This window comes from Mesorhizobium sp. M0664, assembly GCF_040320565.1.
Classification (GTDB): domain Bacteria; phylum Pseudomonadota; class Alphaproteobacteria; order Rhizobiales; family Rhizobiaceae; genus Mesorhizobium.
In genome coordinates this window covers 1-57,671 of record NZ_JAMYPW010000007.1, presented here as the reverse complement: position 1 = coordinate 57,671, position 57,671 = coordinate 1, and the positions used below count along the sequence as shown (strand labels likewise).

General features: G+C 62.6%; 47 protein-coding genes and 2 pseudogenes (1 of these 49 running past the window's edge). 32 read left to right on the top strand and 17 right to left on the bottom strand.

What is annotated here, in order from left to right; genetic code table 11:
• Positions 1 to 438 carry the 3' portion of a MipA/OmpV family protein gene (locus tag NKI39_RS10990; protein ID WP_352831789.1) on the top strand. The gene continues 366 nt to the left of window position 1, outside the view, so the window shows 438 of its 804 coding nt (coding positions 367-804); the start codon falls outside the window, past its left edge; it ends in the stop codon at positions 436 to 438.
• A 3-nt stretch (positions 439 to 441) separates the two neighbouring features.
• On the opposite strand, the gene NKI39_RS10985 is transcribed toward NKI39_RS10990, so the two are convergent.
• Both NKI39_RS10985 and NKI39_RS10980 read right to left on the bottom strand, forming a co-directional pair.
• On the bottom strand, positions 442 to 876 hold the full coding sequence (locus NKI39_RS10985) for an RES family NAD+ phosphorylase (RefSeq protein WP_352490216.1): 435 nt from the start codon (positions 874 to 876) through the stop codon (positions 442 to 444).
• Between the two features lie 3 nt (positions 877 to 879).
• Positions 880 to 1,281 carry an Xre family toxin-antitoxin system antitoxin gene (locus NKI39_RS10980; protein WP_352831787.1) on the bottom strand — a complete coding sequence of 134 codons (402 nt, stop codon included), beginning with the start codon at positions 1,279 to 1,281 and terminating at the stop codon, positions 880 to 882.
• Between the two features lie 336 nt (positions 1,282 to 1,617).
• Between NKI39_RS10980 and ileS the strand changes: the two genes are divergently transcribed.
• Positions 1,618 to 4,608 (top strand): isoleucine--tRNA ligase, encoded by a 2,991-nt coding sequence (gene ileS, locus NKI39_RS10975; protein WP_352831785.1) that lies wholly within the window; start codon positions 1,618 to 1,620, stop codon positions 4,606 to 4,608.
• A gap of 195 nt (positions 4,609 to 4,803) precedes the next feature.
• On the top strand, positions 4,804 to 5,484 hold the full coding sequence (locus NKI39_RS10970) for a hypothetical protein (protein ID WP_352458053.1): 681 nt from the start codon (positions 4,804 to 4,806) through the stop codon (positions 5,482 to 5,484).
• 72 nt (positions 5,485 to 5,556) lie between these two features.
• On the opposite strand, the gene NKI39_RS10965 is transcribed toward NKI39_RS10970, so the two are convergent.
• Positions 5,557 to 6,009 (bottom strand): nucleoside deaminase, encoded by a 453-nt coding sequence (locus NKI39_RS10965; RefSeq protein ID WP_352831783.1) that lies wholly within the window; start codon positions 6,007 to 6,009, stop codon positions 5,557 to 5,559.
• Between the two features lie 76 nt (positions 6,010 to 6,085).
• Between NKI39_RS10965 and NKI39_RS10960 the strand changes: the two genes are divergently transcribed.
• The 5 genes from NKI39_RS10960 to NKI39_RS10940 all read left to right on the top strand — a co-directional run bounded on the left by NKI39_RS10960 (position 6,086) and on the right by NKI39_RS10940 (position 12,393).
• On the top strand, positions 6,086 to 7,987 hold the full coding sequence (locus tag NKI39_RS10960; protein ID WP_352831781.1) for a pseudouridine synthase: 1,902 nt from the start codon (positions 6,086 to 6,088) through the stop codon (positions 7,985 to 7,987).
• Positions 7,968 to 8,522, top strand: a complete 555-nt coding sequence (rsmD, locus tag NKI39_RS10955) for a 16S rRNA (guanine(966)-N(2))-methyltransferase RsmD (RefSeq protein ID WP_352475003.1) — start codon at positions 7,968 to 7,970, stop codon at positions 8,520 to 8,522. Before NKI39_RS10960 ends, rsmD begins: the two co-directional genes overlap by 20 nt.
• A gap of 97 nt (positions 8,523 to 8,619) precedes the next feature.
• Complete coding sequence (locus NKI39_RS10950) at positions 8,620 to 9,984, top strand: M16 family metallopeptidase (protein ID WP_352831779.1); 1,365 nt, start codon at positions 8,620 to 8,622, stop codon at positions 9,982 to 9,984.
• A 190-nt stretch (positions 9,985 to 10,174) separates the two neighbouring features.
• Positions 10,175 to 11,533, top strand: a complete 1,359-nt coding sequence (locus tag NKI39_RS10945; RefSeq protein ID WP_352831854.1) for a M16 family metallopeptidase — start codon at positions 10,175 to 10,177, stop codon at positions 11,531 to 11,533.
• On the top strand, positions 11,530 to 12,393 hold the full coding sequence (locus NKI39_RS10940; protein ID WP_352770851.1) for a patatin-like phospholipase family protein: 864 nt from the start codon (positions 11,530 to 11,532) through the stop codon (positions 12,391 to 12,393). Before NKI39_RS10945 ends, NKI39_RS10940 begins: the two co-directional genes overlap by 4 nt.
• A 168-nt stretch (positions 12,394 to 12,561) precedes the next feature.
• On the opposite strand, the gene NKI39_RS10935 is transcribed toward NKI39_RS10940, so the two are convergent.
• The 4 genes from NKI39_RS10935 to NKI39_RS10920 form a co-directional block, all read right to left on the bottom strand.
• Positions 12,562 to 13,098, bottom strand: coding sequence for a dihydrofolate reductase family protein (locus NKI39_RS10935; protein ID WP_352831777.1), 537 nt, complete (start codon positions 13,096 to 13,098; stop codon positions 12,562 to 12,564).
• A gap of 221 nt (positions 13,099 to 13,319) precedes the next feature.
• Positions 13,320 to 15,050, bottom strand: a complete 1,731-nt coding sequence (locus NKI39_RS10930) for an adenylate/guanylate cyclase domain-containing protein (RefSeq protein ID WP_352831852.1) — start codon at positions 15,048 to 15,050, stop codon at positions 13,320 to 13,322.
• A 195-nt stretch (positions 15,051 to 15,245) separates the two neighbouring features.
• Positions 15,246 to 15,458, bottom strand: a complete 213-nt coding sequence (locus NKI39_RS10925; RefSeq protein ID WP_352831775.1) for a dihydrofolate reductase family protein — start codon at positions 15,456 to 15,458, stop codon at positions 15,246 to 15,248.
• Positions 15,459 to 15,835: 377 nt separating this feature from the next.
• Positions 15,836 to 20,437 carry an NACHT domain-containing protein gene (locus NKI39_RS10920; RefSeq protein WP_352831773.1) on the bottom strand — a complete coding sequence of 1,534 codons (4,602 nt, stop codon included), beginning with the start codon at positions 20,435 to 20,437 and terminating at the stop codon, positions 15,836 to 15,838.
• Positions 20,438 to 20,803: 366 nt separating this feature from the next.
• On the opposite strand from NKI39_RS10920, the pseudogene NKI39_RS10915 reads away from it, so the two are divergent.
• The 7 genes and pseudogenes from NKI39_RS10915 to NKI39_RS10885 all read left to right on the top strand — a co-directional run.
• Positions 20,804 to 21,025 (top strand): annotated as a pseudogene (locus tag NKI39_RS10915) (LacI family DNA-binding transcriptional regulator); the annotation flags it as partial.
• 4 nt (positions 21,026 to 21,029) lie between these two features.
• The gene (locus NKI39_RS10910) at positions 21,030 to 22,628 is read left to right on the top strand and encodes a DUF6600 domain-containing protein (RefSeq protein WP_502898561.1); all 1,599 of its coding nucleotides are present in this window, start codon (positions 21,030 to 21,032) and stop codon (positions 22,626 to 22,628) included.
• A gap of 328 nt (positions 22,629 to 22,956) precedes the next feature.
• On the top strand, positions 22,957 to 24,006 hold the full coding sequence (locus NKI39_RS10905; protein WP_352541574.1) for a LacI family DNA-binding transcriptional regulator: 1,050 nt from the start codon (positions 22,957 to 22,959) through the stop codon (positions 24,004 to 24,006).
• A gap of 83 nt (positions 24,007 to 24,089) precedes the next feature.
• A complete protein-coding gene (locus tag NKI39_RS10900) occupies positions 24,090 to 25,343 on the top strand; it encodes an ABC transporter substrate-binding protein (protein WP_352831768.1) in 1,254 nt (417 codons plus the stop codon).
• Between the two features lie 291 nt (positions 25,344 to 25,634).
• Positions 25,635 to 26,561, top strand: a complete 927-nt coding sequence (locus tag NKI39_RS10895; RefSeq protein WP_023674365.1) for a carbohydrate ABC transporter permease — start codon at positions 25,635 to 25,637, stop codon at positions 26,559 to 26,561.
• Positions 26,561 to 27,418, top strand: coding sequence for a carbohydrate ABC transporter permease (locus NKI39_RS10890; protein WP_023674366.1), 858 nt, complete (start codon positions 26,561 to 26,563; stop codon positions 27,416 to 27,418). Before NKI39_RS10895 ends, NKI39_RS10890 begins: the two co-directional genes overlap by 1 nt.
• Before the next feature lie 27 nt (positions 27,419 to 27,445).
• Positions 27,446 to 29,431: a glycoside hydrolase family 127 protein gene (locus NKI39_RS10885; RefSeq protein WP_352831767.1), complete on the top strand. Its 1,986-nt coding sequence runs from the start codon at positions 27,446 to 27,448 to the stop codon at positions 29,429 to 29,431.
• A gap of 18 nt (positions 29,432 to 29,449) precedes the next feature.
• On the opposite strand, the gene NKI39_RS10880 is transcribed toward NKI39_RS10885, so the two are convergent.
• The gene (locus tag NKI39_RS10880) at positions 29,450 to 30,229 is read right to left on the bottom strand and encodes a response regulator (protein ID WP_352831765.1); all 780 of its coding nucleotides are present in this window, start codon (positions 30,227 to 30,229) and stop codon (positions 29,450 to 29,452) included.
• Between the two features lie 233 nt (positions 30,230 to 30,462).
• On the opposite strand from NKI39_RS10880, the gene NKI39_RS10875 reads away from it, so the two are divergent.
• The 5 genes from NKI39_RS10875 to NKI39_RS10855 all read left to right on the top strand — a co-directional run bounded on the left by NKI39_RS10875 (position 30,463) and on the right by NKI39_RS10855 (position 36,707).
• The gene (locus NKI39_RS10875; RefSeq protein WP_352831763.1) at positions 30,463 to 31,377 is read left to right on the top strand and encodes a cytochrome-c peroxidase; all 915 of its coding nucleotides are present in this window, start codon (positions 30,463 to 30,465) and stop codon (positions 31,375 to 31,377) included.
• Positions 31,374 to 33,890, top strand: coding sequence for a two-component system VirA-like sensor kinase (locus NKI39_RS10870; protein WP_352831761.1), 2,517 nt, complete (start codon positions 31,374 to 31,376; stop codon positions 33,888 to 33,890). The genes NKI39_RS10875 and NKI39_RS10870 overlap by 4 nt, the downstream gene beginning before the upstream one ends.
• Positions 33,891 to 34,059: 169 nt before the next feature.
• Positions 34,060 to 35,109 carry a methyltransferase gene (locus NKI39_RS10865; RefSeq protein WP_352831760.1) on the top strand — a complete coding sequence of 350 codons (1,050 nt, stop codon included), beginning with the start codon at positions 34,060 to 34,062 and terminating at the stop codon, positions 35,107 to 35,109.
• A 14-nt stretch (positions 35,110 to 35,123) separates the two neighbouring features.
• Entirely contained in the window at positions 35,124 to 35,630 is a 507-nt protein-coding gene (locus NKI39_RS10860) for a hypothetical protein (RefSeq protein ID WP_352474406.1), read from the top strand.
• Between the two features lie 189 nt (positions 35,631 to 35,819).
• A complete protein-coding gene (locus NKI39_RS10855) occupies positions 35,820 to 36,707 on the top strand; it encodes a class I SAM-dependent methyltransferase (RefSeq protein ID WP_352474404.1) in 888 nt (295 codons plus the stop codon).
• Between the two features lie 112 nt (positions 36,708 to 36,819).
• Here NKI39_RS10855 and NKI39_RS10850 read toward each other — a convergent pair whose 3' ends face one another.
• The 5 genes from NKI39_RS10850 to NKI39_RS10830 form a co-directional block, all read right to left on the bottom strand.
• On the bottom strand, positions 36,820 to 37,560 hold the full coding sequence (locus tag NKI39_RS10850; RefSeq protein ID WP_352831758.1) for a gamma-glutamylcyclotransferase: 741 nt from the start codon (positions 37,558 to 37,560) through the stop codon (positions 36,820 to 36,822).
• A gap of 113 nt (positions 37,561 to 37,673) precedes the next feature.
• A complete protein-coding gene (locus NKI39_RS10845; protein ID WP_352474401.1) occupies positions 37,674 to 38,708 on the bottom strand; it encodes a hypothetical protein in 1,035 nt (344 codons plus the stop codon).
• A complete protein-coding gene (locus tag NKI39_RS10840; RefSeq protein WP_352831756.1) occupies positions 38,708 to 39,688 on the bottom strand; it encodes a hypothetical protein in 981 nt (326 codons plus the stop codon). Before NKI39_RS10840 ends, NKI39_RS10845 begins: the two co-directional genes overlap by 1 nt.
• Before the next feature lie 142 nt (positions 39,689 to 39,830).
• Positions 39,831 to 39,983, bottom strand: a complete 153-nt coding sequence (locus tag NKI39_RS10835; RefSeq protein WP_352474399.1) for a hypothetical protein — start codon at positions 39,981 to 39,983, stop codon at positions 39,831 to 39,833.
• A gap of 661 nt (positions 39,984 to 40,644) precedes the next feature.
• Positions 40,645 to 42,027: an FAD-binding oxidoreductase gene (locus NKI39_RS10830; protein WP_352831754.1), complete on the bottom strand. Its 1,383-nt coding sequence runs from the start codon at positions 42,025 to 42,027 to the stop codon at positions 40,645 to 40,647.
• 224 nt (positions 42,028 to 42,251) lie between these two features.
• Here NKI39_RS10830 and NKI39_RS10825 point away from each other — a divergent pair, with 224 nt between their 5' ends.
• Entirely contained in the window at positions 42,252 to 43,259 is a 1,008-nt protein-coding gene (locus tag NKI39_RS10825; protein ID WP_352831752.1) for an AraC family transcriptional regulator, read from the top strand.
• A 131-nt stretch (positions 43,260 to 43,390) separates the two neighbouring features.
• On the opposite strand, the gene efp is transcribed toward NKI39_RS10825, so the two are convergent.
• Positions 43,391 to 43,957 (bottom strand): elongation factor P, encoded by a 567-nt coding sequence (gene efp / locus NKI39_RS10820; RefSeq protein WP_023674374.1) that lies wholly within the window; start codon positions 43,955 to 43,957, stop codon positions 43,391 to 43,393.
• 114 nt (positions 43,958 to 44,071) lie between these two features.
• Between efp and epmA the strand changes: the two genes are divergently transcribed.
• The 8 genes from epmA to lpxK all read left to right on the top strand — a co-directional run bounded on the left by epmA (position 44,072) and on the right by lpxK (position 51,995).
• Positions 44,072 to 45,118 carry an EF-P lysine aminoacylase EpmA gene (gene epmA, locus NKI39_RS10815; RefSeq protein WP_352831750.1) on the top strand — a complete coding sequence of 349 codons (1,047 nt, stop codon included), beginning with the start codon at positions 44,072 to 44,074 and terminating at the stop codon, positions 45,116 to 45,118.
• Positions 45,119 to 45,467: 349 nt separating this feature from the next.
• The gene (locus tag NKI39_RS10810) at positions 45,468 to 46,157 is read left to right on the top strand and encodes a DUF8692 domain-containing protein (protein WP_352685493.1); all 690 of its coding nucleotides are present in this window, start codon (positions 45,468 to 45,470) and stop codon (positions 46,155 to 46,157) included.
• A gap of 253 nt (positions 46,158 to 46,410) precedes the next feature.
• Entirely contained in the window at positions 46,411 to 47,754 is a 1,344-nt protein-coding gene (locus NKI39_RS10805) for a TldD/PmbA family protein (protein WP_352831749.1), read from the top strand.
• Entirely contained in the window at positions 47,741 to 48,547 is an 807-nt protein-coding gene (locus NKI39_RS10800; RefSeq protein WP_352831747.1) for a 3'(2'),5'-bisphosphate nucleotidase CysQ, read from the top strand. The genes NKI39_RS10805 and NKI39_RS10800 overlap by 14 nt, the downstream gene beginning before the upstream one ends.
• Before the next feature lie 74 nt (positions 48,548 to 48,621).
• On the top strand, positions 48,622 to 48,867 hold the full coding sequence (locus NKI39_RS10795) for a DUF4170 domain-containing protein (protein ID WP_023674378.1): 246 nt from the start codon (positions 48,622 to 48,624) through the stop codon (positions 48,865 to 48,867).
• Between the two features lie 5 nt (positions 48,868 to 48,872).
• Positions 48,873 to 49,652, top strand: coding sequence for a lysophospholipid acyltransferase family protein (locus tag NKI39_RS10790; protein WP_023717166.1), 780 nt, complete (start codon positions 48,873 to 48,875; stop codon positions 49,650 to 49,652).
• Positions 49,649 to 50,965, top strand: a complete 1,317-nt coding sequence (gene waaA, locus NKI39_RS10785) for a lipid IV(A) 3-deoxy-D-manno-octulosonic acid transferase (RefSeq protein WP_352474386.1) — start codon at positions 49,649 to 49,651, stop codon at positions 50,963 to 50,965. The genes NKI39_RS10790 and waaA overlap by 4 nt, the downstream gene beginning before the upstream one ends.
• Position 50,966: 1 nt before the next feature.
• Positions 50,967 to 51,995: a tetraacyldisaccharide 4'-kinase gene (gene lpxK / locus NKI39_RS10780; RefSeq protein ID WP_352831745.1), complete on the top strand. Its 1,029-nt coding sequence runs from the start codon at positions 50,967 to 50,969 to the stop codon at positions 51,993 to 51,995.
• 249 nt (positions 51,996 to 52,244) lie between these two features.
• Here lpxK and NKI39_RS10775 read toward each other — a convergent pair whose 3' ends face one another.
• Both NKI39_RS10775 and NKI39_RS10770 read right to left on the bottom strand, forming a co-directional pair.
• Positions 52,245 to 52,478, bottom strand: coding sequence for a DUF2093 domain-containing protein (locus tag NKI39_RS10775; protein ID WP_031211156.1), 234 nt, complete (start codon positions 52,476 to 52,478; stop codon positions 52,245 to 52,247).
• Positions 52,479 to 52,762: 284 nt separating this feature from the next.
• Entirely contained in the window at positions 52,763 to 53,689 is a 927-nt protein-coding gene (locus NKI39_RS10770; RefSeq protein WP_352685489.1) for a LysR family transcriptional regulator, read from the bottom strand.
• Positions 53,690 to 53,779: 90 nt separating this feature from the next.
• Between NKI39_RS10770 and NKI39_RS10765 the strand changes: the two genes are divergently transcribed.
• Positions 53,780 to 54,673 (top strand): DMT family transporter, encoded by an 894-nt coding sequence (locus NKI39_RS10765; protein WP_352831743.1) that lies wholly within the window; start codon positions 53,780 to 53,782, stop codon positions 54,671 to 54,673.
• Between the two features lie 76 nt (positions 54,674 to 54,749).
• Positions 54,750 to 55,094 carry a DUF2185 domain-containing protein gene (locus NKI39_RS10760; RefSeq protein WP_352541554.1) on the top strand — a complete coding sequence of 115 codons (345 nt, stop codon included), beginning with the start codon at positions 54,750 to 54,752 and terminating at the stop codon, positions 55,092 to 55,094.
• A gap of 61 nt (positions 55,095 to 55,155) precedes the next feature.
• Here NKI39_RS10760 and mutL read toward each other — a convergent pair whose 3' ends face one another.
• Positions 55,156 to 57,006: a DNA mismatch repair endonuclease MutL gene (gene mutL, locus NKI39_RS10755; protein WP_352831741.1), complete on the bottom strand. Its 1,851-nt coding sequence runs from the start codon at positions 57,004 to 57,006 to the stop codon at positions 55,156 to 55,158.
• Positions 57,007 to 57,565: 559 nt separating this feature from the next.
• Between mutL and NKI39_RS10750 the strand changes: the two are divergent.
• A pseudogene (locus tag NKI39_RS10750) lies at positions 57,566 to 57,671 on the top strand (IS110 family transposase); the annotation flags it as partial.

Here is a 57,671-nt window from a genome sequence, read left to right as displayed (position 1 = left end):
GGCTTCTTCGAATTCTATCCTTTGAATTGGCTGCGTGCCCGCGCCGAATTGCGGCACGGCATTCGCGCCCATAACGGTTTTGTCGCCGACATCGCCGCCGACGCCTTTTACGATGTGACGCCCGACGTCAGGATTTCGGCCGGACCACGCGTTTCGTTCGCCTCATCGGACTATTTCGACGCCTATTACGGCGTTGATGCCGAGGAGTCCCTGGCCTCGGGGCTCAGCGAATATCATCCCGGTGGCGGGGTGAAGTCGGCGGGCCTGGGCGGCGCGGTGACCTGGAAGGTGACCGAGCCGATGACGGCCAGTCTGTTCGGCGAATATTCCCGCCTGATGGGCCCGGCCGCCGATTCCAGCCTGGTCAAGGAGCGCGGCTCTAGGGATCAGTTCATGATCGGCGTGTCGACGACCTATCGCTTCGATTTCTCGATGTGATGTCTACCCCAGCAATCGCGTATCGATGGGATGCGTTGTGACCTCAACGATGTGGATGCCGTCGCGCGTCAGCAAATCTGGGTTGAAGAGATAGTTCCTTGTAAACGGGACGATCACACAAGGGACTTCCATAACCGCGTGCTTGGCTGTGGCGATAAAGTCCGTGCCGAGCCGCTGCGTCGTGGCCGTATCGTCCTTCCAGTCATCAGATAATTCCGGAGATGCAACGGTAACGCTGTCCGGCACTTCGATTTCCAGAAGCTGATAGGTCTGGGGCAGGTCTTCCGCGTCCACATGCACCAGAATTTCGAGAAGCGCTGTAGCTGGATGATCGGCGCAGTAGACGATCGGCGTCCCCATCACGTGCCAACGGCCGGCGCTGACCATGCCACCAGCGCCGGAGAGATCGGCGTAGCTGGAAATGCGCCACAACCGCATATGTTAGGCGAAAATGCCGTAATCGATGCGATGGAGCTCTTCTTCCACCAGGACGGCACCCGTCTCGGACTGCAAGAGGTTGATCGGTATCTCGTTGAGCACTCTGCTGCGCTTGCGTAACCAACGCTGCGCCTTTTCATGACTGCCGAAAACCCGGTCCGCCATCGCTGAAACCCGCTCAAGTCGCTGGACGCGGTCGGATTCGGCGATCGTCAGAGTCTCGTTTCGCTCTTTACGACGCGCCAAGGTCCGTCGCGGGCCAACGATCTTGTAGATTTCATCACTACTGAAGCCCCGTTGACGGAGCCCTTCGACCCTGGTGACATGAACAAGAAACCGTTCTGTCGCGGTATCGGGGATCGCGGTGTCGGCTTCTGGGCGAACCTTGATATGCAGACTAGACATGGGCTGGCTCCGCTGCCACTTGCCCCTAGACATAGGCGCAAGTGGCACATCGTGCAAGGAAAACCACGACAACAAACTAGCGACCATGATGCCCCCGACAGGAAACCGCCGAGAGTTCGGGCTTTTCAATATCGCCTGTGTCGGTTAAAAGCCCAGCCATGACGAGCTTTTCGCGCCTTCTCGCGACTGCGATACGAATTACAGGCCCGGTGTTCCGGGCGGCCTGACGGCCGCCGGAGCCGCCGGGAATCTTGCGCGCGGCCTCTCGCGCTTTTCCAGATCATGATAGTTCAACGCCCGGGCTCTTTTGCCGCCGGCAACGCATATGGCAGACGAATGACTGATACCGAGACCGCCGAGACGATCGATTATTCCAAAACGCTCTACCTGCCGCAGACGGATTTCCCGATGCGCGCCGGGTTGCCGGAAAAGGAACCGCTGCTGGTCAAGCGCTGGCAGGACATGGACCTTTACCGCAAGTTGCGCGAAGACGCAGTCGGTCGCGAAAAATACGTGCTGCACGACGGCCCGCCCTACGCCAATGGCAACATCCATATCGGCCACGCGCTGAACAAGATCCTCAAGGACGTCATCACCCGCTCGTTCCAGATGCGCGGCTATGACTCGAACTATGTACCCGGCTGGGATTGCCACGGCCTGCCGATCGAATGGAAGATCGAGGAGCAGTACCGCGCCAAGGGCAAGAACAAGGACGAGGTGCCGGTCAACGAGTTCCGGCAGGAATGCCGTGAGTTTGCGGCGCACTGGATCAAGGTGCAGGGTTCCGAATTCCAGCGGCTCGGCGTCGTCGGCGACTTCGACAATCCCTATACGACGATGGCTTTCCACGCCGAGGCGCGGATCGCCGGCGAACTGCTGAAATTCGCCATGTCCGGCCAGCTCTATCGCGGCTCCAAGCCGGTGATGTGGAGTGTGGTCGAGCGCACCGCGCTGGCCGAGGCGGAGGTCGAATACCAGGACTATGAGTCGGACACGATCTGGGCGAAGTTTCCGGTCGTCACCCTCGCTCGCCAGGTCATCAACATCGAGGATGGGCAGCCAGCCCTGGACCCCAAGCTGACGCAGACGTCGCTAGATCTGCTTGATGCCAACGTCGTCATCTGGACGACGACGCCGTGGACGATCCCCGGCAACCGCGCCGTCAACTACTCGCCGCGCATCAACTATGGTCTCTACGAGGTTACGGCGGCCGAGAACGCCTTTGGTCCTCAGCCCGGCGAAAAGCTGATCTTTGCCGAGAAGCTTGCGGACGACGCTGCCGCGAAGGCCAAGGTCACTCTGAATCGGCTTCGCAGCGTTGGCGCCGAAGAGCTTGAAAACCTTACGCTTGCCCATCCCCTCAAAGCTCTGGGTGGCGGTTACGATTTTCCCGTGCCGATGCTCGCCGGCGATCACGTCACCGACGATGCCGGCACCGGTTTCGTCCACACCGCGCCGGGACATGGCCGCGAAGACTTCGACGCCTGGATGGATGCTGCCTCTGATCTTCGCCAGTGTGGCATCGACACCGCGATCCCCTTCACCGTCGACGATGCCGGCTTCTTCACAAAGGACGCGCCGGGCTTTGGCCCGGACCGCGAGGGTGGAGCGGCGCGCGTCATCGACGACAATGGCAAGAAGGGCAACGCCAACCAGGCTGTCATCGACGAGCTGATCAAGCGCAACGCGCTGTTCGCGCGCGGCCGCCTGAAGCACTCCTATCCGCATTCCTGGCGCTCGAAGAAGCCGATCATCTTCCGCAACACGCCGCAATGGTTCGTCTATATGGACAAGGAACTTGGCGACGGCACGACGCTGCGCAGCCGCGCCCTGAAAGCCATCGACGATACCCGCTTCGTGCCCGCCGCCGGCCAGAACCGCATCCGCGCCATGATCGAGGAGCGCCCCGACTGGGTGCTGTCGCGCCAGCGCGCCTGGGGTGTGCCGATCGCCGTCTTTGCCGATGCCGACGGCAATGTGCTGCGCGACGAGGCAGTCAACCGGCGCATCATGGACGCCTTCGAGAAAGAAGGCGCCGACGCCTGGTTCGCCGCCGGCGCCAAGGAGCGGTTCCTCGGCAATCACGATGCCTCGAAATGGCAGCAGGTCATGGACATCCTCGATGTCTGGTTCGATTCAGGCTCGACGCATGCCTTCACGCTTGAGGACCGGCCCGACCTGAAATGGCCGGCCGACGTCTATCTCGAAGGCTCCGATCAGCATCGCGGCTGGTTCCACTCCTCGCTGCTCGAAAGCTGCGGCACCAGGGGCAGGGCGCCCTACGACACCGTCGTCACCCATGGCTTCACCATGGATGAGGAGGGGCGGAAAATGTCGAAGTCGCTCGGCAACACCGTCGTGCCGCAGGACGTCATCAGGCAGTCCGGCGCCGACATCTTGCGGCTGTGGGTGGTGACGACCGATTATTGGGAAGACCAGCGGCTCGGCAAGAACGTGCTGCAGACCAATATCGACGCCTACCGCAAGCTGCGCAACACCATCCGCTGGATGCTGGGCACGCTCGCCCACGACGATGGCGAGGAGGTGCCGCTGGATAAGATGCCTGAACTGGAGCGGCTGATGCTGCACCGGCTCGCTGAACTCGATGAGGTCGTACGCTCGGGCTACGACGCGTTCGAATTCAAGCGCATCACCCGCGCGCTGCTCGACTTCATGGTGGTAGAGCTGTCGGCCTTCTATTTCGACATCCGCAAGGATGCGCTTTACTGCGAAGCGCCTTCCAGCGTGAAGCGCAAGGCTTCCGTGCAGGTGGTACGCCATCTCTTCGACTGCCTGGTGAAATGGCTGGCGCCGATGCTGCCCTTCACCATGGAAGAGGCTTGGCTCGACCGTCATCCGGATGCGGTCTCCCTGCATCTCGACCAGTTCCCGGAAATCCCGGCGGACTGGAGGAACGAGGCGCTGGCGGAGAAGTGGCGTAAGGTGCGGCAGGTCCGCCGTGTCGTCACCGGCGCGCTGGAAATCGCCCGTGCGCAGAAGGTCATCGGCTCTTCGCTGGAAGCGGTGCCGGTCGTCACCCTCGACGATGCCGTGCTCGAAGCGGCGATCGCCGATGTCGACATGGCCGAGATGGCGATCACCAGCGATCTGGTTATCATGCACGGCAAAGCGCCGGCGGGCAGCTTTACCCTCGACGACGTCAAGGGCGTCGCCGTGGTCATCGAGAAGGCGGAGGACCGTGGCCTGGTGAAGTGCGCGCGCTCCTGGCGCTACACCGCCGATGTCGGCTCAGATCCGGAATTCCCGGATGTTTCGGCCCGTGACGCCGCTGTTCTGCATGAGCTGAAGGCTTTGAGCCGTCTTTAAGGCGGTGCACAAATGCCACGGCGGGCGGCCGATCGGCCCCCGCGCGTTGCCCTTAACGAGTGGTTGAGGTAAACACGCGAAACTCCGGACGACAAATTGTCGCCGGAATTCCGTCGGAAGAGCATAGGCGATGGGGACCGGACCTTTCTTTGGCCGGCGGCAATCGAGAGGCTGTCTACAGTGGGACTTTTTGGCATGACCGAGAGAACTTACGCGCGCGTTGCGCTGCTGGCGCCGCTTGTCGTATCGGGCCTCGCTTTGTCCGGCTGCATGGGCTCGCCCACTTACGGGACCGACAAGACCGCGGGCGCGCAGCTTGCCGGCGACCTCACCGGGGCTTTTTCCTTCGCACCCAAGCGCAAGGATAGTATCGACTACAAGCCGCGCCCCACGCTGGTGAAGCCAGGGCCGGGGCAGAAGGAAGTCTTGCCGCCGCCGCAGGAAAGCATCGAGACGGCGAGTGCCGAATGGCCCGAATCGCCGGAGCAGCGCCGTGCCCGCCTGCGCGCCGATGCCACCCTGCATCAGGACGACCCGGCCTACCAGGCGCAGGTCATCGATGACGTGCAGACGGATCCGGCGTCGGTCAAGGCCGCGCTGAAGCAGTCGGGCTCGAGCCACCCGCCAGCCTGGACTCCGGCCGATTCGGACAAGAGCCGCGCCGCGGAAATCATGCGCCGCCGGGCTGAAGGCAAACAGGGCGACCCGACCACCCGCAGATATCTGAGCGAGCCGCCGGTGCAATACCGCGCTGCCGCCGCCACCGCGCCGCAGGGTGACCTCGGCGAGGACGAGTACAAGAAGGAACGCCGCCTCAAGAGGGAGGCGGCCGCCAAGAGCAAGAGCGGCGGCATGTTCGACTGGCTGCCCTGGTAGACTGACGGCCCCAGAGACTTTCTGGCGTGGATTGCCTGGCTGGATTTGGATCTTCGGCCCCGACCAGAAAAATCACGGTCCGCGTCTCTCGCGAAAAAAGTCTTTCAGCAGTGCTGCTGCGTCATTCTCGGCCATGCCCGGATAGATGTCGGGTACATGGTGGCAGGTCGGTGACGTGAAGAAGCGAACGCCGTTGACCACTGCGCCGCCCTTCTCGTCGGCAGCACCGAAATAGAGCCGGCGCAGCCTGGCGAAGGAGATGGCGCCGGCGCACATGGCGCACGGCTCCAGCGTCACATAGAGATCGTGGCCGCTGAGCCGCTCGCTGGAAAGCTTGCGGCAGGCCTCGCGGATCGCCAGCATCTCGGCATGGGCGGTGGGATCGACGAACTCGCGGGTGCGGTTGCCGGCACTCGCAACGACCGTATCGCCGCCGACGACGACCGCGCCAACCGGCACCTCGCCACGCAGGGCGGCGGCTTCGGCTTCTTTAAGCGCCAGCGCCATGAAATCCCGCCGCTTCACGCGGTTTCCATTCCGATTATCTCCTCGCCACTAGAGCGCGATCCTGTTACTACCCGCGCAAACGAGCAAAGGCCACATGGACGACAAAAACAAGAAATTCCCGCGCAAGGCCGGCCCGAAGCCGGCGGGGCCGCGTGGTCGCGATGGCGCTCCCGGCAAGGGCGGCAAGCTGCCCTTCGGCGCCAAAAAACCTTACGCTCCGCGCGGCGACCGGCCGGCGGCGGCCGAAGGCGAACGGCCGAAGCGCGACTTCAAAGGCGGCGACAGGCCGTTCAGCAAAGGGCCGCGTCCAGAAGGCAAGCCTTATGAACAGCGCGAGGGTCCACGCAAGCCTTATGCGCCGCGCGGCGACCGGCCGGCAGCTGCCGAAGGCGAGCGGCCGAAGCGCGACTTCAAAGGCGGCGACAGGCCGTTCAGCAAAGGGCCGCGTCCGGAGGGCACGCCTTATGAAAAGCGCGAAGGTCCGCGCAAGCCTTACGCACCGCGCGGCGACCGGCCAGCAGCTGCCGAAAGCGAGCGCGGCGAGAGGCGTTTCGACCGTCCCAAGCGTGATTTTGGCGATCGACCGCAAGGGGCACAAAGGGCACAGGCGGCATCGGAAGGCGGCTTCAAGCCGCGCCCGCGTCGCGTCGAGGCAACGGAAGAAGCCGGCGAACGCATTGCCAAGCGGCTGGCGCGTGCCGGCCTGGCCTCGCGCCGCGACGCCGAGGAACTGATTGCGGCCGGCCGCGTCAAGGTCAATGGCAAGGTGTTGTCCTCGCCGGCCTTCAACGTCATGCCCGGCGACATCATCCATCTCGACGGCATGGAGATCCCGCCGATCGAGCGCACCAGGCTGTTCCTGTTCCACAAGCCGGCCGGCGTGGTCACGACAAACCGCGATCCCGAAGGCCGCAAGACCGTCTTCGATGTGCTGCCGCCCGGGCTGCCGCGGCTGATGACCATCGGCCGGCTCGACATCAACACCGAAGGCCTGCTGCTGCTCACCAATGATGGCGGCCTGTCGCGCGTGCTCGAACTGCCGGCGACCGGCTGGTTGCGACGCTACCGCGTGCGCGTTCACGGCAAGGTCGAGGAAAGCGCGCTTGCAGGGCTGCGCGAAGGCATTGCCGTCGACGGTGTCTTTTATGGCGCCATCGAGGCGACGCTCGACCGCGAGCAGGGTTCGAACGCCTGGCTGACACTCGGCCTGCGCGAAGGCAAGAACCGCGAGGTCAGGAACATCCTGGGCGCGCTCGGTCTCGACGTGACGCGGCTGATCCGCATTTCCTACGGGCCGTTCCAGCTCGACGATTTGCCGGAAGGCCATGTGCTGGAGATCAAGGGCCGCGTGCTGCGCGACCAGCTCGGCGAGCGCCTGGTCGAAGAGTCCGGCGCCAATTTCGATGCCGATATCGCCAAGCCGTTTTCCAACAAGCCGGTCAGGCGTGAGCGCGAAGAGGAGCCCGAGCGGCCGAAATTCACCCGCGACGGCGAACGCCGGCCGATCGGCGAGGGCGGCCTGATCAAGAACCGCAAGCGGCGCGAGGGCAGCCGCGACGAAGCGCTCGGCAAGCTGTCGACAAGCCCTGACAGGAGCTTTGGGCCAAAAAAGAGCTTTGGCGAGCGTGGCCCCAGACCTGAACGCAGCGACTTCGGGGACAAACCCCGCGGCGACAAGCCTCGTGGCGGCTTCGGTGGGAAAAAATCCGAACGCGAGCAGCGGCCGATCGAGCCGCCGGGCCAGCGCAAGGCCAATGTCTGGATGGCGCCGGGCGCACGGCCGATCGGCAAGGGCAGGGCGGAGGCAGACGCCGCCAAGGCGGCGGAAAACAAGGCGCGCAAGGCATCGTTCAAGCCGTCTTACGGCAAGCCCGGCGGCAAGCCGCAAGGCGGCGGTGCAAAGCCGTTCGGCAAACCGCGCGGCGAGCGCCCGGATGGCGGTGGCGACCGGCCGCGCGGCGGCCCGAAGGGAAGCAATGCGGATCGTCGGCGGTGAGTTTCGCGGGCGTCCGCTGGCGACGCCCCGCACCTTTGCCATCCGCCCGACCACCGACCGCACGCGTGAGGCGGTCTTCAACGTGCTGGCGCATCGCTTTCCTGAAAAACTGGACGGCGCGCGCGTGCTCGACCTGTTCGCCGGCACCGGCGCGCTCGGCCTCGAAGCGCTTTCGCGCGGCGCCTCCTACGCTGTCTTCATCGAAGAATCCGCCGAAGGGCGCGGCCTGATCCGCACCAATGTCGAGGCCTTCGGCCTCACCGGCCGCACCAAGATATTCCGCCGCGACGCGACGGGCTTGGGCGAGGCAGGCACCATCGCCGCATTCGGCCTTGTCTTCGCCGATCCGCCCTATGGCAAAGGCCTTGGCGAACGTGCGTTGCGCTCGGCCAAGGCCGGTGGTTGGCTCGCCCCTGGCGCGCTCTGCGTCGTCGAGGAAGCGGCGGCGGCGCCGTTCGAGGCAGGGCCGGGCTTTTCGGTTGTCGACGAGCGCAACTATGGCGAGACGGTCATCCGGTTCATCGAGGCCGCCTGAGTTCGGCTTCCACGGTGGCGCCTTCAAAATGACGAACAATTCGCTTTGCCTCGACCAGCAACCCCGCCTATCGTCCCACCACAAACCGGAGCCATCTATGACATTTCAGGCTGAATGGCTGCGCGGAACGCTCTTGGGACTGGCTCTGGTGATGGCCGCGCCGGCTCTGGCGGATAACAATCCTGACGATGGCGTGGTGACCGATTTCCTGCTCGACAACGGCATGGAGGTCGTCGTCGTCCCCGATCACCGCGCCCCCATCGTCACCCATATGGTCTGGTACAAGATCGGCAGCGCCGACGAGCCGCCGGGCAAGTCCGGCATTGCCCATTTCTTCGAGCATCTGATGTTCAAGGCGACCAGCACCCATGCGGCGGGCGAGCTCGACCGTGCCGTCGCCGCCATCGGCGGCTCGGACAACGCCTTCACCTCATACGACTACACCGCCTTTCACGAGACGGTGGTGCCGCAGGCGCTCGGTGAGATGATGGGCTTCGAGGCCGACCGCATGCGCAATCTCATCCTCAACGACGACGTCATCAAGACCGAGCGCGACGTCATCCTCGAGGAGCGCCGCTCCCGCATCGATAGCAGTCCGCAGGCGGTGCTCGACGAGGAGATCGACGCCACGCTGTGGCAGAACCAGCCCTACCGCATTCCGGTCATCGGCTGGATGCAGGAGATGGAGAAGCTGAACCGCACCGACGCGATGGCTTTCTACAACAAATATTATACACCCAATAACGCCGTGCTGGTGGTGGCCGGCGATGTCGAGCCGGAAACGGTTAAGGCGCTGGCCGAAAAGACCTTTGGCAAGATCGCGCGCGGCCCGGATCTGCCACCGCGCATCCGCCCGGTCGAGCCGGAGCAGAACACCAGGCGCACGGTGACGCTGACCGACGGGCGTGTCAGCGTGCCGAGCTTCACCACGCAATGGGTGGTCGCGTCCTATCACACGGCAAAGCCCGGCGAAGCCGAAGCGCTCGACGTGCTGTCCGAAATCCTCGGCGGCGGCAACCGCAGCCGGCTATACCAGGAGCTTGTCGTCAGGCAAGGCATCGCCGCCGAGGCCGGCGCCTTCTTCCAGGGCACCATGCTCGACGACACCAATTTCACCGTCTACGGCGCGCCGCGCGGCGATGCCAAGCTTGCCGACATCGAGGCCGCGGTCGACGCCGAGATCGCCCGCATCGCGAAAGACGGCGTCACCAGCGACGAGCTGGAAAAATCCAAGGACCGTTTCGTACGTTCGATGATCTTTGCCCGCGACAAGCAGGAGGACATGGCCAACATCTACGGCTCGACGCTCGCCACAGGCGGTAACGTCCAGGACGTCCAGCAATGGCCGGACCGCATCCGCAAGGTCACCGCCGACCAGGTCAAGGAAGTCGCTGCCCGCTATCTCAATCTCGACCACGCAACGACCGGCTATCTTCTGCCGCAAACCCAGGCTGGGAATTGATTTGATGATGAGTTTGAGCGTCGGCGCCGCCCCTCACCTGCCTGCCGGCATCCTCTCCCCGTATACGGACGGGGAGAGGGGCGCCGTCATCGACGGTTTCGCTAATCTTCAGCGTTTGCAGAGCGAGCGCCGGGACAGCGGCCAGCCCCTTCTCCCCGTCACTATACGGGGAGAAGTGCCCGGCAGGGCGATGAGGGGCGGCGCCGACCTTGGCAATTGGCGCGCCGGCCCTCTTCTGGCCACCCTCATTCTCTCCCTCGTCTTTCTCCTCCTGCCGGCGCTTTCCGCTCGCGCCGCCATGAACATCCAGGAGGTGACCTCGTCGAAGGGCATCACCGCCTGGCTGGTGGAGGATTATTCGGTGCCGATCGTCGCTATCCGCTTCGTTTTCGATGGCGGCGCGACGCAGGACCCGCCCGGCAAGGAAGGGCTTGCCAATCTGATGAGCGGCCTGTTCGACGAAGGTGCCGGCAACCTCGACAGCGAGGCCTTCCAGATCAAGCTCGACGACGTCGGTGCAGAGATGAGCTTCGAGGCGCAACGCGACGGCATCTACGGCTCGATGCGCATGCTGGCCGAGCAGCGCGACGGCGCCTTCGACCTGTTGCGCGTGGCGGTCAACCAGCCGCGCTTCGACCAGGTGCCGATCGACCGCATCCGCGCGCAGATCCTGTCCGGCATCATCGCCAACGAGCGTGATCCCGACACGCTCGCCCAACGTAAATGGCTGGAAGCGATCTACGGCAGGCATCCCTATGCGCGGCCCGACCAGGGCACCAGGCAAAGCATCGCGACGATCACGCCGGCCGATCTCGCCGCCTTCCACAAGGCGAATTTCGCCCGCGACGGCCTGCATGTCGCGGTGGTCGGCGCCATCGACGCCGAGACGCTGAAGCAGAAGCTCGACCTGGTGTTCGGCAGCCTGCCGGAAAAGCAGGCGCTGACGCCCGTTCCCGACATCGAGCTGAAGCTCGGCCAGCAGCTCGAGGTCGTTTACGACCAGCCGCAGGCCTCGCTGCAACTCGCCTATCCCGGCGTGAAGCGGAATGCGCCGCATTTTTTCGCCGCGGTGCTGATGAACGAGATCCTCGGCGGCGGCACCTTCACCTCGCGGCTGTTCGACGAGGTGCGCGAGAAGCGCGGTCTGGCCTACAGCGTCAGCTCCGACCTCGTCGACCACCAGCATTCCGAGGCGCTGTCCATCACCACCTCGACCCGCGCCGACAGGGCGGCCGAGACGCTGGCCGTGGTGCGCGACGTGGTCAAGCGCATGGCCGAGGAGGGGCCGACCGAAGCCGAGCTGGCGGCGACCAAGAAATACATGATCGGCGCTTATGCCATAAACAATCTGAATTCCTCCGGCGCGATCGCCTCAACGCTGGTCGAGATCCAGCTCGGCAAGCTCGGCATCGACTACATGCAGCGCCGCGCCGCCCTGATAAACGCGGTGACGCTGGACCAGGTGAAAGCGGTGGCGAAAAAGCTGCTCTCCGCCGAGCCGGCCGTCATGGTGGTCGGGCCGAAGCTCGGCGCGGCCAACAAGGGATGAGCCCTAGCTTCGGCATCGCCTTTGGCGGCGGCGGCGCGCGTGGGCTGGCGCATATCCATGTCATCGAGGCTCTGGACGAGCTGGGCATAAGGCCGGCAGCAATAGCCGGCTCGTCGATCGGCGCCATCATGGGCGCCGGCATGGCCTCGGGCATGACCGGCAAGGACATCCACGACTATACGCGCTCGATCCTCGGCCGCCGCGCCGAAGTGGCGACGCGCATGTGGCGGGCGCGGCCCGGCACTTTTGCCGAGGCGATGCAGGCCGGCCTACGGGTCAGCCAGTTCAATGTCGAGCGCATCCTCAAGGCGTTCCTGCCCGACGCCATTCCCGAGACCTTCGCCGAATTGAAGATACCGCTGAAGGTGACGGCAACGGACTTTTATGGCCACAAGCTCGCCGTGTTCGACGAAGGCGAGCTGCATTCGGCGCTGGCCGCCTCGGCGGCGATCCCGGCGGTGTTCCGCCCGGTGATGCGCGACGGCAGGCTGCTGATCGACGGCGGCATCTACAATCCCGTGCCGTTCGACCTGATCGAGCTCGACGCCGACATCATCATCGCCGTCGACGTGGTCGGCGCGCCGACCGAGGCCGGCCGCAAATTCCCGACCTCCGTCGACCTGATGTTCGGCGCCACGCAGCTGATGATGCAGTCGATCATCGCCAGCAAGCTGAACCAGAGCCGGCCCGACATTCTGATCCGGCCGGCCGTTTCGAAATACCGGGTGCTCGATTTCATGAAGGTCGAGGCGCTGATGGCAGAGACGGTGGCGATCAAGGACGAGCTGAAGCGCGAGATCGAGAAGGCGCTGAAGGCGCGGGAAGACGCTGCGGTCGAGGGCAGGCAGCGGACGGTGTAGGGGCGCTGCCAATCTCCCCCCTTGAGGGGGAGCGCCGAAGGCGACAGAGGGGGTCGTCTCGCGTAATGCGCCAACCACCCCACTGCCGCAAGAGAGGAGCCGAGCCCGGTCGAACCGCCCCCCTCTGCCCTGCCGGGCATCTCCCCCTCGAGGGGGGAGATTGGCTCATCACGCCATCCCAGCCGCATACTCCAGCGCCACCACGCCGTTGCTGAATTGCCTGGCCGAGATCAGCTCGAGCGGCAATTGCGCGCCGGGCGGGAACAGCAGCTTGCCCTGGCCGACGGCACCGGGGTAGCTGAGCAGGCGGATGCGGTCGGCCAGGCCGTGGCGCAGCAATTCCTGCGCGACGCTGAGGCTGCCATGCACATAGATGTTGCCGCCGCTGCCTTGCTTCAGCCCTCTGACCGCTTCCGGCAACGCGCCCTGCAGCAGCTCCGCCGGCTGCCAGTCGAGCGCCTGCAAGCTGGTCGAGGCGATATATTTCGGCAGCGCGTTGAAGCGGTCGGCGAAGTCTCCGGTCTCCTTGGGCCACGAGCCGGCAAAGATCTCATAGGTCGTGCGCCCCAACAGCATGGCGCCGCTATCGGCAAGCTCGTCGTCCTTGAACTTCTGCATCTCATCGTTCCAGGCCACGCTCGGCAGCTTCTCGACCTCGGCAATGCCATCGACGCTGATGAATTCGGTGATGATGAGTTTTCTCATGGCGGGTTCCTTTCTGGCAGGGCGGGCCTTACGCGACATGCGCCGTCAACTAGCGCAGCGCTTTTTCAGGGGGAGGGTTTTCCCTGTTCGCTTCCAAAGACCGATAGCGTGGGAAAAGCTTCTCCGACCGGCCCGTCGTTCGGTCATGCCACAAGGTCCGCATCGGGGGCCGGTCTTTTTTACCTGTCCGCGATTGGATCTGGGTCGTAGCTACCGGCTGCCTACAGGTGGGCAATACCGGCTTTCAGCAGTCCTTCGCGGACGTGCTGCACATCAGACTCCTGGGCAAAGTGCAGGGTGGCAATAAATGAATCGAGGTCGAATTGGGGATCGAGCGTTCTGATCTTGCCTAGATGCGCCGCGGCCGCGATTTCGTCGCCGAGCCAGCCGTAGCAGGCAGCGGCGAAAGCGTGCTGAGCCGAGTCCATGGTTGACAGATGCATGAAAGCTTCGATCGCCTCGCCATACTGGCGCGCGGCGAAATGCGCCTTTCCCAGATGGCTCCAGAACCTCTCCGGGTGGTGCGGGTTCAACTGCATTGCCTTGCGGATCCATTCAATTCCCTCTTCCGGCCTCCCGAGCCACGTCAATAACTCGCCTTGCTGCACCACCACGAGGTCGTAATTGGGATTGAGGGCCAGCGCCCGCTCTTGATGGTAGCGCGCAGTGGTCAGCTCATTGTTGTTCACGTTCACTGCCGCGAGGATGCGGTGGACATCGGCATCGTTGTTGTCCAGCGCCAGCGCCCTGTCCAGCGCCGTCATAATGTTGTTCCAGATGGCATCCCTGTCTTCGCACCAGTTATGGACCCAGGCTTGGCCAAGAATGCAGGCCCGCCAGGCATGGGCATGGGCATAATCGGGGTCGAGCGTGACGGCCCTTTCTATCAAGGTTTGCGCGCGTTCATTATCCGCAATCGTGCTTCGGTGGTGCAGCACCTTGGCAGCAAGCACACATTCATACGCGGCCATGTTTGCAGGTTTCGCCCGCGCGAGCTGGTCCCGCTGAGCCGCCTCGACACGACCGGGCAGCGTGGCTGCGATCGCCGCGGTCACCTCATCCTGAATCGCGAATATGTCGTCCAGCTTCCGGTCATATTTGTCTGCCCAAATATGAGCGTCGTTCGCCGTGTCGATGAGCTGAACCGTCACGCGCACCCTGTCGCCGATCTTGCGGACGCTTCCCTCCACCAGGTATTGGACGGTGAGTTTCTCGGCCACCTCGCGCACGTTCACGGCGCGGTTCTTGTAGACGAAGCTGGAATTGCGCGAGATGACGAACAGCTCATGGTGGCGGGACAGTTCGGTGATGATGTCCTCGGTCAGTCCGTCCGCGAAAAATTCCTGCTCGGGGTCGCCGCTCATGTTGGTGAATGGCAGCACCACTATCGAAGGTTTCGAGATGGATCGCTTTGCCTCGACTTCTGGCAGGGCAGGACTGTCAAACCCAACGCGATAGAGGCGAACCGGGCGGCTGATGTTCTTTAACGTCTTCTCGCCCAGGTCCTCCATGGCAATTTCGAGACGGTCGGCAATTTGGGTCGCCACCGCTGCGGTCACGCAGATACCGCCGACGTCGGCGAGTTGCTCGATGCGCGAGGCAATATTGACGCCGTCGCCGAAAATATCCTCATCGTCGAAAATGATGTCGCCGAGATTTATGCCGATCCTGAATTCGATGCGCCGTTCTTGCGGCACATCCGAATTGCGCCGTTTCATACGCTGTTGGATTTCCACGGCGCATTTCACGGCATCGGTCACGCTCTGGAACTCAACGAGCATGCCGTCTCCGGTGGTCTTGATGATCCGGCCCTTGTTCTTCGCGATGGCGGGATCGACCAGTTCTATGCGATGGGTCCGAAGGCGTGCGAGCGTGCCGGATTCGTCGGCCTCCATTAGCCGACTGTAGCCCGCCATATCGGCAGCCAGAATTGCGGCTAGTCTCTGTTCCATCGCTGAACCAAAAACCAACCTTATCCTTCCTGGGCTGCCAAATCCAGCAATTTGGGCTTGTGGCTGGATCAAGACGTCTTCCACCGCCGCAGCAAGAAAGGGCGGATCAGAACCTTCCGCCAGGTGGCTGCGAACTCGATCGCATCGATGGCGGGAGGGATCCGCGCGGCGTCAAGCTCGTCGGGGCGATATATTTCAGCAGCGCGTTGAAGCAGTCGGCGAAGTCTCCGGTCTCCTTGGGCCGGCAAAGATCTGATAGGTCATGCGCCCCAAAAGCATGGCGGCGCTGTCGGCAAGCTCGTCGTCCTTGAACTTTTGCATTTCATCGTTCCAGGTCACGCTCGCCAGCTTCTCGACCTCGGCGATCCCATCGACGCTGATGAATTCGGTGACGATCAGTTTTCTCATGGCGGGTTCCTTCTGTCAGAGGACGGATGGCGAAGGCTTTGTGCGACATGCGCTGTGAAAAATGGCGGTGCTCTGTCGTTTTTAGTCGATGTCAGCAACAAGCGGCGATCTGCGTCGACCTGATGCAATGTGGTCGATCGTCGCCAATAGCTGAAACAGTGCCGCTCCGACAGCGGCGGTGTCGAAATATCGCGCGCTCGATTTTCAGGAGACGGCGGAGATCAAGCACGAACTGAAGCGGGAGGAAGGTGTGGAGACGAGGGCTGGTGCTACTGTGGAGGGGAGGCTGAGGTAAAGGCTGCGGTGAGGCGGTCGCGTTTATGTGAAACCGTCCTACGATGGCAGCTTTTGACCCAGCAGACTTGGCTGCCAATTGACTAGGTTCGAAATGGTATCAATTTTCCTTGCCACTTTCCGCTCTCCTGGAAGAAGAAACCAATAAAATCGTTACGTGCAAACTGATCGTGGCGTTCGCTGAAATGGTTGGTTCCCTGACCGCCGTCCTTTTCGACCCAGACCCTCCAAACAATTGTCAAATTGTTGTTGTTTGCGAATTCCTCGATGAGGTCGCGTCGAACAATTGTGATGCCAGCTAAGAATTCGGGACTGTCAGAAAATGCGGGATCGCCATCAGATGTCACAAAGAAATTCGACCATCCATCCTTGGGGCGGAGCTTCAACTCTGCCAACAATGCGGGATGAGGCGTCGAGAATCCTGTCTCTTCTGTAACGCCACTTCGATCAAACTCACTATATTTAGGTGAAAAACTCTCGGCAATTCGCCCAAATTTGAAATTGGCTGCGTCGCATGACAGGGAAAAAGTTGGGGTCGAGGCTTGGTGCCTAAAGCTCCGCTGGCCGAAGAGGGAGGGCGAAGACCAGCCGTTCTCGAACACATCGTGGCTGTTTTGATTTATTATTTCGGTCGTCAGGCTTCCCAATTTGCCCAAGTCCTCGCGATTGACGAGAATGAGTTCTATTCCATATTGGGCGCTTCTAAATGGATCGCTCGACTCAAAACCTCTCATGTAGTCGGAACTTCTGCAAAAGCTACGATGTAAACACCATTGGTGCCCGTCCATATCTGGTTGGATGAGAAACGGTGTTGGGACCGGAATATCGTCCAAAGTTTTCGTCCAGGCCATGTTACTTTTGGGGCTGCTAGGGACAAAGGCCATTTCCGGTACGCGTATTGCTGCCGGCATATACGTCCCAGCTGGCTTGCTGAATGAACCGCTTAAATACGTCGCATCGATATCGGCACGTTCGAAATCTTCAAGCTGGATCAGAACGCTCGGTATCTTTCCCCAATCCACGTACCAATGATGGTCAGCCAGATAGCCGATTAGCTCGGCGAACGCGATGTGCTGGTATTTTTTTCCAATTCTCTCCACCTGGTGGTCATGCCTGCCATGGGAATATCTCAGCTGGTTTTTTTCGATTTCCTCGTGCAAGGATTGTTGCCATCCAAGTTCCAGCGTCCGATTGAAAACCCAGCATTGACCCTTCGAAAGCGGAAACATCGGGATTCCGTTTTCTCGGAATCTGTTTAGCGGTTGAAGGCGCTGGTATTCTTCTTTCAATTCATCGGGCAACAACCCCAAAAGCGAATTCTCGGTTTCCGCATAACGCTCTTCGACCACCTTCCCACCAATTTCTTGATTGGCGTTGTCGCTTTTCAATGAACTGTCATGTCGACCGACAGATTCCATAAGATCAAAGAGCCTGCTCTTTTCCTGCAGCTCAGATAGTCGGGTGAGTTCGCCATGGGCGTCTTGAGCATTTAGACCGAGTGCAGCAACCTTGTCCCAAAAGAGGCCTATCTCCTCTTTGCGAGTTAGTGGAGGTTGACCTCCCCGAACAGCCAGCGAAAAACTGTTGTCGATTCCGCCCATGGTATAGCGACCGAAGTCTCCTGCCATCATGGGCGCCTTTCCATCAAAAGGCGTGCTGATGTAGCCGACGACCGAACTGAAGATGGATCCGGTGCTTTTATGATGCGTTGCGATCTGCTCCAGAGTCGGCCAGTCCGATATCAAGTCAGACGAATAAGGTGGAGCAGACCTGGCTATGAGTTCTTTGCTAATCCCGACGTTGTTAAATGCGGCATGATTAACGATGATCTGAGCGTAGCGTCTTGTCCACGCATGCCGCTCCACCGGGTGTTTATCGAAGACCATGCGATCGGCCGCGAGTGCGGCAGCTTTCAAAATATCTTTGTCAACGCAGTATAGCGCGCCGGCCGAAGCGGAGGCCAAGATGCGCTCTCGGACGTACGAATCATCCCACTCGGCAAACTCGTCTATCAATATCGGAATTTCTTCGGGAAACTTAACGAGTAGGCTGGCCAGAGCCTTGGTCGCGCAATCCCGCAACTCTCTGTCCATGGTGGAGGTCATCAAGGCTAGTGCTGTTGCTACCTGATGGATCTTTTCTGCTTCAATTTCGGACCTTGGCGCAACCCAGGCCCAGTCGATCAGTTGTTGTACAGCGGGCCAGTCATCGTCATGTGCCTCGGTTCTTCCGACAAGATAGACTGACCATTTCGCATCACGTTCACCGAGTGGTAACGATGCCAGTTCTTTCTTCAAATAAGACGCGTTGAGGGGGCAATCTGATAGTGGGGCCATCGCAAGAAGTAAGTCGAACCATTCAGAGTCGCCAATCAACGAATCTTTTTTCCCCCTCTTTTGTCTTTGCCGTTCAAGCAAGTTTACCGTTTCATCTGAGATGTCTGGACCGTGTCTCCACGACATTGATGACACAAATTCGTCCACTGATATTTTCGCGTGTTCAAAGAAATTATCTTCTATCAGCGGAAGTTCTCGCTTAAGCCTAGTCGGAGTCAGAGCAAGGAGTGCAATTCGTGGTCCCGCGAATTGATGGTACCGCTCTTCTGAAAAAAGATATCCGTATTTTCCATCGCCCCTCAGCTCTTTAGCGAGGGTTTCAAGGTCTTTGCAATCGCGAATTATCGCATCGGCGACGAAGTAATCACTGAATTTCTGAAATGCAAATGATACGCGCTTTCCCGTCTCAGAATCGCCAGACGGAAAGTCAAGCAACAAGCCCTCATCTATTAAGCGCGGCAAAAGCCGATCGCTGTCTTTTGTCGGCAGAGCCAGATTAACTGCGTCTTCGCAAATCTTGTAGGCTATCTCATAAGGAACGTATTCGCTTCCGCTTATCGCCATCTCCGACGCAAGCTTCTTCATTATCTTTGGAATCGTCCTATCGTTCAGTGAAATACGATCAAAACCTCGTGTGATCAAGTTTTGCTCAACCGCGCCGAGCCAGAATGATATCAGCGTAGCGATAGAGTCCAAGCCGCGTGGAAACGAGACTAGGCCCTTAGCTTTCATGAAATCCACAGCAGTCGAAAGAAATAGGGGATTGTAGAGGATTTCGTTCAAGCCAAAAATTGGTGCCGAAGGGCGTTCGATTCCGTTTCGGTCGAGATATTCTTTTGCTGCCTCTCCAAGTTGCCCTCTAAATCCACGATGCGAAATCTGGTTTAAATCCAGCCCCGGGCGGATACAAAGTTCTCGGTAAGAAGAGCGAATGGTGACGCAAAGCGCAATGCGGCTGAATTTCTTGATTTGCGCGATGAGGCTTGGCAGTCCGGATTCCCACCCCCTAGCAAACAAGCTTTCATTTAAACCATCGATCACAAAGAGAACTGGATTGCCGTCCGCGAGTGCAGCGCTATGGAGCGCGGCTAAGAAAGTCTCGAATCGGAGATCACCGATATCCAGGTAGCGCAACAAATCCTGTTCCGGTCTGTCGCCATGGTCCAGAACCCTTGCGGGAACGAATAGCGCAGGATTGCCGCTTTTTACGTGGGTTTCGACTTCGCTGGCGAGTAGGTGGGATTTGCCTATTCCTGCTTCTCCGTCCACCAGTAGTATGGGTTGTCGCAGCAGTTCAATTTCCCGTGACGACAACTCTGATGATGCCTCTCCGATCTTCGTGGCGAGATCTCTTATTTTGTCTCGGACCCCGTCAGAGAACACATATGAGGATTTCGTCTCGCCTGTTTCCGGATGGGTTTCTTCATGTTGCTCGTATTGGGCGTCAATCAGGGCTCGATAAGACGGATTTTCACGTCTAGTTGCAGAAATTTTGCGCAAAGTCTCCGACAACAGACGTGCGTATAGATCTCCGTGATCGCAACCCGTCAAAGAGCCGCTACTTTCCTCAAGAAATTTCGTTAGGCTCGCGCAATGCTCTTTCAGGGGACCGATTTCACCATCCATATTTGCGAGCGATTGAAGGGTGGCTATCGCGCCAGTCACGTTTTGCGAAAGACGCAAAAAGCGATGTTCGAAGCTACTGTCTCGGCGCAATACGCGGATCGTATTGCCTATTCTGACCTCCACGTGATCATTAGGGCGATAGCGCTTTCCGATATAGGCAAATGACCTAGCCAACTGATTTTGAAACCACTCAAGGTCCAGAGCTTTTTCGTCAAACCAATAAAGCCGCATACCAGCGTAGATTGCATCATTGCGCTGCAACCTAGCGACGAAATAGCTTTCATCCCAAAGCTCAATTGAAACCGACCGGCCGAGCTTGGCAGCTTCATTGCCGCACCACTCTTTGAAGCCGTTCCAATTTTTCGTCTGAGTGTCGTTGTTCCCTTCAGCATGCCCTGAGAAATTCCTGGGAACGGCGACATAGTAACGTTCCAGCTTGGGAAAATTCGCTAGCGCTGAGCTGAACGATTTCTTGAGCTGAGCAACCTCAGACGCCGCAAATGAATCAGGGAAATATTTGCTTTGCCAGCCCCAAACACGACCATCGGGAAATTTGACCAGTATCTCAACCCCGCCGTCAGCTCCAGGCCCGCGACTTTCGATCGCTTCATAATTCTCCGGAGGGTCTGCGAGCACCAATTGGCGGGTAAGTTCCTCAAACCCATCGTTCTGGGAGCTCCGATGTTTTCGGATGTTGCGAAAATTTATGTCTGGGGTGGTCAAGGTATGCTGATTCCAGGTTCGGTCGATTCAACCATTACGTTAATTCTTCCTCTAGTTATCAAGATTCTTCTCTACCTAGCTACGATTTTCCATTTCGCAGTTTATGCGGAGCGCGCGCAAAGAATCGTCTGGCGTTCTAACGTTTGTGCCCATGGCGCAGAACGGTGGTCGATGACAGCGCTGAGCCTGAAATCGGCCACGCCCGTAACCAAGTTATGCCCTTGCCTTCCCATCCACCTTCCCCTAATCTCTCCTCTGAGAAAACCTTTTCCCAAATCGCCCAGCACCCGCTGACATCATCAATCAGCACCCCGCCGGGCCATAAGAGAAAAGCTTTTCCCACCTGGGAGGATCGATACCCAAATCATGCCGTCCGACACCTCGCCAGCCCCCGCCAAGACCCCGTCACCCTGCGTGAGGTGGCCGCCATCGCCGGCGTCAGCATTGCCACCGCCTCAAAAGCACTGAACGGGCAGGGGCGAATGACCGCCGAAACGCGGACCCGGATTCGCGAGACGGCGCAGCGGCTTGGCTTTCGCCCGAACAGCCAGGCGCAGAGCCTGTTGCGGCGGCTCCTTTACCGTTGGGCCCGCTGGCCAACGAGCTATCGCCGCGCATTTGTGACGGTCACCGCCCTCATGAAGCAACTCTGATCCCAAATATCATCGTGCGATGCCAAGCCGTTGCGGGAGGGGGTGCGGGTAACGTCAGCAAAGTGGAACAATCCGGCAGCCGGCGGGTTTGTACGATGAAGGGCGATCTGTTTCGGAGGAAGACTACGATGAAACGCGTCCTTGCCCAACATGCGGTGCGACTGATGCTCGGCGGTGTAACCGCCTGCCTGCTCACGATCGTCGAGATTCCCAACCCAATTGCGCCATTGTCGCTCGTGTCCGAGGCAAGGGCTGCCACCACCGTTTCGATCAACACGTTCTACGAAGACCTGTCTTCCTATGGTGATTGGGTCTCGTATCACGGAGCGACCGTTTTCGTGCCGGTTGACGTGCCTGACGATTGGCGTCCGTATACGCTTGGACACTGGGTCTATACCGAGCAGTATGGCTGGCTCTGGGTGTCCGACGAGCCATTCGGCTGGGCGACGTACCATTACGGCCGGTGGGGCTATGCCGACGATATCGGCTGGTACTGGGTTCCGGGCACTCGCTGGGCGCCAGCATGGGTGAGTTGGCGTCGTGACAGAGAGCACATCATTTGGGCGCCGCTGCCGCCCCGCCGCGATCCGGATTTGATTTCAATCGAGGTGACCTTCGACACGACGCCGGATTATTACTGGGTTGTGGTCCCCACCCGCGAATTCCTTGCCGCGGACATTTCTGTGGTCGTTATTCGTGATGAGCCGGAGTTTGTGCGCATTGTCGAGGCGGCCGAACCGGCCGGCGACGTGACGATCCAGAACAATTTGGTGATCAACAAAGTCATTGATGTCGATGTAATCGAAAAGGAGACGAACCAGAAGGTGACTGCCGTCAAGGTCAGCAAGACCGACGCGCCCGAGCAGTCCGGCAAACTGGAAAACGATACGGTCGCTGTCTTTGAGGGCGAGGTGAAAGCCGACCCTAAGGCCAAACCAGCTAAGCTCAAAGACATCGAGGAGGTGAAGCAGGTTCAGGCTGGCCGGAAATCGAAGCCGACCGAAGGCGCTGCAACGACCGAGCAGGCCAAGCCCGAAGAAACCGCCAAGCCTGAGAAGCCGAAGGTCGGCAAGCAGCCAGCCGCCGAGCAGCAGCAGGCCGAGCCCGAAAAGGCGGCCAAGCCTGAGAAGCCGAAGGCCAAGGAGCAGCCGGCGACCGAGCAGCAGCAGGCCGAGCCCGGCAAGGCGGCCAAGCCTGAGAAGCGGAAGGCCAAGGAGCAGCCCGCCGCCAAGCAGCAGCAGGCCGAGCCGGAACAGGCGGCCAAGCCTGAGAAGCCGAAGGCCAAGAAGCAGCCCGCCGCCGAGCAGCAGCAGGCCGAACCGGAACAGGCGGCCAAGCCTGAGAAGCGGAAGGCCAAGAAGCAGCCCGCTGCCGAGCAGCAGCAAGCTGAGCCGGAGCAGGCTGCCAAGCCTGAGAAGCCGAAGGCCAAGAAGCAGCCCGCCGCCGAGCCGCAGCAGGCCGAGCCCGAGCAGGCGGCCAAGCCCAAGCCACAGAAACAGAAAAACAAGGCGTGCGATCCACAGACTGAGAACTGCTAGCCGTGCGGGAAGACTGCGGCACCGCGATTATTCCATCGCGGTGCCCGCTGAAAGGCAATGCACGCCAAAGCTGCTCGCCCTCTTTCCTTCGGGCCGCCATGGCAGATCCTGGACCCAGGGCAGCGAGTCGTAGTTGACTGCCGAACATGCCTGTAACCAGGCCATTCCCTCTTGCCATCCTTGCATCCTTCCCCTAATCTTCCTTTTGAGAAAACCTTTTCCCAACTCTGCCGGCATCCGCTGACTTCACCATTCAGCGCCTCGCAGGCCGGTAAGAGAGCCGGTAAGAGAAAAGCTTTTCTCAAATGGGAGGATCGATATTCAAATCATGGCGTCCGATGCGCAGCCAACGCCTGTCAAGCAGCCAGTCACCCTCCGCGAGGTGGCGGCCCTTGCCGGCGTCAGCGTCGCGACGGCCTCGAAAGCGCTGAACGGGCAGGGGCGGATGACGGCCGAGACGCGTACGCGGATTCGCGAGACGGCGCAGCGGCTTGGCTTTCGCCCGAACAGCCTGGCGCAGAGCCTGTTGCGGCGGCGCTCCTTTACCGTCGGGCTTTTGACCAACGACACCTATGGCCGCTTTTCGCTGCCGCTGATGGCCGGCGTTTCCGACGCGCTGGTCGATGCCGGCGTCTCGGTGTTTTTGTGCAATGTCGAGGACGACCCGCGCCTTGCCCAGCTGCATGTCGATGCCATGCTCGACAAGCGCGTCGACGGCATCATCGCCACTGGCAAGCGCATCGACCGCCACCTGCCGGTCGATCTCGCCAATCTCGGCATTCCGGCGATCTACGCCTTCACCGAGCCCGATCCCGGCTCCATCGCCTTCGTCTCCGATGATGCCGGCGGGGCGCGGCTGGCGGTCGAGCATTTTTGCCGGCTCGGACGGCGGCGCATCGCGCATGTCAGCGGTCCCGCAAGCTTTGCCGTGGTGCATGCGCGGGCCGAGGCCTATCGCGCGGTGCTGGCCGAGAACGGCCTGCCGGTCATGGAGCCGCTGCTCGGCCCGTGGTCGGAGGCCTGGGGCCATGAGGCGGTCAAGACGCTGTTCGACGGCAAGGGACGCGATGGCGAAAAACCCGATGCCGTCTTCTGCGGCAACGACCAGATCGCGCGCGGCGTCATCGACGCCTTGCGCGAGCGCGGTATCGGCGTGCCGGACGAGGTCGGCGTCATCGGTTTCGACAATTGGCAGATCGTCGCCGAGGCGACCCGCCCGCCGTTGACCTCCGTCGACATGAACCTTTCAGCACTTGGCCGCGAGGCCGGCCTTGCCTTGCTTTCGCTCGTCGGCGGCGAACCCGCCGAGCCGGGCATCAGAAAACTGCCGTGCCGGCTGGTGGTGCGTCAGTCATGCGGCCGTCCGCCGGACGGCTGAACGAAACGGGCCGTGTCGATAGTCACCCGCTTGGGGGCGCGGCTAAATTAAGACGCTAAATTAAAACCATGTGGAGGAGAAGCATGAGAACCACCATTACCGGGCTCGCCGTCGCCGCGAGCATATTGGGCACGCTGGCAACGGCCGGCTCGGCCGCCGCCGACACCGCCAACATCTGGGTTCGCGCCGACGGCTCGAACTTCATGCCGCGCATCGTCGATGCCTTCAACAAGGGGCATCAGAACCAGATCAAGCTCGACATCATTCCCAACGCCGAAATCATCCCGAAATACGGTGCCGCCGCCGCCGGCGGCACGGCGCCCGATGCGCTGTCGCTAGACCTGATCTACACGCCGTCCTTCGCCGCCGCCGGCCAGCTGGAAGACATCACCGACTGGGCGAAATCGCTGCCCTATTTCGCCAGCCTGTCGCCGGCGCATGTCAAGACCGGCACCTATAAGGGCCGCATCTACGGGCTGCCGTTCTCGGCGGATTCCTCGGTGCTCATCTGGAACAAGAAGCTGTTCAAGCAGGCCGGCCTCGACCCGGAAAAGGGCCCGACCAACTGGGCCGAGATCGAAGCCGACGCCGAAAAGGTCAATGCGCTCGGCGGCGACATCAAGGGCTTCTACTTCTCCGGCAATTGCGGCGGCTGCAACATCTTCACCTTCACGCCGCTGATCTGGGCCTCGGGCGGCGACATCCTGACCGAGGACGGCTCCAAGGCGACGCTGGACACGCCGCAGATGCGCGGCGCCATCGACCTCTACCGTTCGATGGTCAAGAAGGACCTGGTGCCATCAGGCGCGCAGACCGACACCGGCTCCAACTTCTTTGCCGCCTTCGCCACCGGCAATATCGGCATCTCGCCGTCCGGCGCCTTCGCCATCGGCGCGTTGAACACGCAATATCCCGACATCGACTACGGCATCACCTTCCTGCCGGGCAAGGATGGCGGCTGGTCGTCGTTTGCCGGCGGCGACAATTTCGTCGTCACCAAGGGCACCACCAAGGTCGCGGTGGTGAAGGAGTTCCTCGACTTCGCCTATTCGCTCGAGGGCCAGACCATCCTGGCGAAATACGGCAGCCTGCCGGTGCGCGGCGACATCGCCAACGAGGCGCTGAAAGACCTCGACCCGCGCTACAAGGTCGCCGCCGAAGCGATGGCCAAGGGCCGCACGCCCTATTCGGTGGTGTTCAACGACCTGATCAACTCGGCCAACGGTCCGTGGAACCAGATGATGAACGAGGTCTTCTTCGGCGAAGACGTCGACGGCGCCATCGCCAACGCGCAGGAAACGATGCAGTCGATCATCGATTCGGCGCCGCAGAAGTAAGGCGCCGGCTCCACCTCCCCCTCGAGGGGAGGTCGGACCAAAGGTCCGGGTGGGGTCGTTGCGGCAGTACTCGACGTTTCTGTCGGCGCACTTCGCAGGCGACCCCACCCCCGCAGCCCCTTAACCTCCCCCTTGAGGGGAGGTCGGACCGCAGGTCCGGGTGGGGTCATCGCGGCAGTGCTCGACGCTCTTTTGATGTCGGCGCACTTCGCAGAGGACCCCACCCCCGGCCTTCGGCCGGACCCTCCCCTCAAGGGGGAGGGGGACGTAGCGCTAACGGAAGACCACGGCATGACCACCATCACAGCAATCTCCGCGCCAGCGCGCGCATACAAACTGGTCGGCGCCGGCCGCCGGCAGTGGATCGGCCTGCTCTATGTCGCGCCCGCCGTTGCGCTTGTCGTCGTCTTCTTCATCGTGCCGCTTTGCATGACCGCCTGGATGTCGCTGCACAACTGGCCGCTGATGGGCGCGCACAGCTTCATCGGGCTCGACAATTACTGGGCGATCCTGCGCGATACCCGCTTCTGGAACGCGCTGAAGTTCACCGGCTACTACACGGTGGTGGTGACGATCGCGATCTTCGCCGTCGCCTTTCCGCTGGCGCTGTTCATCGAAAGGCCGCGGCAGCTGACCGGCTTCTACCGCACGTCCTTCTTCATGCCGGCGGTCATCGGCTTCGCCTCGGCCAGCCTTTTGTGGTCGTGGCTGCTCAATGTCGATTCCGGCCTGTTCAGCCCGGCCGCCTTCGAGCTTGGCCTGACCGAGAAGAAATTCAACCTGCTGGCGACCTTCCAGCCGGCCTTCTGGTCGATCATCGCCATGGTCGTGTGGAAGGTGGCGGGCTTCACCATGATCATCCTGATGACCGGCCTGCAGTCGATCCCGCCGGACCTGCAGGAGGCGGCGATGATCGACGGGGCGGGGCCATTCGCGCGGTTCCGGGCGATTACCTTGCCCTTGATGCGCCGCACGCTGGCGCTGGCGCTGATCCTGTCGGTTGCCGGCTCGATCCTCGCCTTCGACCAGTTCTACATCATTCTGCGCGGCGGCCCGCGCAACCAGACGCTGACCGCCGTCTACTGGATCTTCAACCAGTCCTTCGTGTCGTTCAAGCTCGGCTATGGCGCAGCACTGTCGATGGTCCTGCTGGTCATCCTGGTAGCGCTCAGCCTTATCCAGCTGCGGCTGCTGCGCAATCCCGAGGGGGTCGACTGATGGCGCAGGCTCGCACCCGCAAACGCCGCATCGGCATGCAGATCGCCGAGCACTCGACCGGCATCATCGCGTCGATACTGTTCCTGGCGCCGATCGCCTGGACGGTGCTTTCGGCCTTCAAGCCGGCGCAGGAGGCGCGCCAGCCGCCGCTGCCGCCGTGGCCGACCAGCGGCATCTCGCTCGAGAACTACGCCACGCTCAACACCTTCGGCGATGGCCTCTGGCTGCCGGCGCAAAACAGCATCTATGTCTCGGTGATGACCGTGGTGCTGTCGGTGATCGTCAGCGTGCTCGCCGGCTACGGCTTCTCGCGCTTCCGCTTTCCGCTGAAGAACCTGCTCTTCGTCGTCATCCTGTCGACGATCATGATCCCGTTCCAGTCGATCCTGACGCCGATCTTCCTGGTACTGACCAAGATCGGCCTGCACAACACGCTGACCGGGCTGGTCTGCGTCTACGTCACGCTGCAGCTGCCGTTCTCGATCTTCATGATGCGCAACGCCTTCGACGCGGTGCCGCGCGAGATCGAGGAGGCCGCGCGCATGGACGGCGCCAACAACGTCACCATGCTGCTGAGGGTGATGCTGCCGCTGGTCTGGCCGGGAATCGTCACCATCGCGCTGTTCGCCTTCCTCGGCGCCTGGAACGAGTTTCTGGCGGCGCTGGTGCTGATGACCGACCAGTCCAAATTCACGCTGCCGATCATGATGACCGCACTGCAGTCCGGCCGCTTCGGCGCCATCGACTGGGGCGCCGTGCAGGCCGGCGTCACCGTCATGATGGTGCCGTGCCTGGTGCTCTTCCTGCTGCTGCAGCGCTTCTACATCCGCGGCCTGATGGCAGGGGCCGTGAAGTGACCAATCGAACCGAACCGGAGTAAATTGATGACCGCATCGCAATCCGCCAGTCAGGGCGCCAAGCCGAAACTCGCCTTCCGCCCGCTGCCGGTGCCGCAGGTCGACGTGCGCGGCTTCTGGGGCGACCGCGTCGATGCCGTCGCCTCAAAAACCGCCGGCATCCTCTATGACCGCTGCGTCGAGGCGCGCATGCTCGAGCAGATCGACCCGGACCGGCCGTCGCCCGGCGTCGTCATTCCGTTCCACTCACCCTCGCCGGACGAGGCGGCCACCGCCGGCAACGAGTTCACCGGATCGACGGTGACCACCCAGATGTTCTGGGACTCCGATTGGGGCAAGACCATCGAGACCGCCGCCTATTCGCTCTACCGCCGCCGCAACGACGAGCTGGAGAAGAAGATCGATGCCGTCATCGACATGTACGGCAAGCTGCAGCAGCCCGACGGCTATCTGTCGAGCTGGTACCAGCGCATCCAGCCCGGCCTGCGCTGGACCAATCTGCGCGACTGCCACGAGCTCTATTGCGCCGGCCACCTGATCGAAGGCGCGGTCGCCTATTACCAGGCCACGGGAAAACGCAAGCTGCTCGACATCATGTGCCGCTATGTCGATCACATTGCCGAGACGTTCGGTCCCGAGCCCGGCAAGAAGAAGGGCTATTGCGGCCATGAGGAGATCGAGCTGGCGCTGGTCAAGCTGGCGCGGGTGACCGGCGAGCGCAAATACATGGAGCTAGCCAGATACTTCATCGACCAGCGCGGGCTTGAGCCGCATTATTTCGACGAGGAGGCGCGCGCCCGCGGCGCCGACCCCAAGGCCTATCATTTCAAGACTTACGAATACAACCAGTCGCACAAACCGGTGCGCGAGCAGGACAAGGTCGTCGGCCATGCGGTGCGGGCGATGTATCTCTATTCGGGCATGGCCGACATCGCCACCGAATACGGCGACGACACGCTGCGGGTAGCGCTCGACCGGCTGTGGGACGACCTCATGACCAAGAACCTCTACGTCACCGGCGGCCTCGGGCCGTCCTCGCACAATGAGGGTTTCACCGCCGATTACGACCTGCCCAACGACACCGCCTATGCCGAGACCTGTGCTTCGGTCGGCCTGGTGTTCTGGGCAAACCGCATGCTCGGCATGGGCCCCAATGCGCGCTACGCTGACATCATGGAGCGGGCGCTATACAACGGCTCGATCTCCGGCCTGTCGCTCGACGGCTCGCTGTTCTTCTACGAGAATCCGCTCGAAAGCCGCGGCGCCCACCACCGCTGGAAATGGCACCGCTGCCCGTGCTGCCCGCCCAATGTCGGGCGCATGGTCGCCTCGATCGGCAGCTATTTCTACGGCCTGTCGGACGACGCACTCGCCGTTCACCTCTATGGAAACGGCACGGCTCGTTTCGATATCGCCGGGACGCAGATAGAGTTCACCCAGACCAGCAATTATCCCTGGGACGGCGCGGTCTCGATTTCCGTCGAACCGGAAGTTCCGACCGCGTTCACTTTGCACCTGCGCCTGCCGGCCTGGTGCCGCAAGGCAGCGCTCAAGGTCAACGGCGCAGATGTCGATCTGGCTGCTGTCAGCAGCGACGGCTATGCCGCGATCCGCCGCGAATGGCGCAAGGGCGACCGCGTCGAGCTCGACCTCGAAATGGCCGTGGACCGCCTCTACGCCAACCCGCAGGTGCGGCAGGATATCGGCCGCGTCGCACTGGCGCGCGGCCCGCTGATCTATTGCGTCGAGGAGACCGACAATTCCAGCCAGCTGCACCGCATCGCTCTGCCGCGCACGGCCGACATCGAGGCGCATCAGCAGCCGAACCTTCTGGGCGGCGTTGTGACACTTTCGGCGATTGCCAAAAAGGAGGCTTTCGAAAACTGGGAAGAGGGGCTCTACCGCACCGAACCGCCGGCGCTCGAGGACGCGAAAATCACCGCCGTGCCGTACTTTGCCTGGGACAACCGCGACCCCGGCGAGATGCTGGTCTGGCTCAGAAGCGCGGGGTAGGCTGGGCGCGGCAGCGGCTCAAAGTACCTCGACCGCAGTCGCGAATATGTAGCCGGCGCCACGCTCCGTAACAATGAGCTTCGGCTCGCTCGGATTGACCTCGAGCTTGCGGCGCAGCCGCAATATCTGCACGTCGATGCTGCGGTCGAACACCTCTTCGTCGTGCACGCGGCTGGCAGCGAGAAGCTGCTCGCGGCTCAGGATCTGTTGCGGCGATTTCAGGAACGCCGTCAGCAGGTTGAACTCGCCGGCGGTCAGCGGCGTCGTCTCGCCCGCCGCCGACCTCAGGCGCCGCATCCGCATGTCGAGCTCCCAGCCGGCAAAACGATAGCGTATGGGTTTCTTACTGCGCGGCTGCGGCTGCGTCGACCGCGATCGCCGCAGCACGGCGCGAATGCGCGCCAGCAGCTCCCTGAGGCCGAAGGGCTTGGTGATGTAGTCGTCGGCGCCGAGTTCCAGGCCGACGACGCGATCCACCTCGTCGCACCTGTGGCCGGTGATGATGATGATGGGCGCTTCTGGCGGACTGCCGAGTTGCCGCATGATGTCGAACCCGTCCTCATCGGCAAGCCGCATGTCGAGGATCGTCAGGTCTACGGGCTTTTCATTGAGGACGCGCGACATGGCCTGGCTGTCGGCGACCGCGCTAACCCTGAAGTTTTGGCTCTCCAGGTAATTGGTGAGCATATCGCGAATTTCGGGGTCGTCGTCGACGACAAGGATATGCTTCGGCGCCGCTGGCTGCTCGGTACTGCCTTTCGACTGCTGTTCGTGGCGAATGTTTTGTTCGGCTGACATCTCGCACCGTCCGCAAGCATGGAACTCATGACCGAGCCGTTGCTTTATTAAACGTCGATTTTCGGCGATTTATTGGTGAACGCCGATGATCTACGTGATCGCACACCCTGCCGCAGGCTCGCTCGATGGCACATCAGCAGATTGGTAAGGTTCGGGCGGGGCTTTTTGTTCCGCTTTGCCTGGCAATGGCGGCACCTTTTGCGTTGGCCCAGAGCAATCAGCCGGCCCCGCCGATGGGCGAGCCGATTGCACCGATCACGGCCAGCGGCCCCTCCGACCGGGCGAAGATCGCGCTTGGCGAGAGCCTGTTCAACGATGCCCGCCTGTCGCATGGCGATGTCGTCGCCTGCAGTTCCTGTCACAGGCTCGATCTCAGCGGCGACGACGGTCTGGCCCGTTCCGTGGCGGCGGATGGCAAGCCGCTCGATTTCAACACGCCGACCGTCTTCAACGCGGCGCTCGATTTCCGGCTGAACTGGCGCGGCAATTTCCGCACGTTCGAGGAGCAGAACGAGGCAGCCCTGCTCGATGACAGGCTGATGAATACGAGTTGGGAGGAATTGCTGACCAAGCTTCGCTCGAATGCTGAGTATTCGCAGCGGTTCGCGAGGGTCTACGGCGCCATTCCCGACCGGACAAACGTGCTCGACGCGCTTGTTGTCTTTCAACGGTCGCTGATCACGCCCGATGCCCGTTTCGACCGCTATCTCAAGGGCGAACGCGACGCCATCACGACCGACGAAGAGCACGGCTATCAACTGTTCAAAGCGTATGGCTGCGTCGCCTGCCACCAGGGCGCCAACGTAGGCGGCAATCTGTTTCAGAAATTCGGTATCTTCCGGGATCCCTTCGCTCGCCAGAAGACCCTGACCAAGGCGGATCTCGGCCGCTTCGCCGTTACCGGCGCCGAGAGCGACCGCCATGTGTTCCGCGTTCCCAGCCTGCGCAACGTCGCGGTGACGGCGCCGTATTTTCACGATGGCCGCACCGCATCGCTCGCAGACGCGGTGAAGATCATGGCGCGCAACCAACTCGGCCGGGAGCTCGACCAGCGCGATGCCGATCTCATCGTCGAATTCCTCGGGACACTGACGGGCGAGTATCGCGGCCGGCCGTTGACCAGCGCAGCCGATCGTCTGCAGCAATGAAGTCGCTACGCATCCTGGCGCCGATCGTTGCCTGCCTGCTCATCGCCCTGACCTACCTCCTGGTGCAGGGCACGGCTCCCGATGCGGCGCGCCACGAGCGCACGCTCGATGCGCTCAGGACCGTCATCCTCTATAACGCCGCACTCCAACGCGATGTTTTAAGGGCACGCGCGGGGCTGCTGCGCAGCTACGATCCGCTTGTGCGGTCGATCGAGAACCTGGATGAGGCGACGCAGACGCTGCCGGCTGCCCGCGACGCAGCAAGCGGCGAAACACGGGCGGACATCGACAAGCGGATCGCCGAAGTCATCGCCGCGATCCGCGACGAGGAAGCGCTCGTCGAGAGGTTCAAGTCCGATAACGCGCTGCTGCAGAACTCGCTGAACTTTTTCAACTATATGAGCGGTCGTCTCACGAGCGAGGGTGACGGCCTTCGAGCGGTCGAGATAGGGGCCCTGATGGTCGCAATGTCGCGGTTTATCAGCGATCCCCAGCCGGACGCGGCAAAAGCCGTAACCGCCGCACTCGACCGGCTGGCAAGGCCCTCCGTCGATGCCGTGCCTGCAAGCGATGTACTCTCGCTCGTCTCCCACGGCCGGCTTATCGTCACCAGGCTTCCGGCGGTCGACGATCTCGTCGCCCGCCTGCAGACCACGCCGACGAGCGAGCGGGCTCGCGCGCTGCAGGACGTCTATCTCGGTGCGCATGGGCGGGCCGCGGCGCGGGCCGAACTGTTCCAGACGCTGCTTTATGTCGCCGCGTTGGGCCTCGTCGGCTATGTCGCCTACCTGTTCGCCCGCCTGCGCCGCAACGCGCGGATCCTGCGCGAGCGGCTGGAATTCGAGGGCCTGATCGCCTCGATCTCCACGCAGTTCATCAATCTGCCGCGTGACCGCATCCGCGCCGGCATCAGCAAGGGCCTCGCGCGCCTGGTCGAACATGCCGGGCTCGACGGCGCCCAGATTTTCGTCAGCCACATCGCCGATCCTTCCGGCGGCTACTTCTATCGCCGTCCGGGCGGGAGCAGGCCGCCCCATCTGTCGAAGGACATGATCGAGCTGGCTTCACGCTGGACGCCGGCCGACCACGAGCGGCAGGGCTGCATCGACGTTCCCCGCGTCGGCGAGCTTCCCGAGGGGCGGGAGAAGGCATCCCTGCAGGCGCACCAGTTTCGATCGTGGCTGTGCATACCGATGTGGCATGCCGGCGAGCGGTTGGGTTTTCTAGCTCTCGATACCGTCACGCACGAAAAGCATTGGGCCGACGACGACATTGCACTGCTGCGCACCGCAGCCGAGATTTTCGCCAATGCCATCGTGCGCGAGCACAACGAACGCGAGCGTGAGGCACTGCAGGCGCGGCTCAATCAGTCGCAACGGCTGGAAGCGATCGGGACGCTCGCCGGCGGCATAGCGCACGAGTTCAACAACATCCTCGGTGCCGTCCTTGGTTACAGCGAGATGGCGCTGGCGGTGCTGCTGAAGGAGTCGCGCGCGCGGCGCTACGTCCAGCAGATCATGCAGGCCGGCAGGCGGGCGCAGGACGTCACCGAGCAGATCCTCGCCTTCGGCCGTCGTCACGAGCGGCAGCATCACGCGCTGCGGGCGGAAGCCGTGGTTGCCGAAGCGATCGACCTGCTGCGCGCCTCGTTCCCCGCCACGCTTTCAGTGCAGACGCGTCTTGCAGCCGCGGATGCGGCGATGATGGGCGATCCGACCGAGCTTCAGCAGGTGGTGATGAACCTCGGCACCAACGCGGCGCAGGCGATGAACAACCGCGGCGCATTGGAAATCGGTCTCGACACGACGGAATTCGTCGAGGCGCGGATGCTATCGCACGGCAACCTGCCTGCCGGGCGCTACCTCCGCCTTGCCGTCAGGGACACCGGCAGCGGCATGGATCAGGCGACGCTCGAGCGTATCTTCGAGCCGTTCTTCACGACCAAGCCGGCAGGGCAAGGCACCGGGCTCGGCCTGTCGACGGTGCACGGCATCGTCATGGCGCATAGAGGCGCGGTCGACGTGAACAGCAAGCCCGGCGAAGGCACGACCTTCGAGATCTATTTTCCGCGGATCGAGGCCGCCGAAGCAACCCAGAACGAGGACGAGAGCGACGCCGCCGAGGTGCCGGTCAAGCATGGCAACGGCGAGACGATCCTCGTCGTCGACGACGACACGCCGCTGATGCAACTTGCGGAGGAAATGCTCGCCGCGCTCGGCTACGAGCCGGTCGGGTTCGACCGCAGCCCCGCGGCTCTCAGCGCATTCCGCACCGATCCGGAACGCTTCGACCTGGTGCTGACGGACGAGGTCATGCCCGACATGACAGGGATCGAATTCTCCGGCCGGTTGCACAAGATCCGGCCCGACCTTCCGGTCGTGCTGATGACCGGTTACGGCCGTCAGCTGCGGTCGCGCCAACTGACGGCGGCCGGCATAAGCGAAGTCATCAAGAAGCCGCTGCTGTCGGCCGCCGTCGCACAATGCCTTGCCCGCCATCTGCATTCAGGCTGATCACGGCCGGCCGGATTTCTTCGTTACAACCGTAACCAAAATCCCACCTGGCTGAAATCGACCAGTAGCCGGGCCAGTCGATGGTCCTCCCGCGCCCAGACCATGATCCCGAAAAACCGGGAACCGATTTTTTGGAAAGGTCATGGTCTCTTGAGGAAGGAGAAATCTTATGGACGCAAACATCACCGAGGTAACGAAACAGGCGAATGACGTCGCAGAACTGTCGCCCGAAAGCCTTATGCAACTCGGCCTCGGCTTCTGGGCATCGAAGACGTTGCTGAGCGCCGTCGAACTTGACCTTTTCACGGAGTTGGCGGCCGGACCCCTCGACGGGGAAACGCTGAGAAACCGGCTCGGACTGCATGAGCGGGGAGCGCAGGATTTCTTCGACGCGCTGGTTGCGCTGCGCATGCTTGAGCGCGAGGGCAGCGTCTACTGCAACACGCCCGTGACTGACCGCTACCTTGACCGCAACAAGTCGACCTATGTTGGCGGGATGCTCGCCAGGGCCGGTCAGCTGCTTTACGCGAACTGGGGCTCGCTCACCGACGCGCTCAGGACGGGCAAACCGCAAAACGGCACCCAGGACGGCGAAGATCTGTTCGACATGCTGTTTTCGGACCCGGACAAGGTAAAGATGTTTGCGCAGGCGATGACCGGCGGCAGCCTCCAGGTGGCGGAGGCGCTCGCCCGGCATTTTCCCTGGGCGGACTATTGTACCTTCATCGATATCGGCACAGCCGAAGGCAGGCTTCCGGTCGAGGTCGGCCGCGCCCATCCGCATCTCACCGGCGGCGGTTTCGACCTGCCGCCGATGCGGCCGGTGTTCGAGGCCTATGTGGAGCGGCACGCACTTGCAGACCGGCTTCGGTTTTATCCCGGCGACTTCCTTGCCGAGCCGCTGCCTTCTGCCGACGTGCTGGTGATGGGTCATATCCTGCACGACTGGAGCCTGGAGGTGAAGCGCGCGCTGCTGGCAAAGGCCCATTCCGCGCTGCCGAAGCAAGGCGTGCTCATCGTCTACGACCAGATCATCGATGACGAGCGACGGGACAACGCTGCGGGTCTGCTGATGAGCCTCAACATGCTGGTCAACACCAATGGCGGGTTCGACTACACGCGCGCCGACGGCATGGGCTGGATGCGGGAGGCGGGCTTTGCGGAGGTCCGCTGCGAGCATCTCGCCGGGCCTCACTCGATGATCGTCGGCATCAAATAGCAGCGGAGAAGCTGATGACACGAAGAGCTCTCATCGCAATTGCCGCCCTTGGCCTGGCCGCAGCATTCACCGCCGCAACGCTCAACCAGGGTGAAGTCGGCGCGGCGTCCGCGACCGCTTCGATCGAGCACGGTCGATACCTGGTGAAAATCGGCGGCTGCAACGATTGCCACACGCCAGGGTACCTGGAGAAGGCCGGCAACGTTCCGCAGGATCGATGGCTGATCGGCGACTCGCTCGGCTTCAACGGGCCCTGGGGTACGACTTACCCGACCAATCTTCGCCAATTTTTGCGGACCATGGACGAGGACGACTGGGTACAGTTCGCGCGCACGATCGAGACGCGCCCGCCCATGCCATGGTTCAACCTGCGCGCCATGAGCGAGCCCGACCTGCGCGCCATCCACCGATATGTGCTTTCGCTCCCGGCAGACGATACGCCGGTTCCGGACTATGTGCCGCCCGGTCGTCCGCCGAAGACGCCGCATATCGTGTTCGTTCCGCGGGCGCCGAAATCATAGTGGCGTCCGAACGCCGGGCGCAGGGTGGTTCTCCGCTTGCGTGGTATGCCAGGCACGGGCGCCTGTTTCAGTCGTAACGCAATTCCCGATTCCGGAAATCAGGTTGTAGCACCGATCTCCGATGGTGACGGTCGGGCCCCGGGCGGTCATCAGGCTGCCCAGCGGTCACAAATCCCGGATAAATCGATCATGGAGTCAAACATGTACAATCTGCTTGCCGAACATGCGCCGAAGACCGGCCGTGATCAGAGCCCCATGGATCCGCGTCCCTATGCGTTGGGTTACACGCAAAGCGAATTCAAGCGCCTGGAGCTGCAGGGAGCGCTCATTCACGACCTTACCGAGCATGTCCTGCGCAGTGCGGGCATAGGACCCGGCATGCGCGTGCTCGACATTGGCTGCGGCGTAGGCGATGTCTCCTTGCTGGCCGGAAGGCTGGTCGGACCGGCGGGAAGCGTGCTTGGTGTCGATCGCTCGGCAGAGGCTGTGGACATTGCCGAGCGGCGCGCCACTGAATCCGGCCAGTGTTACTGGACACGTTTCACGACGGCCGAGCTTGATACATTCTCGCCCGACGGGAGCTTCGATGCGGTGATCGGCAGGCTTGTCCTAATGTATCTGCCCGACCCGGCCGCAACCCTGCGCAGGCTTGCCGGTTTCCTGCGGCCTGGCGGCATCGTCGCCGTCCAGGAAATGGCGATGCCGCTCACCCGCAGTTTTCCAGAGGCGCCGCTGTTCGGCAAATGCCGCGGCTGGATCATCGACACGATCGAGCGCGCGGGTTTCGAGGTCGACATGGGTGGCAGGCTGCCCATGGTGTTCGCCGGCGCAGGGCTGCCGGCGCCGCGGATGAACTCCGCCGGCCTCGCCGGCAGCGGACCCGACTCGCCGATCTACGACTACATTGCCGGCACGTTGCGCAGCCTGTTGCCGATGGCCGAGGCAGTCGGTACCGCAACCGCCGCCGAGGTGGAAGTCGATACCCTCGCCGAGCGGCTGCGCAACGAGGCTGTCGAGCAGCAGACGTGCATCATGCTGCCGCCCTTTGTCGGCGCATGGGCGAACACACTGGCATAGAACCGAAGGAACGACACACGATGCTCGATGCTGCCATCGGCGAGCGCGCGGGACATCTCGTCGACCTGCAACATCGATTTCGCCCGGGAGCCCGACGAGATGCTGGTCTGGCTCAGGGACGAATAAAGTCCGATCGCAGCGCCCGACCGATCTCCTCGGCCACAAGTTCCTGCAACTGCCAGAGATTGCGGTCGCGGATGCCGCAGGCGTCGAGATGGCGAATGGTCTCGAACAGATATTCGGCGCCCGAACCCCAGTGGCCGACGGCCGTGGCCAGGGTCGCCGCTATCGCTCGCTTTTCGAGCTTGCCGGCGTAGCGTGGATTGGCGGGATCGACAACGAAACCAAGCGCTTGGCCCGTGCCGCCGCCCGTCCTGACCTGCAGCCAGCGCGGCACGTTGACGGCCGGCAGGATGGTCATCTCGCGGCGCAGCAGCGTTTCGAGATTGGCCGCCACGGGCTCGGCGACCTCGAACACCATGCCCTGACACTGGCCGCCGCGGTCGAGCGCCATCATCAGGCCGGGCTGCTCGACGGTGCCCCTGAAGCGCTGCACCGTAAAACAGAACGAACGGTGCCAGCCCGTCGCCACGGCCCGTTCGCCACCCCTGACCTCGCCGGCCGGCTTCCACAGAAGCGAGCCATAGGCGAACAGCTTCACCGGCCCGCCCGGCGCGCCGGCCAGCACCTCGTCGCGAATGCGCGCGTAATCGGCATCGGTCATGTAGACCATGCCCGGCGTCGGCCCGGCATCCTCGACCGCACGCAAGGTGCGGGCGACCAGCGCCTCGGTCAGCGCCATCGATGTCTTGCGCGGCGAACGCCGTGATGCGGCGGAAATGACCTTGCTCATCCTCATGCTCTCAGCCTTGCCGCCATGTTGCCGAAGGCTGAAGGATTCTCAAGGGCCGAGTACACCAGCGCGGTATCGGGATTCGAACTATCGTGTCCAACAGCCTGACTGGCTTAGTGCGGAGGCTGATCTGGCCGGACGGTGTCGTTGCAGCCGTCAACATAGGGATGGACCGACCACCGGGAGCCGGGCCGGGCCTGTTGCGCCTTGGTGAGCGGATCCTGAGACTGCGCGTAGCCGTCCTGGTAGCCCCGAACGATTTCGTCGATATCGTCGGGCCAGTCGCCGTCCCATGGCCGTCCCAGAATCTGGGCCTGCTGGACCGGATGCAGTTCGTTGTGGCCTTCATGAAAGCTGTCGTGGATGTGTCCGGCATCATAGACCCACCGGCCGGTCACCCCCAGGATTGTCGCTCCGGTTCCGTCGCCCTTGTTGGTCTCGATGCTCGGCAGGCCGGCATCGCTCGGACTGGCGGTGTCCGAACTGCTGAAGGCCGCGCCGAGCAGCGAAGCGAGCAAGGCGAGAAGCGCCAATACGTAGGCGACGACCGCGCCGACGCCCGACATGCATACCGCCAGCGCAATCAATGCCGCGGCTAGGGCGAGGATGTTGACGGTCTGCAGGTCATGGATCGATGCCCCTTCTAACTCCACATGCAGCGCCTCTGACTTTACTCCGGTCACCTTGTCCTCCGCCGGGTTCCCCGTGAACAGAAAGCCGTGCGAGGAGGTGATTGCGTTTTCGGCCATCAGATAGCCGAACGGGGCACTGGCGGCGGCAACGGCCTGGGAGACGCCCACCGGGTTGTTCGGCAGCAGCAAATTGAGGCTGTAGTCGGAGTCCAGGCTTCCTGGCCAGGTCTTTTCCGACGGCGGCTCGATGCTGATGACCATGCCGACGATACTCACCGGCTCGCCCAGGCAAACCAGCCGTTTGTTGAGCCACCAGTCGCAATAAGCGAGAATCCACACAATCTCAGTCACCACCAGCGCGATCGGTATGCACCACGGCTCGCCCATCGCGACCACCACCACGACCATCACGGCTGCGAATATGCCGCTGGTAATCGCCGCGCTGATGTACTGGTTGACCGAAATCACCTCGTCGGCGGTCGTGCACTTGGTCCAGGATTTGTCGTCGGTGGCCATCACGGCTCCAAGCTGCTGAGGACGGTCAAGGTGACGCCGCCGCTGGCGCGGTCACCCTCGTCAAACGCATTCAGAGTGAGGGCCTGCCGGCCGGTCCAGCCGTCCGGCGGCGTAGCGACCGCCGTGATCGTCACCTGTTCGCCCGGCGCCAGCGACGGCAGGTCAGGCGAAATCTCGACCTTCCAGCCCGGCGGCAGGGGATGAGCCGACGGCAAGTGTGCCGCCAGCCGGCGCTTTTGCTCCGCCTTGGCGCTTTCTTCCGTTGGCTGCCGGTCGTCGCGACAGGGGCCGAGCGGCGGAATGGTGTAGGCATCGACGGTGAACCGGTACCGATGCGGCCGACGGGTAGCGTTGCGCAACTCGAATTGAAATGTTGCTGGCGACTGCGCCAGTCCGACATCGGTATTTTCTTGCCCGAGATTGTTGGCGAAGTTGGCGTCATCGGCGGGGTCGAGCAAAGCTTGCAGGCAATAGTGACCTGCTTGCCGCGGCGTATGCCAGTCGAAGGAGACGAACCCAGGCTGGCTGGCGGATCCGATCACCCCGACCGAGACCGGCCTGGTGGCTATCGGATTCGACACGGTTCCGATGCCAAACGACAGATAGGACAGATGGACCGGCATCTTGACGACGACGGCATCCGGGGAGGCGTTCCAGACGCGAACCCGCACCTCGTAGTCGGTGTCCGCCTGCAACCTGCCGGCGGGAACGGGCACACCACCCTGGCGTAGCTCGATATCGGGATTATCCCAGGTGACCGCGAGACCAAGGCCGATCAGGTAATACTGATCGTAGATCAGCGGGTCAGGCCGGCAGAAAGCAGGGTGATCGATCGGTACGCAATGCGCCCGGGACCCTTTCTGGTCGACCCGGCGGTCACCCCCTAGCCGCCACCGGCGACAGAAACGGCGAGCCATCTCGATCAGTGCCGGAATCCAGGCGGAGAACAGTGCTCGCAGGATTGCCGCTATTCCTCGCATCGACTTCCCCTCTGAAGCTAACGCAGGGCAACGCTCTGATAACAACGGGATTCGCGCGGCAACAGTGAATTGGCGTGTCAGACGACTGGTGCCGTTTGTACTCTGGTCAGACGAATAAAGCTGGGCTCGAACGGTACGCGGGCTATTTCCGCGCGAAGAAACCGCGCGCGAATTGCACGATGTGCTTGTGGAATGCGAGCGCCAATATTGCGACAACGGCAAGTATGTAGAGAGCTTCGGTCGATCCGTCGCCGCCGTCAGGGGAAATACCAAACCAACTCTCGATGAAATCCATGAACAGATTCCCTCCGCGCAAACTTGCGACCGATGTTCAGCATAGCTCTTCAGCTTGTCCCGGTGTCAAGTAGGGATGCATTGCCATCCACATAAATCCAGTAAAGACCGTTGTGCCGAATTGTCTGCTGCCGAATTGTCTGCTGTTTGTCGATAAACCTGAGAATTTGCCTAAAGATTGCTAAAAAATTGTCGCGGCTTATTGATGCACAACTGAAGGAAAGCTTTGTATCTCGGTCATTTCCGGGTCATTTTGTCGATCATGTGCGAACGATCCAGTCAATGATGGTGTCGCCAAACAGGTCCGGACTTGTGCATGGACAGTACGCGGCCCACCACGATCAGAAGCGCGGGGTAGCCTGAAAAGCAGCCCGGCATGGCTCATTGGACGCCACTCGGCGGTCGTCTGGCCTGGTTTCAAATGTAGTCAGCTCTCGAACGTGCCCGGCGGCGTCACGCTGTCGGCTGTTGACAGGAAAGAGGCGTTTGAAAAATCACCGGCGGTCGAGGCAGCAAAAGTCACCGTGCCGTATTTCGCCCGGGACACCACGATTCCGGCGAGATGCTGGTCTGGATCAGAGCGTCCTGACCGGCAAGCTATCGTACCGGCCGAGCCTTAGCTGGGCCGGCCGGTACGCTTGCCGGCCTGACAAGAGCCGCCGTCAAGCAGCCGGTCGAATGTTTTGGTTCACCCGGAAGAGGTTGTTCGGGTCGTATTTCTTCTTCAGCGTAGCCAGGCGCTCATAGTTGTCGCCATAAGCCGCCTTGAGCCTTGCATCGCCCTCGTCATCCATCATGAAGTTCAGGTAGGCGCCACCCAGATCGAACGGATGCACGGCCTCCCAGTAGACCTTGGTCCAGCGCGTCACCGGCCCCGCTTTCTGTGGGTCCGGATCGATCCCGGCGATGACCATCGACCAGGTCGCATCACGGTAATTCCAGGGTGTCTCGTCTTTGCCGACGCGATGGACCGCACCATCGATCGGGTAGAGATGCATGAGCGATAGCTCGCTCGGCGTCTTCGCCGCCTGCTCGAGATGGGCGTCGATCGCCTCGTCGGACAGCGTCTTGACGAAATCGCCCCGCCAGTACCACTGCATTCCCTTCGGGTAGAGCCCATCGAACATGCTCTGCACCGCGGGATAGGGCATCGTTCCCATCCAGTTGAACCAGGGCGCGGGCAGCGCATCGAGCAGCGGGGCCAGCGCCTCTCTGCCCTTTTCCTCCGGGCCGTTGTAGCAGCACATCAGCAGACACATCCGCTTTCCCCAAAACTCTTCCGGGAAGGGTGCGCTCGACAGGACGGTCTTGAGCCCGAGGAAGATCCCGAGTTCTTCGGGCGCGTTCGGCAGGAACTCGCGATAATGCTGCATGATGGTGCGGGCGTGGCGCTGATCCCATGCGATCGGCCCCGCAAAGACCATGCTGACCCGGTGGAGCCTGAACACAAAGCTGGTAACGATGCCGAAATTGCCGCCGCCGCCGCGAAGCGCCCAGAACAGGTTGGGGTTCCGTTCCTTGCTGGCGGTGACGAAGCTTCCGTCGGCAAGCACGACATCGGCCTCGACCAGATTATCGATGGTCAGGCCATATTTGCGCGTCAGATAGCCATGGCCGCCGCTCAGCGTCAGTCCGGCGACCCCAGTGGTCGAGATGATGCCCGCCGGTACGGCCAGGCCAAAGGCATGGGTGGCATGGTCGAGGTCGCCCTGAGTGCAGCCCGGGCCTACCCGCGCCGTGCGGGCATCCGGATCGACGCGCACGCCGTTCATCGCCGACAGGTCGATCACCAGACCGTCGTCGCAGCTCCCCAATCCTGGTCCATTATGGCCGCCGCCACGTACCGCAACCAGCAAATTGTTGTCGCGGCCGAAATTCACCGCTGTGATTACGTCGGCGACGTCGACACAGCGGGCGATGATCAGCGGCCGCTTGTCGATCATGCCGTTGTAGAGCTTGCGGGCCTCGTCATAGCGGGCGTCGCCGGCGCGGATGACTTCGCCTCGCAGGCTTGCTGCGAATTTGGTGATGTCTTCATCGTGCATGACATTCCTCCCTGTTATTGGACCTGTCGGCCGGCCGATGAAACGCTAATCCCGTCCGCTGTTCCCGGAAATGTCACATCGTCCATTTCTGTTGCCCGATCGTTCAGAGTAGGATTAGACCGGATGGATGGTTGCTCGGGCGGCAATATTGCCGGATAGTTCGAGATGCCTGGCCGAAAAACTCGTTGTCAAAGGGAGTAGCCGATCGTTTCCGGAGGTGTTGCATGGATGTCCTTTCCGATGTGCTCCGAGCCGTTCGCCTCACCGGTGCGATCTATTTCGACGTCAACGCCAGTTCTCCCTGGGTTGGCGAGTCGCCGGGCACTGCCGACATTGCCGCCGCCGTCATGCCGGAGGCAGAGCACATCATTTCCTTTCATGCCGTGATGTCGGGATCGTGCTGGGCCGCGCTGGCAGACGATTCCGTCCCCCCGGTGCTCGTGAACGCCGGTGATGTCGTTGTCTTCCCCGGTGGTGTTCCGAACGTGTTGAGCTCCTCGCCGGGGGTGCGGGGCGAACCCAATATGGCGATGTATTATCGGCCGATAGACGAGAGCCTGCCGTTCGCGGTGATCCATGGTGGCGGCGGAGACGAGCGGACCCGGTTCATTTGCGGGTATCTTGGCTGCGATGCACGTCCCTTCAATCCTCTCCTGGCCGCATTGCCGGCCATCCTGTGCGCCCGCAAGCCCGCCGATGGAAGCAGCTGGGTTATCGACCTTTTTCGGCTGGCGCTGGCAGAAGGTGGCAGTGGGCGGGCGGGCTGTGAGACGATACTCGCCAAGCTGAGCGAGCTGATGTTTGTCGAGATCATCCGCCGCCATCTCGAGACCCTGCCCGACGATTCGCGCGGCTGGCTGTCAGGCCTACGGGATCCACATGTCGGCGAGGCGCTCCGGCTCATCCACGCTCGCCCCAGGGAGGAATGGACATTGGACCGGCTCGCCCGCGAAGTAGGGCTCTCGCGCACGGCGTTTGCGAGCCGCTTTACCCACTATGTCGAGGTCTCGCCCATGCACTATCTTGCTCGCTGGCGTCTGCAACTGGCAGGACGCTTGCTCGAACGCCCCGAAATGAGCATCGCGCAAGCGGGTGCCGAGGTCGGCTACGAGTCGGAAGCCGCCTTCAATCGCGCCTTCAAAAAGTTCGTCGGCATTCCACCTGGCACCTGGCGAAAGGGACGGTCGGCGTTGCTCGAGGCTCAGAGATTGCCCGCTGGCGTCGTGCAATAGGAAAGAACTGGCAGGGCGTTGACGCTTCGGTCCGGGTGCAGCGTCCCAATGCTCGAAAGCCCCTGGCACAAAGCGGTAGACGATGACCGGCCGCCGCGACGCCTTCGGCGAGGCGTGTCAGACTTCGCGCCTTAATCTTTCGCGCGCTCGACATAGGCGCCATCGGCGGTCATCACCACCACGCGGGTGCCGGCGCTGATGTGTGGCGGCACCAGGGTACGCACGCCGTTGGACAGCGTTGCCGGCTTGTAGGACGAGGACGCCGTCTGGCCCTTGGTCACCGGCTCGGTCTCGACCACCTCGAAAGTGGCGCGCTGCGGCAGTACCAGCGAGATGGCGATGTTGTTGTATTGCGAGATCTGCACCGGCATGCCTTCCACCAGATAGGGCGCCATGTCGCCGACCACGCTTTCCGGCACCGCGACCTGGTCGTAAGTCTCCGGATTCATGAAGTGAAAGCCTTCGCCGTCACGGTAGAGGAACGTGTGCTCGCGCTCCTCGACATAGGCGCGCTCGACCTGCTCGGTGGTGCGGTAACGCTCGGAAACCTTTACCCCGTCGGAGATACGCCGCATGTCGAGCTGGGTGACCGGCGTACCCTTGCCAGGATGAATGTTTTCGGCAAAGAGGATCACATAAAGCTTGCCGTCCTTTTCGACGACGTTGCCTTTGCGTAAGGAGCTGGCGATGACCTTCACGGGTTTCCATCCTGATAAAATTTGTTGGCGCAAATCGGCTGGAGAGGCCGTTGCGTGCGGCCTAGCGCATCTTGGCCGCAATCGCCAGCCCTCTGTGCAATTCCCCTGAAGCCGATGACCGCCGCCTCGCCGTGGTGGACGCCGCATGTCCACGCCGACCGCCGGCCGCGGCTGATCCTGCGCAATGCCATTGCCGCCGGGATGCGCGACTGGTTCGCCCGCCGCGACTTCGTCGAGGTGGATACATCGGCCCTGCAGGTCTCGCCCGGCAATGAAGCGCACCTGTCGGCCTTTGCCACCGAGGCGATCGGGCCGGACGGGCAGCGCCAGCCGCTCTACCTCCACACGTCGCCGGAATTCGCCTGCAAGAAGCTGCTTGCCGCCGGCGAGGAGCGCATCTTCAGCCTCGGGGCTGTCTGGCGCAACCGCGAGCGCGGCCCCTTGCACCATCCTGAGTTCACCATGCTCGAATGGTACCGTGTCGGCGAGACCTATGAGAGCCTGATGCGCGATTGCGCCGAGCTCGTAGCGCTGGCGGCCGAACGGGCCGCAGCGAAGCGTTTTAGCTTCCGCGGCCGTGAGGCCGATCCGTTCGCCGGGCCGGAACGGTTGAGCGTCGCCGAAGCCTTCATGCGCCATGCCGGCATCGATCTGCTGGCGACGGTTGCGGCCGATGGCAACACCGACCGCGCGGGGTTGCATGCCGCCCTGGTCCAGGCCGGATTGCGGACCGCGCCCGACGATAATTGGGCCGACCTGTTCAGCCGGGTGATGGTCGAAAAAATCGAGCCAGCGCTGGGGCAGGGGCGCGCTACCATTCTTTTCGGATATCCGATCTCGGAGGCGGCATTGGCCCGGCCGAGCGCCGACGATCCACGCACCGCCGAGCGTTTCGAGCTCTATTACTGCGGCGTCGAGCTCGCCAACGCCTTTGGCGAATTGACCGATCCGGCCGAGCAGCGCCGGCGCTTTGCCGCCGAAATGGATGAGAAGCAGCGCGTCTATGGCGAACGCTACCCGATCGACGAGGATTTCCTCGCCGCGCTCGCCATCATGCCGCAGGCGAGCGGCGCGGCGCTCGGCTTCGACCGGCTGGTGATGCTCGCCACCGGCGCGCTCAGGATCGACGACGTGATCTGGACGCCGGTGGCTGGTCCCTGAGGAAGGTTGGAGAAGCCGATCTCGCCCGGCTTGAAAGCCAGGATCAGATGGTCGGTCCAGGCCGCCGCCGGCTCCGTCGAGCCAGAAGATTGGCGACGACCAGGAGGATTATCGACAGCCCCATCATCAGCGTGGCGGCGGCGCTATTGCCGGGGAGAGCTTTCGCGCAAGCCGATGAACATTTCGAGCGGCATGGTGCGTTGGTTGGCGCTGGCCAGGAACTGCACCGCGACGACCTCGTCATGTGCGAGACGCTGCAACCGTTCCGTGTGTTGCCACGATCATGGTGGGCCGGCATAGTGCTGGCGGGGTTCTCGGCGCCGCGGAGCTATCGGCCGTCGTACTCAGAATGGCCTTCGGCACAATGCCAGACAAAAACGCGCTGAACGCAAAACATAGCAGCGAATGGACAATGTCCTGGCGCCTAGTCATACTTGCGGCCGTGGCGATTAATGTTGTGATGCTCTTGGCCGCGCTGTTCGTCGCGCAAACTCTTGGTCTGGACGCTACAATCTTCTATCGAGATCCATCTGCAGCCGCGGATGTCGGCTTCTATACGGGGTGGATTTCGTCCCTAGGTGCTTCACTGTGGATCGGCACCGGCGCGGCGACCCTGTTTGCCGGTCTGCTCACGCACCGATGGGATTGCACGTTTCTCGGCGGCCTTACCTTGGTCATGGGCCTCGATGACCTGTTGTTGATCCATGAGGACGTGCTGCCGTTTGTCGCGATACCAGAGATTGTTACGATGATTGCCTACGCCGTCGCCGGGTTGTTCTGGTTCTTTCGGCTGCGACGGAAGACATTCGACGGCTCGATCGTATTTGTGGCCGCAGGCTTCCTACTCGCGATGTCAGCAGCGATCGACCAGCTGGGAGAGCTGTTTCCTAGCCCGGGTTCGGCGGTCGACATCGCCGAAGACGCTGTCAAAGAGCTTGGCATCTTCCTTTGGGCGGCAGGTGCCGTCGGGTACGCGGCGATGGTGACACGGTTGGGCCGCCCGTGGGTGGATCCAGCCGATCCCAACTCTACAGGCTGACGGTCGCACACGCCGCATCTTCGACTCGTCGCCGGCAGCGGTGCCGCCGTCGCGGCTTTCGGTCACGGCCACCTCGGATCTAAGCCGTCCTTTGTGCGTCTGGAAGGACGCACCATCTCTGGGTCGGTCGCGCCGACCTGGGGCTAGATGCCTCCTGATTGTCCGCTTCTCCCATTGCAGAAGCGGCATCGGGACAATAGATGGTGCAGCAGCGGCTGCCCTTCAGCCGGCCGGAAATAACGGGATCATGCGCATGACCGATACGCTCGACGCAGCGAAACTGACCGATCGCGTCGCGGCCCTGGTCGAGGCTGCCAAACGGGCCGGCGCCGATGCCGCCGATGCCGTTGCGGTACGTGGCCGCTCGACCGGCGTGTCGGTGCGGCTTGGCAAGGTCGAAGGCACAGAGGCGTCCGAGAGCGAGAACGTCTCGCTGCGCGTCTTCGTCGGCAAGCGGGTAGCCAGCGTTTCGGCAACAGCGGCATCCGACCCCAATATGCTGGCCGAGCGCGCGGTCGCCATGGCCAAGGTGTCCCCCGAGGATCCCTATCAGGGCCTCGCCGACCCGGCCTTGCTGGTCAAGAAACCGCGCGACCTCGATCTGTTCGACGCCACCGAGGTGTCGGCGGACCAGTTGAAGGAAGCAGCGCTTGCCGCCGAAGCGGCGGCGCTTGCCGTCAAGGGCGTCACCAATTCGGCCGGCAGTGGCGCCAGTGCCGGGCTTGGCGGCCTGGTGCTCGCCACCTCGCACGGCTTCGTCGGCCACTACGTCGCCTCGCGTTTTTCGCGCTCGACCAGCGTGATCGCCGGCGAGGGCACCGGCATGGAGCGCGACTACGAATTCTCCTCGCGCCAGCATTTTTCCGATCTCGACGCGCCGGAAGACATCGGCCGCAAGGCCGGTGAGCGCGCTGTACGCCGCATTGGCGCGCGCAAGGCGGCGACCGGGCCTGTCGACGTGGTGTTCGATCCGCGTGTGGCGCGCGGCATTGCCGGCCACCTTGCCGGTGCCATCAATGGCGCCGCGGTGGCGCGCAAGACCAGCTTTCTCCGCGACATGATGGGCAAGAAGGTGGCTTCGGCCGCAATCACCGTCACCGACGAGCCGCTCCGGCGCCGTGGACAGGCCTCGCGCCCGTTCGACGGCGAAGGCGTCGAGGGCGAAAAACTGTTCATGGTCGACAAGGGCGTGCTCAACCACTGGTTCCTGTCGACTTCGGCGGCTCGGGAACTCGGCCTCGTCACCAATGGGCGCGGCTCGCGCAGCGGCTCGTCGGTCTCGCCGTCGTCGACCAATCTCGCCATCGAGCCCGGGGAAAATACGCCGGAAGAGCTGATCAAGTCGCTCAAGACCGGCTTCTACGTCACCGAAGTGTTCGGCCAGGGCGTCGACATGGTGACCGGCGAATATAGCCGCGGCGCTTCCGGCTTCTGGATCGAAAATGGCGAGCTGGCCTATCCCGTCGCCGAGGTGACCATCGCCTCCAATCTGAAGACGATGTTCCTCAACATGGTTCCGGCGAGCGATCTCGACCGCAATTTCGGCACCGCCGCGCCCACGCTTTTGATCGAAGGAATGACCCTTGCCGGAGCTTGACCCGGCCGTCTCAGCCGGCGCTACTGAAGACCTGCAGCTGTTGCGCGATGCCGCCCGCGAGGCGGGGCTCATCGCCATGCAATACTTCAACAACAATCCGCAAGTGTGGATGAAGGGCGGCACCTCGCCGGTCAGCGAAGCCGATCACGCCGCCGACAAATATCTGCGCGAGACCTTGCTGGCGGCCCGGCCGGATTATGGCTGGCTGTCGGAGGAAACCGTCGACGACCCGGTAAGGCTTGTCGCGCGCCGCACCTTCGTCGTCGATCCGATCGACGGCACGCGCGGCTTCCTCGAGGGCCTGCCCACATGGTGCGTCAGCGTCGCTGTGGTCGAGAACGGCCGAACGCTTGCCGGCGTACTCGACTGCCCGGCGAAGGGCGAAATCTATTGGGCGCTGCCGGGCGAGGGCGCGTTCCTGAACGGCAGGCGCATCAGCGTGCGTCCGCCGGCGGAAACGGCCGAAATCGCCGGACCGAAGGCGATGATCGACCTGCTGCCGGCGAAATGGCACAAACGGCTGAAGCGCGTGCCCTATATTCCTTCGCTCGCCTACCGGCTGGCGATGATCGCCGGCGGCCAGCTCGATGCCACCTTCGTCAAGGCCAACGCACATGACTGGGACATCGCCGCGGCCGATCTCATCCTGCGCGAGGCAGGCGGAGCCTTGCTCGATCGGCATGGCCGCGCGCCGCTCTATGCCGGCGAAGTGATCCGTCACGGACCGCTCGCCGCCGGCAGCGGCGAACTCCTCGCCGTGCTCGCCGGCGTCATCGCCGGGCTGGACAATTGACCACTATCAATAGTTCCAAAGTCGGCGGCTTTGGTCTAGACCTGTCCCAAACTCACGATATGTGAAGGATCGACATGGCCGCTGAAGACGGAAAGAAGCAGCTTTTGCACCTGGTGTTCGGCGGCGAACTCAAGAAGCTGGGCGGCACCGAATTCCGCGATCTCGACGCGCTCGATATTGTCGGCATTTATCCGGACTACCAATCGGCGCACGCCGTCTGGAAGGCCAAGGCGCAAGCTAGCGTCGACAATGCCCATATGCGCTATTTCGTCGTTCACCTGCACCGCCTCCTCGACCCCGAAAACAAGGCTGTCGGTTGACATCGATGAACCATGAAGCGGTCAAGCGATCAGCCCCGCGGTCGGCGGTCAGACGTCGCAAGCCGAAGACGTTCTGGCGCAAGATCCGCGAACCGCTGGCGCAGTCGCGATTCGTCAAGAATGCGCTTGCCGCGCTGTTTGCGTATTTCGTCCGCCTTGTCCGCTTGACCAACCGCATGGTCGACGGATCGGCCAAGTTTTCCGGCGGCGCCTATGCGCAGCTCGAGCCTGGCATCATCGCGCTCTGGCACGGCCAGCACCTGCTGACCCCGGCCTACTATCCCAAGGGACGGCCGCTGGTTGCCATGGTATCGCGCAGCGCCGATGCCGAGCTCAACGCGCTGATGGTCGAGAAATTCGGCATCGAGGCGGTGCGCGGCTCTGGCGGGCGCGAAAGCGCAAGGCATCTCGACAAGGGCGGGGCCAAGGCGCTCATCGCCCTCAAAAAGTCGCTCGCCACCGGCAAGAATGTCGCCATGATTGCTGATATTCCCCACGGCACGCCGCGCGATGCGGGGCTCGGCGTCGTCCTTCTGGCGCGGCTGTCCGGCCGGCCGATCCTGCCTGCCGCGATAGCCACCAGCCGCCGCAAGGTGATCGAGGGCAGCTGGGACAAGACGACGATCAACCTGCCCTTCGGCCGCTCCTCGATCGTCGTCGGCACGCCTGTCTTCGTGCCGGCCAACGCCGACGCCGCCGAAATGGAACGCAAGCGCCAGGAGGTCACGGCCTCGCTTAATGCCGCGACCGCCGAGGCCTATCGCCTTGTGGACGGTTCGAAATGAGTGTGCGCTGGGCGCGCGCCTTCCTGACCGCATACCGTTTCGCGGGGGCGGCCGCCTACCCGTTGGCCGGGCCTTATGTCGCCTGGCGCACTTCCAGAGGCAAGGAGGATCGCATTCGCCGGCGCGAACGCTACGGCGTCGCCGGACGCGAGCGCCCCGAAGGCCCGGTGATCTGGATCCATGCAGCCAGCGTCGGCGAGACCATCGCCGTCGTGCCGCTGGTCGAGAGCATTCTCGATTACGGCGTCAACATCGTGCTGACGACGGGCACGGTCACCTCGGCGCAGGTCGCCGAAGAACGGCTGGGCGACCGCATCATCCACCAATATGTGCCGCTCGACCTCAAGCCGGCGGTCAGCCGCTTCCTCGACCATTGGCAGCCGGACCTGGCGATCATCGCCGAATCGGAGATCTGGCCGATGACCATCCTGGAACTCGGCGCCCGCCGCGTGCCGCAGGTTCTGGTCAACGGCAGGCTGTCCGACCGCTCCTTCAAGTCGTGGAAGAAGCGCGCCAACATTGCCGAAGCATTGTTCGAAAATCTCGCCCATGTCGTTGCCCAGTCGGACCTCGATGGCGAGCGCTTCCTTTCGCTCGGCGCCAGGCCGGTCACTGTATCCGGCAATCTCAAGGTCGACACCGCGCCGCCGCCGGCCGACGAGCGGGCACTGGCGGCGCTGAAACGCCAGATCGGCGGCCGCCCGACCTGGGCGGCGATCTCGACCCATGACGGCGAAGAGGCGGTCGCCGCCGAAGTTCACGCCATGCTGCACAAGCGCCACCACGGGCTTTTAACGATCATCGTGCCGCGCCATCCCGATCGCGCCGGGCAGCTGGCCGCCCAGATTTCCGGCATGGGCCTGAAGCTGGCGCAGCGCAGCAAGGGCGACAGGATCACCGCCGACACCGATATTCTGCTCGGCGACACGATCGGCGAGATGGGGCTTTATCTGAGGCTGACGGAAATTGCCTTTGTCGGCCGTTCGCTGACTTCCGAGGGCGGCCAGAACCCGCTGGAACCAGCCATGCTGGAGACGGCAGTGCTTGCCGGCCGCAACGTCCAGAATTTTCGCGAGGCCTATCAGCGCCTGCTCGATAGCGGCGGCGCCAAGCTGGTGCGCGACCGCGATATGCTGGCCGGCGCCGTTAATTTCCTTTTGACCAACGAGGCGGCCCGCCATGAGATGATGGCGGCGGGTGCGGCGACGGTCGACGAGATGCGCGGTGCGCTGGCGCATACGCTCAGGTCGCTTGAGCCCTATATCCAGCCGCTGGTCGTCAAGTCGCGCCTGAAGGGCGCGAACGGGCGCTGACGTGACCTCGGAAGCGCCGCCCTTCTGGTGGGAAGAGCCGGACTGGCGGGTCACGGCGCTGTCGCCGCTCTCCGCCGTCTATGCGCTTGTCGCCGGTCGCCGCATGCGGCACGCGCCGCGTGAAAAGGTCGAGGCGCCGGTGCTCTGCGTCGGCAACTTCACCGTCGGCGGCACCGGCAAGACGCCGGTGGCGATCGCGCTGGCCGAGCAGGCCAGGCGCATGCAGCTTAATCCGGGTTTCCTGTCGCGCGGCCATGGCGGCTCCTTCGCGCGGCCGCATATCGTCGATCCGCACCACGATGCCGCCAAGCATGTCGGCGACGAGCCGCTGCTTCTGGCCGAACACGCCCCGGTCGCGGTGACGCCGAACCGGGCCGCCGGCGCCAGGCTTCTGCTGGAGAAGCTCGGCTGCGATTTCCTGATCATGGATGACGGTTTTCAGAGCGCGCGCATCCACATCGACTATGCGCTCGTCGTCGTCGACGCGCGACATGGCATCGGCAATGGCCGCGTCATCCCCGGCGGGCCGCTGCGGGCAAAGATCGTCGACCAATTGGTCTTCACCAGCGCCTTGCTGAAGATGGGCGAGGGCACCGCGGCCGATACGGTCGTGCGCCAGGCAGCGCGCGCCGGCAGGCCGATCTTCGAGGCGCACACTGCCCCGAGCAGCAAGGTGACGCTGGCCGGCAGGCGGTTCCTGGCGTTCGCCGGCATTGGCCATCCCGACAGGTTTTTCGACACCGTAGCCGAGGCCGGCGGCGAGCTTGCGCTGACCCGACCGTTTCCTGACCATCATTTCTACAGTGCGGACGAGCTTGCCGAATTGGCGGCGACAGCACGTAAAGCCGGGCTTGGTCTCATTACCACCGCCAAGGACGCTGCCCGCCTGCGTCACGGCGCGGCACCGCCGGAATTCCTCGACGGGCTCGATGTGCTGGAGATCGACACCGTCTTCGAGCTCGACCATGTGCCGCAACGCATCATCGACGAGACGCTGGATGCCTGGCGGCAGCGCCGGCTTAAAGGCTGACCAGAAGCGTGAGCACCGAGGCAATGCGGGACTGGAATTTGCGGCTTTCCGCCGGTCGAACGTATTTTGTTCTTGCTTTGTGCCGGCAGCTATGCTAGTAATTTGGGTATGGTGATGATTCGCCGGTGGCCCGCCCTCGAACTTGAGGCGGGTTTTTTATTTCATGGCCTCTAAGGTTTCGGTGTTGCCGGCCTGACGCCGCGGCAGAGGGCGCAGGATCGCAACGGGGCTGCTTCCATTTGCGCTGGACTAGCGTCGGCGGCGCAGTTCCGGATGCGCTTCGATCTCGCGGCGCAGCGAGGCAGCGGCGTTCACATAGGGTTCCTGCCTGGCGACACTCCAGTATTTAAGCTCGTCGAGCGGGATGCTCTCGCCGGTCACCGCGCAGCGTACGAAGGCGCCGGGGCTGGTCACCTGGAAGTCGCCGTCGAGATAGCGGATGCGGGCTTCCTTGCCGCCGGGTCCTTCGAAACGGTTCATCATGGGGTGGTGCCGAAATTCATGACGATGTCATCGCCACAAATTGCGGCGAGGTCAAGCTTGACGTTGATGACGGCCGATCTCCCCCCTTGTGGGGGAGATGTCCGGCAGGACAGAGGGGGGCGCTGTCCCGCGGACCTCTCAATCGATTGCGATTGCGTCCTCAGCTTGTTCTCGGCTGGTCTCAAAGTTAGCGAGCTAGCGATCCTTCGCGCCCCTCTCTGCCCTGCCGGGCATCTCCCCCACAAGGGCCCACAAGGGGGGAGATCAGCGCTTGTCCGTCGCTCCTAGCTCTCTACCTCAAGGAACTCTTCGATCTTCTCCGCTGGCAGCCCGGCCTGGACCGCGATGCGCCGGGCGAGTTCGGCGGCGGCGGCGCGCGGGCGCCCCAGCGGCCGGTCGAGCCAGTAAGATATCGGGCTTAGCGCACTGCGCTCGTCTACGGCGACGATGCGGCCCGATTTCAATTGGTCCACCGTCAACGGCGGACGTGCCAGCGCAATACCGAGCCCGTGCGCGGCGGCGTCGAGCACGAGGTTGTAGTCCTCGAAACGGCGGTCGTGCGGCCGCGGCCGATAGTCCATCTCCTGCGCCGCAAACCAGGCGCGCCAGGCTGAAGCGTCGGAATCATTGATCACCGGAAATTCGAGCAGTCGGGCGGGATCTCCGCGACCGATCTCCCTGGCCAGTCCCGGCGAGGCGACCGGGAACACATATTCTTCGAAAAGCTGCACCGAGATCCGGCCCGGAATGCGACCGCGCCCGCAGCGGATCGACAGGTCGATGCCCTCGTCGGCAAGATCGCCTTGGCGGATGTCGACGTCGAGCACGATACGCAGCTTGGACGGGTGGTTCTCCAGCGCCGCCATGCGCGGCATCAGCCACAGCCCGCTGACCGAGGGGATCGAGGTCAGCCGCACCACCGCCGTGCCGCGCGGCTCGACCCAGCGATCCGAATTGCTGGCGATCAGGGCAAAGGCTTCGGTGGTGCGCAGATGCAGGCGATTGCCCTCGACCGTCAGCGAGACGCCGCGGGCGCCGCGATCGAAGACTTTCAGCCCGAGCCAACCCTCGAGCTTGGCGATCTGCCGGCTGACGGCGCCGTGAGTGATGTTGAGCTTCTCGGCCGCCGCCGAAAAGCTGCCGGTCCGAGCCGCGGCGTCGAAGGCGCGCAGCGTTTCGAGCGGCAGCATCGGGTCTAAGCTGTGATCCATAGTCACAGGTGATCCTCGATTTGTTCGTTTGTCAACCGACCCGCAATAGCGTTTCTCTACTTCATGGCATTGGATCGCGAGGACACCCAGATGAGCGCTTACACCGGCACGTTGAATACGACACAGCGCATGGATGCCACGGCTGCCATCGCGGTGGCGCTGACGGTGGTCGGCTGGGCCTCCGCCTTTCCGGCGATCCGCGCCGGCCTTGCCGCTTTCGGGCCGCTGGAACTTGGCGCGCTGCGCTTTGCCATCGCCGCGGTTCCGGCGGCGATCTTCCTCGCGGTCAAGCGGCCGGCGCTGCCCAGGCTCGATGAACTCTGGCGCTTTGTCTTCGGTGGTGCCGTCTTCGTCGCGCTCTACACGGTGATGCTCAATTTCGGCGAGCTGACCGTTTCGGCCGGTGCGGCCGGCTTCATCATCAATGTCAGCCCGATCTTCACCGCCATCATGGCCATGGCGCTGCTCGGCGAACGCTTCTCGGGCCTCGCCTGGGCCGGCACATTCCTGTCCTTCGCCGGTATCGGGATCATCGCCATGGGCGAGGGGCAAGGGCTGCATTTCAACAATGGTGCGCTGCTTGTCCTCGGCTCGGCGCTGTGCTCGGCCGTCAACACCATCGTCCAGAAGCCGCTGTTTGCCCACCATCACCCGCTGACGATCTCGGCCTCGAACATGGTGCTTGGCGCGCTCTGCCTGTCGCCGTTCCTGCCGAGCGGTCTGGCGCAGGCGGCGGTCGCCGACACCGCCGGGCTCGGCGCCGTCATCTTTCTCGGCATCGTACCCAGCCTGATCGCCTATGCCGCGTGGGCGACAGCACTTTCCCGACTGCCCGCGGCGCGTGCCTCGACCTTCCTCTATCTGGTGTCGCCGATGGCGACGCTGATCGGCTTCTTCTGGCTGGGCGAGGTGCCGACGCTGCTCGGCATAATCGGCGGGGCGCTGGCGCTGGGCGGCGTCATTGTGGTGAATTTGAAGAGATGAGAGCTTTAGTGCTTGACTGCTGGTGGCGTACGCGGCTGATTTAACTAGAAGTACGGTTGCCACCAGTGAGCTTTGAATGCCTAAGACGTTTTTCAGGGATGGTTCGACGTTTCGCCCAATAGCAGTTGGTTACGGCAGCTGTATTGCGACCGACCGCATCACCGTGGATGGCGCGCAAGTAGGCTATCTTTACCGCGAAACGCCAGATCATCCGGTTGATAGCGGATGGTGCTTTTTTGCAGGCGATGAATCTGACGAATACATCAACGACCCCAACAATTCCGGGTTGTACGATGTCAATACAATTGCGAATTACGACCCGCTCATTACCTCTTGTTTAGAGGCGCCTTGTGGAAGTGCGTTTTTGAGAATCGAGGGGAAGTTTGTCCGTCAGAAGTTCGAACCCCCAGATGATGATTAAAGCCGCCTGTGGAACCAGCCTTGCTAGCGAGTTATAGACAGCGCCAGCGCGAGCGACCTTCTCACCGCCTCCCAAACAGCCTCTCGATATCCGCCAGCTTGAGCTCGATGTAGGTCGGGCGGCCATGGTTGCAGGTGCCGGAGCCGGGCGTCGCCTCCATCTGGCGCAGCAGCGCGTTCATCTCTTCCGGTTTGAGCAGGCGGCCGGAACGTACCGAGCCGTGGCAGGCCATGGTCGCGGCTATTCTGTCCAGCCGCTCCTTCAGCGTGTCGACCGTGTCGTTGTCGGCGATCTCGTCGGCGAGATCGCGCACCAGCTGCTGGACGTTGGTCTCCCCGAGCATCGATGGCGTCTCGCGCACCGCGACGGCACCGGGGCCGAAGCGCTCGATGCCGAGGCCGAAGCGGGCCAGCGTCTCGGAATGCCTGGCAAGCCGCTCGGCATCCTCTTCCGACAGATCGACAATCTCGGGCAACAGCAGCATCTGCGACGGCACCGCGCGTGAGTGGAGGGCGTTCTTCAAGGCCTCGTAGACCAGCCGCTCATGCGCCGCATGCTGGTCGACGATGACAAGAGAATCCCTGGTCTGGGCGACGATATAATTCTCGTGCACTTGCGCGCGCGCCGCGCCCAGCGCCGTGCCGAGCAGCGTTTCCGCCGCTTCGTTTTGCCCGGCGCGCGCATCGGCGCTGTGCAGCGGCCCGGCGTCGAAGGCCGCCTGCTCGTCCTCGCCGAACCCGTCGCCCATATCGAGCGGCCCCTGTGGCGAACGGCCAGGATCGAACCCGGCAAAGCCTGAGGCCCGGTAAGCGGCCTCGTAGCTGCGGTGACCGTTGGCCGGCCCGCCATGCGCATAGGATGCCGCGCCTGGCCGGAACGCCGCCATCATGCCGGCGGCCCCTGTGGTGGCGGGGCGGATGCCGGCATTGGCCAGCGCTTCGCGAATGGCGCCGACGATCAGCCCGCGCACCAGCCCCGGGTCGCGGAAGCGCACGTCTGCCTTGGCCGGATGGACGTTGACGTCGACGATCGCCGGATGGAGCGTCAGGAACAGCACGGTGACGGCATGGCGGTCGCGTGGCAGCACGTCGGCGAAGGCGCCACGAATGGCGCCGGCGATCAGTTTGTCACGCACCGGACGGCCGTTGACATAGGCGTATTGCTGCAGCGCGTTGGCGCGGGTGAAGGAGGGGACCGAGACATGGCCGGCGAGATGCACGCCGTCCCGCATCGCGTCGATGGCGATCGCATTGTCCGGAAAGTCGGCGCCCATCACCTGCGCCACCCGGCGCAGCCGGCCTTCCGGGCTGTCGTCGGTCGCCGGCAGTTCCAGCGTCGAGCGGTCCGGGCCGGCCAGGGTGAAGCGCACGGCGGGAAAGGCGATGGCGATGCGCTTGACCACGTCGCCGATGGCCGTGCTTTCGGCGCGCTCGCCCTTCATGAATTTGAGCCTTGCGGGCGTGGCGAAGAACAGGTCGCGCACCTCGACCGTGGTTCCGCGATTGGCCGCCGCCGGCCTGACCGCGGAGACGCGGCCGCCCTCGATGCCGATCTCGGCGGCGTTTTCACTGGACGCGGTGCGCGAGCGGATCGACAGCCGTGCCACCGAGCCGATCGAGGGCAAGGCCTCGCCGCGAAAGCCGAGCGAGCGGATGTCGTGAATGTTGTCGGCGAGCTTGGAGGTGCAATGGCGCGCAATCGCCAGCGCCAGTTCCTTTTCCGGAATGCCCGAGCCGTCGTCACTGACGCGGATCAGGTTCAGCCCGCCGCCGGCGGTGACGATCTCGACTCTGGTAGCGCCTGCATCCAGCGCGTTCTCGACCAGTTCCTTGACCACGCTTGCCGGACGTTCGATGACTTCGCCGGCGGCGATCTGGTTGATCATCGTTTCGGAAAGCTGGCGGATCGGCATGGGGCACTATAGGCGGATTCGTGGTCGATGCGGGAGGGGGAGAATAGCGTTGACCGTTGCAAGGCAGTGAGACTGCTCCGTTGCTCCGCCAGAGGGGGTGCTGTCCCGCCACGATATAGAGATAGGAATATTGTTGAGTGAATGGGCTTGGCCCCAACTGACTTATTAGAATTAGTCGGGCGAAGGCCAAAATCCGAAGCGAATGGCCGTTGGAGGCGACATTTGGACGTCATCCTAGATTACTTGATGGTAAAGTTCGCTCGATGGATACAGCGTCGAAAGAGTCGTATTGCGAGAATAATTTGGTTTACTATTTGGACGGTTATTTCGATATTGCTAACAGTTTTTCTATTTTACCTCCTGTATATTCGAAACCTGACCATATAGTTTCGTGTTTCTACCACTGCGGCGCAGGTGCCGCCGCAGGCTTGATCGCGGACACCCTCGATGCGGATCTCGGGGGCACTGTCGATAGTGATGGGGTGGACGCCCCCTCGACGGCATCGATGTGCCAGAATGGTGGTGTTTGACAGCCACCGTAAGAGAGGGAGCGTCCACAATGGAAGTTAACACGATCGGATTGGACCTAGCGAAGAATGTGTTTCAGGCGCATGGAGCCGATGCGGCGGGCGCCATTGTTTTCCGCAAGCAACTGCGACGCGACA

Bases quoted from the DNA above. Each gene is read 5' to 3' on its own strand.
- NKI39_RS10900 (WP_352831768.1), top strand. From the start codon at position 24,090: ATGAGAACCACCATTACCGGGCTCGCCGTCGCCGCGAGCATATTGGGC.
- NKI39_RS10860 (WP_352474406.1), top strand. From the start codon at position 35,124: ATGACACGAAGAGCTCTCATCGCAATTGCCGCCCTTGGCCTGGCCGCA.
- NKI39_RS10980 (WP_352831787.1), bottom strand. From the start codon at position 1,281: ATGTCTAGTCTGCATATCAAGGTTCGCCCAGAAGCCGACACCGCGATC.
- NKI39_RS10890 (WP_023674366.1), top strand. From the start codon at position 26,561: ATGGCGCAGGCTCGCACCCGCAAACGCCGCATCGGCATGCAGATCGCC.
- NKI39_RS10760 (WP_352541554.1), top strand. From the start codon at position 54,750: ATGCCTAAGACGTTTTTCAGGGATGGTTCGACGTTTCGCCCAATAGCA.
- NKI39_RS10825 (WP_352831752.1), top strand. From the start codon at position 42,252: ATGGATGTCCTTTCCGATGTGCTCCGAGCCGTTCGCCTCACCGGTGCG.
- NKI39_RS10805 (WP_352831749.1), top strand. From the start codon at position 46,411: ATGACCGATACGCTCGACGCAGCGAAACTGACCGATCGCGTCGCGGCC.
- NKI39_RS10945 (WP_352831854.1), top strand. From the start codon at position 10,175: ATGAGGGGCGGCGCCGACCTTGGCAATTGGCGCGCCGGCCCTCTTCTG.
- NKI39_RS10795 (WP_023674378.1), top strand. From the start codon at position 48,622: ATGGCCGCTGAAGACGGAAAGAAGCAGCTTTTGCACCTGGTGTTCGGC.
- NKI39_RS10880 (WP_352831765.1), bottom strand. From the start codon at position 30,229: ATGTCAGCCGAACAAAACATTCGCCACGAACAGCAGTCGAAAGGCAGT.
- NKI39_RS10770 (WP_352685489.1), bottom strand. From the start codon at position 53,689: ATGGATCACAGCTTAGACCCGATGCTGCCGCTCGAAACGCTGCGCGCC.
- NKI39_RS10950 (WP_352831779.1), top strand. From the start codon at position 8,620: ATGACATTTCAGGCTGAATGGCTGCGCGGAACGCTCTTGGGACTGGCT.
- NKI39_RS10810 (WP_352685493.1), top strand. From the start codon at position 45,468: ATGGCCTTCGGCACAATGCCAGACAAAAACGCGCTGAACGCAAAACAT.
- NKI39_RS10935 (WP_352831777.1), bottom strand. From the start codon at position 13,098: ATGAGAAAACTCATCATCACCGAATTCATCAGCGTCGATGGCATTGCC.
- NKI39_RS10775 (WP_031211156.1), bottom strand. From the start codon at position 52,478: ATGATGAACCGTTTCGAAGGACCCGGCGGCAAGGAAGCCCGCATCCGC.
- NKI39_RS10850 (WP_352831758.1), bottom strand. From the start codon at position 37,560: ATGAGCAAGGTCATTTCCGCCGCATCACGGCGTTCGCCGCGCAAGACA.
- NKI39_RS10855 (WP_352474404.1), top strand. From the start codon at position 35,820: ATGGAGTCAAACATGTACAATCTGCTTGCCGAACATGCGCCGAAGACC.
- NKI39_RS10940 (WP_352770851.1), top strand. From the start codon at position 11,530: ATGAGCCCTAGCTTCGGCATCGCCTTTGGCGGCGGCGGCGCGCGTGGG.
- NKI39_RS10835 (WP_352474399.1), bottom strand. From the start codon at position 39,983: ATGGATTTCATCGAGAGTTGGTTTGGTATTTCCCCTGACGGCGGCGAC.
- NKI39_RS10885 (WP_352831767.1), top strand. From the start codon at position 27,446: ATGACCGCATCGCAATCCGCCAGTCAGGGCGCCAAGCCGAAACTCGCC.
- NKI39_RS10865 (WP_352831760.1), top strand. From the start codon at position 34,060: ATGGACGCAAACATCACCGAGGTAACGAAACAGGCGAATGACGTCGCA.
- NKI39_RS10840 (WP_352831756.1), bottom strand. From the start codon at position 39,688: ATGCGAGGAATAGCGGCAATCCTGCGAGCACTGTTCTCCGCCTGGATT.
- NKI39_RS10895 (WP_023674365.1), top strand. From the start codon at position 25,635: ATGACCACCATCACAGCAATCTCCGCGCCAGCGCGCGCATACAAACTG.
- NKI39_RS10875 (WP_352831763.1), top strand. From the start codon at position 30,463: ATGGGCGAGCCGATTGCACCGATCACGGCCAGCGGCCCCTCCGACCGG.
- NKI39_RS10925 (WP_352831775.1), bottom strand. From the start codon at position 15,458: ATGAGAAAACTGATCGTCACCGAATTCATCAGCGTCGATGGGATCGCC.
- NKI39_RS10985 (WP_352490216.1), bottom strand. From the start codon at position 876: ATGCGGTTGTGGCGCATTTCCAGCTACGCCGATCTCTCCGGCGCTGGT.
- NKI39_RS10765 (WP_352831743.1), top strand. From the start codon at position 53,780: ATGAGCGCTTACACCGGCACGTTGAATACGACACAGCGCATGGATGCC.
- ileS (WP_352831785.1), top strand. From the start codon at position 1,618: ATGACTGATACCGAGACCGCCGAGACGATCGATTATTCCAAAACGCTC.
- NKI39_RS10970 (WP_352458053.1), top strand. From the start codon at position 4,804: ATGACCGAGAGAACTTACGCGCGCGTTGCGCTGCTGGCGCCGCTTGTC.
- mutL (WP_352831741.1), bottom strand. From the start codon at position 57,006: ATGCCGATCCGCCAGCTTTCCGAAACGATGATCAACCAGATCGCCGCC.
- rsmD (WP_352475003.1), top strand. From the start codon at position 7,968: ATGCGGATCGTCGGCGGTGAGTTTCGCGGGCGTCCGCTGGCGACGCCC.
- NKI39_RS10830 (WP_352831754.1), bottom strand. From the start codon at position 42,027: ATGCACGATGAAGACATCACCAAATTCGCAGCAAGCCTGCGAGGCGAA.
- waaA (WP_352474386.1), top strand. From the start codon at position 49,649: ATGAGTGTGCGCTGGGCGCGCGCCTTCCTGACCGCATACCGTTTCGCG.
- NKI39_RS10905 (WP_352541574.1), top strand. From the start codon at position 22,957: ATGGCGTCCGATGCGCAGCCAACGCCTGTCAAGCAGCCAGTCACCCTC.
- NKI39_RS10870 (WP_352831761.1), top strand. From the start codon at position 31,374: ATGAAGTCGCTACGCATCCTGGCGCCGATCGTTGCCTGCCTGCTCATC.
- NKI39_RS10790 (WP_023717166.1), top strand. From the start codon at position 48,873: ATGAACCATGAAGCGGTCAAGCGATCAGCCCCGCGGTCGGCGGTCAGA.
- NKI39_RS10960 (WP_352831781.1), top strand. From the start codon at position 6,086: ATGGACGACAAAAACAAGAAATTCCCGCGCAAGGCCGGCCCGAAGCCG.
- epmA (WP_352831750.1), top strand. From the start codon at position 44,072: ATGACCGCCGCCTCGCCGTGGTGGACGCCGCATGTCCACGCCGACCGC.
- NKI39_RS10930 (WP_352831852.1), bottom strand. From the start codon at position 15,050: ATGGAACAGAGACTAGCCGCAATTCTGGCTGCCGATATGGCGGGCTAC.
- NKI39_RS10845 (WP_352474401.1), bottom strand. From the start codon at position 38,708: ATGGCCACCGACGACAAATCCTGGACCAAGTGCACGACCGCCGACGAG.